50 protein-coding genes and 2 tRNA genes (2 of these 52 running past the window's edge) are annotated in these 57,274 nt (G+C 72.4%); 15 read left to right on the top strand and 37 right to left on the bottom strand.

Annotated features, from left to right (window positions below; translation table 11 throughout):
* The 4 genes from Cus16_RS05155 to Cus16_RS05170 all read right to left on the bottom strand — a co-directional run.
* Positions 1-876, bottom strand: the beginning of a protein-coding gene (locus Cus16_RS05155) for an ArnT family glycosyltransferase (protein ID WP_069711581.1). It extends 1,113 nt beyond the left edge of the window; the window shows 876 of its 1,989 coding nt (coding positions 1-876); it begins with the start codon at positions 874-876; its stop codon lies beyond the left edge, outside the window.
* On the bottom strand, positions 873-2,369 hold the full coding sequence (locus Cus16_RS05160) for a glycosyltransferase (protein WP_069711582.1): 1,497 nt from the start codon (positions 2,367-2,369) through the stop codon (positions 873-875). The genes Cus16_RS05155 and Cus16_RS05160 overlap by 4 nt, the downstream gene beginning before the upstream one ends.
* The gene (locus Cus16_RS05165; RefSeq protein ID WP_223246530.1) at positions 2,366-2,917 is read right to left on the bottom strand and encodes a GtrA family protein; all 552 of its coding nucleotides are present in this window, start codon (positions 2,915-2,917) and stop codon (positions 2,366-2,368) included. Before Cus16_RS05165 ends, Cus16_RS05160 begins: the two co-directional genes overlap by 4 nt.
* 256 nt (positions 2,918-3,173) lie before the next feature.
* A complete protein-coding gene (locus Cus16_RS05170; protein WP_069711583.1) occupies positions 3,174-4,178 on the bottom strand; it encodes an aldo/keto reductase family protein in 1,005 nt (334 codons plus the stop codon).
* Positions 4,179-4,542: 364 nt separating this feature from the next.
* Between Cus16_RS05170 and Cus16_RS05175 the strand changes: the two genes are divergently transcribed.
* The 3 genes from Cus16_RS05175 to Cus16_RS05185 all read left to right on the top strand — a co-directional run bounded on the left by Cus16_RS05175 (position 4,543) and on the right by Cus16_RS05185 (position 7,269).
* On the top strand, positions 4,543-5,487 hold the full coding sequence (locus tag Cus16_RS05175) for a hypothetical protein (RefSeq protein WP_069711584.1): 945 nt from the start codon (positions 4,543-4,545) through the stop codon (positions 5,485-5,487).
* Between the two features lie 117 nt (positions 5,488-5,604).
* Positions 5,605-6,165 carry a YceI family protein gene (locus tag Cus16_RS05180; protein ID WP_069711585.1) on the top strand — a complete coding sequence of 187 codons (561 nt, stop codon included), beginning with the start codon at positions 5,605-5,607 and terminating at the stop codon, positions 6,163-6,165.
* 537 nt (positions 6,166-6,702) lie between these two features.
* The gene (locus Cus16_RS05185; protein ID WP_069711586.1) at positions 6,703-7,269 is read left to right on the top strand and encodes a TIGR03086 family metal-binding protein; all 567 of its coding nucleotides are present in this window, start codon (positions 6,703-6,705) and stop codon (positions 7,267-7,269) included.
* A gap of 103 nt (positions 7,270-7,372) precedes the next feature.
* On the opposite strand, the gene Cus16_RS16585 is transcribed toward Cus16_RS05185, so the two are convergent.
* Positions 7,373-7,519: a hypothetical protein gene (locus Cus16_RS16585; protein ID WP_189319533.1), complete on the bottom strand. Its 147-nt coding sequence runs from the start codon at positions 7,517-7,519 to the stop codon at positions 7,373-7,375.
* Between Cus16_RS16585 and Cus16_RS05190 the strand changes: the two genes are divergently transcribed.
* Positions 7,509-8,492: an aldo/keto reductase gene (locus Cus16_RS05190; protein WP_141718821.1), complete on the top strand. Its 984-nt coding sequence runs from the start codon at positions 7,509-7,511 to the stop codon at positions 8,490-8,492. The genes Cus16_RS16585 and Cus16_RS05190 overlap by 11 nt on opposite strands.
* A 58-nt stretch (positions 8,493-8,550) precedes the next feature.
* Here the strand turns inward: Cus16_RS05190 and Cus16_RS05195 are convergent, their stop codons facing one another.
* Positions 8,551-9,492: an oxygenase MpaB family protein gene (locus Cus16_RS05195; RefSeq protein ID WP_069711587.1), complete on the bottom strand. Its 942-nt coding sequence runs from the start codon at positions 9,490-9,492 to the stop codon at positions 8,551-8,553.
* Positions 9,493-9,590: 98 nt separating this feature from the next.
* On the opposite strand from Cus16_RS05195, the gene Cus16_RS05200 reads away from it, so the two are divergent.
* Entirely contained in the window at positions 9,591-11,273 is a 1,683-nt protein-coding gene (locus Cus16_RS05200) for a long-chain-fatty-acid--CoA ligase (RefSeq protein WP_069711588.1), read from the top strand.
* Here Cus16_RS05200 and Cus16_RS05205 read toward each other — a convergent pair.
* From Cus16_RS05205 to Cus16_RS05245, 9 genes are all read right to left on the bottom strand, one after another.
* Positions 11,260-12,240 carry a DMT family transporter gene (locus Cus16_RS05205; RefSeq protein ID WP_083263722.1) on the bottom strand — a complete coding sequence of 327 codons (981 nt, stop codon included), beginning with the start codon at positions 12,238-12,240 and terminating at the stop codon, positions 11,260-11,262. The genes Cus16_RS05200 and Cus16_RS05205 overlap by 14 nt on opposite strands.
* Positions 12,237-14,222 carry an amino acid permease gene (locus Cus16_RS05210; protein WP_069711589.1) on the bottom strand — a complete coding sequence of 662 codons (1,986 nt, stop codon included), beginning with the start codon at positions 14,220-14,222 and terminating at the stop codon, positions 12,237-12,239. The genes Cus16_RS05205 and Cus16_RS05210 overlap by 4 nt, the downstream gene beginning before the upstream one ends.
* A gap of 67 nt (positions 14,223-14,289) precedes the next feature.
* Positions 14,290-15,138, bottom strand: a complete 849-nt coding sequence (locus Cus16_RS05215; protein WP_411266602.1) for an ABC transporter permease — start codon at positions 15,136-15,138, stop codon at positions 14,290-14,292.
* Positions 15,135-16,223, bottom strand: coding sequence for an ATP-binding cassette domain-containing protein (locus Cus16_RS05220; protein WP_083263723.1), 1,089 nt, complete (start codon positions 16,221-16,223; stop codon positions 15,135-15,137). The genes Cus16_RS05215 and Cus16_RS05220 overlap by 4 nt, the downstream gene beginning before the upstream one ends.
* A 52-nt stretch (positions 16,224-16,275) precedes the next feature.
* A complete protein-coding gene (locus tag Cus16_RS05225) occupies positions 16,276-17,130 on the bottom strand; it encodes a hypothetical protein (protein WP_069711590.1) in 855 nt (284 codons plus the stop codon).
* Positions 17,131-17,244: 114 nt separating this feature from the next.
* The gene (locus Cus16_RS15920; protein WP_083263724.1) at positions 17,245-18,819 is read right to left on the bottom strand and encodes an inositol monophosphatase family protein; all 1,575 of its coding nucleotides are present in this window, start codon (positions 18,817-18,819) and stop codon (positions 17,245-17,247) included.
* A gap of 60 nt (positions 18,820-18,879) precedes the next feature.
* Complete coding sequence (locus tag Cus16_RS05235) at positions 18,880-19,284, bottom strand: DUF3054 domain-containing protein (RefSeq protein WP_069711591.1); 405 nt, start codon at positions 19,282-19,284, stop codon at positions 18,880-18,882.
* A gap of 30 nt (positions 19,285-19,314) precedes the next feature.
* Positions 19,315-19,965: a spermidine/putrescine ABC transporter substrate-binding protein gene (locus Cus16_RS05240; protein ID WP_069711592.1), complete on the bottom strand. Its 651-nt coding sequence runs from the start codon at positions 19,963-19,965 to the stop codon at positions 19,315-19,317.
* A gap of 486 nt (positions 19,966-20,451) precedes the next feature.
* Positions 20,452-21,396, bottom strand: coding sequence for a DUF3097 domain-containing protein (locus Cus16_RS05245; RefSeq protein ID WP_069711593.1), 945 nt, complete (start codon positions 21,394-21,396; stop codon positions 20,452-20,454).
* Positions 21,397-21,489: 93 nt separating this feature from the next.
* Here Cus16_RS05245 and Cus16_RS05250 point away from each other — a divergent pair, with 93 nt between their 5' ends.
* Complete coding sequence (locus Cus16_RS05250) at positions 21,490-22,542, top strand: zinc-dependent alcohol dehydrogenase family protein (RefSeq protein WP_069711594.1); 1,053 nt, start codon at positions 21,490-21,492, stop codon at positions 22,540-22,542.
* Positions 22,543-22,575: 33 nt separating this feature from the next.
* On the opposite strand, the gene Cus16_RS05255 is transcribed toward Cus16_RS05250, so the two are convergent.
* The 9 genes from Cus16_RS05255 to mnmA form a co-directional block, all read right to left on the bottom strand.
* Positions 22,576-23,295, bottom strand: a complete 720-nt coding sequence (locus Cus16_RS05255; RefSeq protein WP_223246531.1) for a methyltransferase domain-containing protein — start codon at positions 23,293-23,295, stop codon at positions 22,576-22,578.
* Positions 23,292-24,377 carry a type III polyketide synthase gene (locus Cus16_RS05260; protein ID WP_069711595.1) on the bottom strand — a complete coding sequence of 362 codons (1,086 nt, stop codon included), beginning with the start codon at positions 24,375-24,377 and terminating at the stop codon, positions 23,292-23,294. Before Cus16_RS05260 ends, Cus16_RS05255 begins: the two co-directional genes overlap by 4 nt.
* A 117-nt stretch (positions 24,378-24,494) precedes the next feature.
* Positions 24,495-26,000 carry an Asp-tRNA(Asn)/Glu-tRNA(Gln) amidotransferase subunit GatB gene (gatB, locus tag Cus16_RS05265; protein ID WP_069711596.1) on the bottom strand — a complete coding sequence of 502 codons (1,506 nt, stop codon included), beginning with the start codon at positions 25,998-26,000 and terminating at the stop codon, positions 24,495-24,497.
* Positions 26,000-27,547 (bottom strand): Asp-tRNA(Asn)/Glu-tRNA(Gln) amidotransferase subunit GatA, encoded by a 1,548-nt coding sequence (gene gatA, locus Cus16_RS05270; RefSeq protein WP_069711597.1) that lies wholly within the window; start codon positions 27,545-27,547, stop codon positions 26,000-26,002. The genes gatB and gatA overlap by 1 nt, the downstream gene beginning before the upstream one ends.
* An 11-nt stretch (positions 27,548-27,558) precedes the next feature.
* On the bottom strand, positions 27,559-27,858 hold the full coding sequence (gene gatC / locus Cus16_RS05275; RefSeq protein WP_069711598.1) for an Asp-tRNA(Asn)/Glu-tRNA(Gln) amidotransferase subunit GatC: 300 nt from the start codon (positions 27,856-27,858) through the stop codon (positions 27,559-27,561).
* A gap of 170 nt (positions 27,859-28,028) precedes the next feature.
* Positions 28,029-30,437, bottom strand: coding sequence for a transglycosylase domain-containing protein (locus Cus16_RS05280; protein WP_141718822.1), 2,409 nt, complete (start codon positions 30,435-30,437; stop codon positions 28,029-28,031).
* 98 nt (positions 30,438-30,535) lie between these two features.
* A complete protein-coding gene (locus Cus16_RS05285) occupies positions 30,536-31,885 on the bottom strand; it encodes an alpha/beta hydrolase (protein ID WP_069711600.1) in 1,350 nt (449 codons plus the stop codon).
* Between the two features lie 166 nt (positions 31,886-32,051).
* Positions 32,052-34,394, bottom strand: a complete 2,343-nt coding sequence (ligA, locus tag Cus16_RS05290; RefSeq protein WP_189319534.1) for an NAD-dependent DNA ligase LigA — start codon at positions 34,392-34,394, stop codon at positions 32,052-32,054.
* Positions 34,395-34,457: 63 nt separating this feature from the next.
* On the bottom strand, positions 34,458-35,564 hold the full coding sequence (gene mnmA, locus Cus16_RS05295; protein ID WP_083263726.1) for a tRNA 2-thiouridine(34) synthase MnmA: 1,107 nt from the start codon (positions 35,562-35,564) through the stop codon (positions 34,458-34,460).
* A gap of 47 nt (positions 35,565-35,611) precedes the next feature.
* On the opposite strand from mnmA, the gene Cus16_RS05300 reads away from it, so the two are divergent.
* The 3 genes from Cus16_RS05300 to Cus16_RS05310 all read left to right on the top strand — a co-directional run bounded on the left by Cus16_RS05300 (position 35,612) and on the right by Cus16_RS05310 (position 37,965).
* Entirely contained in the window at positions 35,612-36,934 is a 1,323-nt protein-coding gene (locus Cus16_RS05300; RefSeq protein ID WP_069711602.1) for an MFS transporter, read from the top strand.
* Between the two features lie 81 nt (positions 36,935-37,015).
* A tRNA-Leu gene (locus tag Cus16_RS05305) sits at positions 37,016-37,096 on the top strand.
* A 155-nt stretch (positions 37,097-37,251) separates the two neighbouring features.
* A complete protein-coding gene (locus tag Cus16_RS05310; RefSeq protein ID WP_069711603.1) occupies positions 37,252-37,965 on the top strand; it encodes a DedA family protein in 714 nt (237 codons plus the stop codon).
* A 152-nt stretch (positions 37,966-38,117) separates the two neighbouring features.
* Here Cus16_RS05310 and rdgB read toward each other — a convergent pair whose 3' ends face one another.
* Genes rdgB through murI form a run of 3 tightly spaced genes read right to left on the bottom strand, consistent with a single transcriptional unit; the run spans position 38,118 to position 40,281 of the window.
* Complete coding sequence (rdgB, locus tag Cus16_RS05315; protein WP_069711604.1) at positions 38,118-38,711, bottom strand: RdgB/HAM1 family non-canonical purine NTP pyrophosphatase; 594 nt, start codon at positions 38,709-38,711, stop codon at positions 38,118-38,120.
* Positions 38,708-39,439: a ribonuclease PH gene (gene rph / locus Cus16_RS05320; protein ID WP_069711605.1), complete on the bottom strand. Its 732-nt coding sequence runs from the start codon at positions 39,437-39,439 to the stop codon at positions 38,708-38,710. The genes rdgB and rph overlap by 4 nt, the downstream gene beginning before the upstream one ends.
* Positions 39,436-40,281, bottom strand: coding sequence for a glutamate racemase (gene murI, locus Cus16_RS05325; RefSeq protein WP_069711606.1), 846 nt, complete (start codon positions 40,279-40,281; stop codon positions 39,436-39,438). The genes rph and murI overlap by 4 nt, the downstream gene beginning before the upstream one ends.
* Positions 40,282-40,374: 93 nt before the next feature.
* Here murI and Cus16_RS05330 point away from each other — a divergent pair, with 93 nt between their 5' ends.
* Positions 40,375-41,664, top strand: a complete 1,290-nt coding sequence (locus Cus16_RS05330; protein WP_083263727.1) for a nicotinate phosphoribosyltransferase — start codon at positions 40,375-40,377, stop codon at positions 41,662-41,664.
* A gap of 18 nt (positions 41,665-41,682) precedes the next feature.
* Here Cus16_RS05330 and Cus16_RS05335 read toward each other — a convergent pair whose 3' ends face one another.
* The 3 genes from Cus16_RS05335 to Cus16_RS05345 form a co-directional block, all read right to left on the bottom strand.
* Positions 41,683-41,943, bottom strand: a complete 261-nt coding sequence (locus Cus16_RS05335) for a DUF3039 domain-containing protein (RefSeq protein ID WP_092384164.1) — start codon at positions 41,941-41,943, stop codon at positions 41,683-41,685.
* 125 nt (positions 41,944-42,068) lie between these two features.
* Entirely contained in the window at positions 42,069-43,640 is a 1,572-nt protein-coding gene (locus tag Cus16_RS05340) for a hypothetical protein (protein WP_069711607.1), read from the bottom strand.
* On the bottom strand, positions 43,616-44,773 hold the full coding sequence (locus Cus16_RS05345) for an ABC transporter ATP-binding protein (protein WP_223246532.1): 1,158 nt from the start codon (positions 44,771-44,773) through the stop codon (positions 43,616-43,618). The genes Cus16_RS05340 and Cus16_RS05345 overlap by 25 nt, the downstream gene beginning before the upstream one ends.
* 298 nt (positions 44,774-45,071) lie before the next feature.
* On the opposite strand from Cus16_RS05345, the gene Cus16_RS05350 reads away from it, so the two are divergent.
* From Cus16_RS05350 to Cus16_RS05365, 4 genes are all read left to right on the top strand, one after another.
* Positions 45,072-45,767 carry an NTP transferase domain-containing protein gene (locus Cus16_RS05350; RefSeq protein ID WP_069711608.1) on the top strand — a complete coding sequence of 232 codons (696 nt, stop codon included), beginning with the start codon at positions 45,072-45,074 and terminating at the stop codon, positions 45,765-45,767.
* Between the two features lie 43 nt (positions 45,768-45,810).
* Positions 45,811-46,635 carry an ABC transporter permease gene (locus Cus16_RS05355; RefSeq protein ID WP_083263729.1) on the top strand — a complete coding sequence of 275 codons (825 nt, stop codon included), beginning with the start codon at positions 45,811-45,813 and terminating at the stop codon, positions 46,633-46,635.
* Complete coding sequence (locus Cus16_RS05360) at positions 46,635-47,405, top strand: ABC transporter ATP-binding protein (RefSeq protein WP_069711609.1); 771 nt, start codon at positions 46,635-46,637, stop codon at positions 47,403-47,405. Before Cus16_RS05355 ends, Cus16_RS05360 begins: the two co-directional genes overlap by 1 nt.
* 108 nt (positions 47,406-47,513) lie before the next feature.
* Positions 47,514-47,825 carry a hypothetical protein gene (locus tag Cus16_RS05365; protein ID WP_069711610.1) on the top strand — a complete coding sequence of 104 codons (312 nt, stop codon included), beginning with the start codon at positions 47,514-47,516 and terminating at the stop codon, positions 47,823-47,825.
* Positions 47,826-47,851: 26 nt separating this feature from the next.
* On the opposite strand, the gene Cus16_RS05370 is transcribed toward Cus16_RS05365, so the two are convergent.
* The 5 genes from Cus16_RS05370 to Cus16_RS16815 form a co-directional block, all read right to left on the bottom strand.
* Positions 47,852-49,084, bottom strand: coding sequence for a hypothetical protein (locus tag Cus16_RS05370; RefSeq protein ID WP_069711611.1), 1,233 nt, complete (start codon positions 49,082-49,084; stop codon positions 47,852-47,854).
* A 52-nt stretch (positions 49,085-49,136) separates the two neighbouring features.
* A complete protein-coding gene (locus Cus16_RS05375) occupies positions 49,137-50,045 on the bottom strand; it encodes a glycosyltransferase family 2 protein (protein ID WP_069711612.1) in 909 nt (302 codons plus the stop codon).
* Complete coding sequence (locus Cus16_RS05380) at positions 50,042-50,860, bottom strand: CDP-alcohol phosphatidyltransferase family protein (protein ID WP_069711613.1); 819 nt, start codon at positions 50,858-50,860, stop codon at positions 50,042-50,044. Before Cus16_RS05380 ends, Cus16_RS05375 begins: the two co-directional genes overlap by 4 nt.
* Before the next feature lie 7 nt (positions 50,861-50,867).
* Positions 50,868-51,911 carry a glycosyltransferase family 2 protein gene (locus Cus16_RS05385; protein WP_069711614.1) on the bottom strand — a complete coding sequence of 348 codons (1,044 nt, stop codon included), beginning with the start codon at positions 51,909-51,911 and terminating at the stop codon, positions 50,868-50,870.
* A 200-nt stretch (positions 51,912-52,111) separates the two neighbouring features.
* Positions 52,112-54,073, bottom strand: coding sequence for a S1C family serine protease (locus Cus16_RS16815; protein WP_083263731.1), 1,962 nt, complete (start codon positions 54,071-54,073; stop codon positions 52,112-52,114).
* A gap of 177 nt (positions 54,074-54,250) precedes the next feature.
* Between Cus16_RS16815 and Cus16_RS05395 the strand changes: the two genes are divergently transcribed.
* Positions 54,251-55,453 (top strand): aminotransferase class I/II-fold pyridoxal phosphate-dependent enzyme, encoded by a 1,203-nt coding sequence (locus Cus16_RS05395; RefSeq protein WP_069711615.1) that lies wholly within the window; start codon positions 54,251-54,253, stop codon positions 55,451-55,453.
* 896 nt (positions 55,454-56,349) lie between these two features.
* Here the strand turns inward: Cus16_RS05395 and Cus16_RS05400 are convergent.
* Positions 56,350-57,165 carry a carbon-nitrogen hydrolase family protein gene (locus tag Cus16_RS05400; RefSeq protein ID WP_069711616.1) on the bottom strand — a complete coding sequence of 272 codons (816 nt, stop codon included), beginning with the start codon at positions 57,163-57,165 and terminating at the stop codon, positions 56,350-56,352.
* Positions 57,166-57,238: 73 nt separating this feature from the next.
* A tRNA-Met gene (locus Cus16_RS05405) sits at positions 57,239-57,274 on the bottom strand (it continues 41 nt past the right edge of the window).

A 57,274-nucleotide genomic window follows, 5' to 3' on the forward strand; every position in this document is an offset into this window, starting at 1 on the left:
GGCGGCCTGGTTCGCGAGGCTCCCGCCGTCGAAGATCGACCCCGACGCGGTGCGGGAACCGAGCTGGTACGTGATGCCCTCGAGCAGGCTGACCCGGCCGGCGCCCGGCAGGAGCTCGCCCTTGACCGCGGCGAGCAGCAGGTAGCCACCGCCGATGACCGTGAGGACGGCACCGGCGACGCTCAGCGTGTAGCGACGGGTGCTCTTGTCGGCCCGACGCACCGCGATCCAGATCAGGAACGGCAGCGCGAGCAGGTAGGTCTCCTTCGAGAGCACCGCGATGCCGAGGCACGCGGCCGCACCGGCGAACCCGGCCAGCTGCTGGCGCCGGCTGAGGACGAGGACGAACGCGGCGAGGAGCCACGGCGTCGCGACGTTGTCGATGTAGACCGTGCGGTGGTACTGCAGGGCCAGCGGCGACAGGGCGAACACGAGACCAGCGGCCGCGGCGGTCGCACGGCCAGCGCCCAGTCGACGGGCGAGCACGAACAGCAGGATGCTCGACACCGCGGCGAAGAAGACCATCGCCTCGCGTGCGGCCTCGACGGCGAACGGGTAGCGCGCGAACGCCCCCGTCACCGAGGTGTAGGCCGCGATCTGGATCCAGCCGAGCGGCGGGTGGTCGTACCAGTACGTGTAGTGCGTGATCTCGCCGAGGTTCGTGATCGCCCACGCCTGGGCGGTGTACGTGCCCTCGTCGTCGATGCGCTGCGGCGTGCCGGACATGTTCCAGAGCTGCACCACCACCGTCACGGCGAGCACGGGGAGCAGCCAGCCGAGGCTCGCCGCGTGGACGCGGAACCAGCCGCGGACGCCGGAGAACGACTCCGCGCCACGCACCGGGATCCCGGTGGTGTGGGTGATGCTGGCGGTCATCGGGCACCTCCTGCGGACGAACCGGCGAGCTCACGCTGCTGCGTGTCGGTGTCGGTGGTGACGGCGTTCGCGAAGCCGACGACCTCGGGCGTCGCGGAGGCCGTGCGGTGCTGGCCGGTGTGCTCGGTCTTCTCCCAGCCGTTCTGCCCCTTGACGTGGCGGACGACGGCACGGACGGCCGCTGCGGCGAGGAACACCTGGTACGGCACCAGGCCGAGGACGAGCTTCACGTAGTCGCGGATGCGGACCTTCTCCTTGTAGATGCGGCCGAACTCGTTGAGTCCGACGACCTCGACGGCGAGGAGCATGAGCGTCGGCGCCACCGGGATGAACGAGATGAGGGCGACCGGGGTCGGCACCTTGACGAACAGGATCATCAGGACGCTGAGCGGGATCAGCAGACCGGTCGCGGCCTGGATGAAGGGCATCGTCAGCATGTAGCGGGCGAAGAAGCGCTGGCGGAACGAGGGCAGCTTCTTCCACTCCCCCTTGCCGAGCACCTGCAGGAAGCCCTGGTTCCAGCGGGTCCGCTGCTTGAGCAGGGACGCGAACGTGGGCGGGGTCTCCTCGCGGGTGACCGCCTCGGGGCTGTACGCCACGACGACCTTCGCGCCGTCGGCGGAGAGCCGGACACCGAGCTCGCAGTCCTCGGCCAGGCAGTGTGCGTCCCAGCCGTCCGACCACTCGAGCCGTTCCTTCGTCACGAAGACGGTGTTGCCGCCGAGCGGGATGAACTTCGACCCGGCGTGGAAGTGCAGGCGCGAACGGAACCAGAAGTAGTACTCGAGCACGTTGCGCAGCGACCACCAGCTCGACTTGAAGTTCATGAGCTGCACGCCGCCCTGCACGACGTCGGCGTCGGTCTCCTGGAAGCGGGAGTCGACGAGCGACAGCAGCTTCGGGTAGACCTCGTCCTCGGCGTCGAACACGCCCACGATGTCGCCCGTCGCGTACTGCAGCGCGAGGTTCATCGCCTTCGGCTTGTTCTTCGGCGCGGTGTCGTCCACCACGACCTTGATCAGCTCGGGGTGCCGGGCCGCGGCGGCGCGCACGACGGCGTCGGTCTCCGGGTCGTCCTCGCCGACGATCGCGATGATCTCGTAGTCCGGGTGGTCCTGGCGCGCGAGCATGTCGAGCGTCTCGCCCATCACGTCCTGCTCGTGCCGACCGGGCACGAGGAGCGTGAAGCGGTGTGCGGCCGGACGCGGCGTCTGGCTGAAGCTCGTCGACTTGAGGGCGTCGCGCGAGCGCCAGGCGTGCAGCATCCACCACAGCGTCGTCAGCGCGATCACGGTGAGCAGCACGGAGACGGCGATGAGCGCGGAGTAGCCGATCCACTCGCCCAGCGACCAGGCGACGTGCGGGGCCTGCCCCGAGCCTCCCGTCGGGACGTCCGTGGTGCCCCGGTTCGGGACGTTCCCGGACGGGCCCGTCCCCTCGTTCGGCTGCAGCAGCGGCCCGGCGGCCGTCAGCAGCGTGGCGGAGATGGTCATGCGGCGTGCTCCTTCGCGTGAGCGTCTGTGGAACGGAAGACGAGGGCCTTGTACGCGGCGAACCGGAAGACGGTGCCGAGGACGAGACCCACCCCGTTGCCGGCGACGTTGTCGGCGAGGGTGGAGGTGAAGCCGAGGACGTAGTGCGAGACGAACAGGCAGGCCGCGGCGATGCCGAGGCCGATGACGTTCGTGGCCGCGAAGAGGAGCCCCTCGCGGAGGGTCTCGCGCCGGCCGGTCTGCCGCTGGGAGCGGAACGTGATGGACCGGTTGGCGAGCCAGGCGATCGCGGTCGCGACGACGGCGGAGACGATCTTCGCGGCGATCGGACCGTCGGGCAGGACGGTCGCGCGCAGCAGGTTGTAGACGCCGAGGTCGATGAGGAAGCAGACGGCACCGATGGTGCCGAAGGAGGCGAGTTGCTTCGCCGTGGCGAGGAGCCGCGGGACGAGGGCCGGCCGCACGGCAGGTGCCGTGAGGGTGCCGGTCGCCGCTGGGTGGGCGGACGACGCGACGGGGGTCGGCACCGAGCCTGTGCCGGGGGGCACCAGAACGGGGGTGTCGGTTCGGGTCATGCCCCCTCTTCGGGGGCACGTGGGGAGACGGTTTGGTCGGGGTACAGGGTCTGCCAGGAGGCTGCCAGGCCCGCGACACGTGCCGTTCACCTGTGAACATCTGTCAACGTTTCGGCTGATCAGCGGCAGGTCGACCGTCCGTCCGGACGGTCCGTGGGGCTGGTGACGAACGGACGGGAGGCGCGGTGCCAGCTGGCACCGCGCCTCCCGTCCGCCTGGTGGTCGCGTGTTACGCGGGACGCCGCTCCGGGCTCGCCGTCTTGCTCGCGTCGCGCTCGGGGATGTCCCCCAGCGCGTCGTCGATCGCGGCGAGCGCGTCGGCGTCGAGCGTGACGCCCGCGGCCTTGACGTTGTCCGTGACCTGCTCGGGTCGCGACGCCCCGACGATCGCGGAGGCCACGTTCGGGTTCTGCAGCGTCCACGCGATCGCGAGCTGTGCGAGCGTCAGGCCGGCCTGGTCGGCGACGGGCTGCAGGCGCTGGACGGCCTCGAGGACCTCGTCGCGCATGAACCGCTTGATCATGTCCGCGCCGCCCTTCTCGTCCGTGGCGCGCGAGCCCTCGGGTGCCGGCTGGCCCGGCTTGTACTTGCCGGTGAGGACTCCCTGCGCGATCGGCGACCAGACGATCTGGCTGAGGCCGAGCTGCTTCGAGGCGGGGACGACCTCACCCTCGATGACGCGCCACAGCATCGAGTACTGCGGCTGGTTCGAGATGAGCTGGAAGCCGAGCTCCTTCGCGAGGGCGGCACCCGCGCGGATCTGCTCGGCGTTCCACTCGCTGACGCCGATGTACAGCGCCTTGCCCTGCCGGACGACGTCGGCGAAGGCCTGCATCGTCTCCTCGAGGGGCGTCTCGTGGTCGTAGCGGTGCGCCTGGTAGAGGTCGACGTAGTCGGTCTGCAGGCGCTCGAGCGACCCGTCGATCGACTCCGTGATGTGCTTCCGGCTGAGGCCGACGTCGTTGTGGCCCTTCGGACCGGTCGGCCAGTAGACCTTCGTGAAGATCTCGAGCGACTGGCGGCGCTCGGCCTTGAGCGCCTCGCCGAGGACGGTCTCGGCGGCGGTGTTGGCGTACGTGTCGGCGGTGTCGAACGTGGTGATGCCCGCGTCGAGCGCTGCCCGCACGCACTGGGTGGCGACGTCGTTCTCGACCTGCGAGCCGTGCGTCAGCCAGTTGCCGTAGGTGATCTCGGAGATCTTGAGTCCGGAGTTGCCCAGGTACCTGAATTCCATGGGTCCGACGCTAGTCCTGCGCGGGGCGGGGTGAGGGGGCGTGGGAGTACCTGGGTGGGGGTGGGGTGCGGGGTGAGGTGGGGCGCGCAGGCACCCCTGTCCGGGCGGCGAGCGGGCGGGCCCGGAGTCCGCTCCCCGGACGCGCGAGCGGGCTGGACCGGCGCCCCGCGTCCGCCGAGCCGAGCACGTTCCGCCCGCCCGGCAAGCCCCCCCGCACACCATCCCCACCCACACCCCGCCTCCAGCCGTTCCACGGCGCTCCGACCGGCCGGCCGGTCCCTGCACACAGCGCCCCGACCGACCGCCCTCCACAGCAGCGGCCGACACCCACCACCGACGATCCCGGTTCCGGCACCGTGTCTCCATGGACTTCGCAGCAGGCTTCCCCGCCCCGCTCCGCGGACGCCCCTTCCGCGTCCGCGAGGCGCTCCAGCGCGGCGTCTCCGCCGCTCGCCTCCGTTCGCGGCACTTGTTCCGCCCCTTCCACGGCACCCGGTGCTGGATCCCGCCGGTCAGCCACGTGGAGCGTGCACTGGCCGTCGCACCCCGCCTCCGACCAGACCAGGCGTTCAGTCACACGACGGCAGCTCATCTGCTCGGGATCCCGCTGCCACGACGCCTCGAACGCGACCGGCGCATCCACGTCACCACGATCGGCACGGACCAGGCCATCCGCGTCCGCGGGACGGTCGGACACCGGAGCCAGCGCGGCCGAGCGTCGGTCGTGCACTCCGGCACGACGCGGATCGTCGATCCCGCGAACACCTTCGTCATGCTCGCGCGGGTGCTCACGGTCGACGAACTCGTCGTGGCCGGTGATGCACTCGTCGGCTGGCTCAACTGGTGCACGCCGGACGAGCTGACTGCCGCGGTCCGTCGGCACCGCGGCGCTCGGGGCATCCGGCGGGCTCGCGCTGCTCTCGCGGAGATCCGCCCCGGATCGAGGAGCCCCGGCGAGACGCGGCTGCGCCTGTCGCTCGTCCGTCGCGGACTCCCGCAACCGGCGCTGAACCACGACGTCGTCGTCGACGGGCGCTGGGTCGCGTGCGTGGACCTCGCCTACCCCTCTGCCCGCGTCGCCATCGAGTACGAGAGCGATCTCCACCGCACGGACCCACGCACGTTCCGGAAGGACCTGACGCGTGGCGAGGACCTCAAGGACGCCGACTGGTGGCTCGTCCGCGCGACGTCAGACGACGTCGGTCACGCCGCCGACCGGTTCGCCGACCGCGTCCGTCGACTCCTTGCATCGGGAAGGGACGGGAGGCACGACACCCGTCACAGACGACCCCTGCAGACGATCTCGTGAATTTTGGTTGACGCTTCAACCAAACAGGTGCAGAATGGGTTACGATCTGATCGATGCAGGCGCATGTAGTTGCCGCCTGCTCGGGAACCGCAGACCACCGCCTCGTAAGGAGTCACCATGACGCTCAACGCCTCCGCCATCCCCGGCTACCAGACCGGCACCTGGAAGATCGACCCGACCCACTCCGAGGTCACCTTCTCGGTCCGCCACCTCGCCATCAGCAAGGTCAAGGGCTCCTTCGAGCGCTTCGACGCGACCCTCGTCACGGCCGAGAACCCCCTCGACACCTCCCTCGAGGCCTCGATCGACGTCGCGAGCATCAACACGAACCAGGCGCAGCGCGACCAGCACCTCGCCACCGGTGACTTCTTCCTCACCGAGGAGCACCCGCAGATGACCTTCAAGTCGACCGGCATCCGCGAGGACGGCGACGACATGCTCATCGACGGCGAGCTCTCGCTCCGTGGCGTCACCAAGAACGTCACCCTGAAGACCGAGTTCGGCGGCGTCACCACCGACGGCTACGGCCAGGTCAAGCTCGGCGCCGAGGCGACGACGAAGATCGACCGCACCGAGTTCGGCGTGAACTGGAACGCGGCGCTCGAGGCCGGTGGCTTCACGCTCGGCAACGACGTGACCATCAACCTCGACGTGCAGTTCGTCCTCCAGGCGGCCTGAACCACCGAGTAGCTCGAACCGCGGTCGAGCGGCGCTCCAGCGCTGCATCGACCGCGGGACACCGAACGAACGCTCTGCAGTACCCGGCGGACGGCCCGGCTCCTCCCCCACGGAGCCGGGCCGTTCGGCGTTCCACGGGTGCCCACGCGGGGCTCACTCGTGTGTCCCTGCACGGATCCCGCCCGCTGCCGGGAACACTCCGGGAGCTCGTCACGAGCGCGGACGCCCGGCCCGAGCGGGATCGTCGTCGCACGCCGAGCGGGCGGATCGCGCGCCCCTGACTCGCGCGAATGCGCACGGACCGCCCGCCCGCTCGCCCGGAGCCCGCTCCGCTCCCCCGCTCCCGCTCGCGCGGACGCCGAGACGCCGAGACGCCGAGACGCCGAGACGCCGACCATCCCCCACCACTGCCAGCCCGGCCCCTCCACGTCCCCGAGCGGGCGTAGCGTGTCGTCCAGCCCGAGCGCGAGCGCGGGAATCGCCCGTCCGCGAGGGCAGTTGCACCCGGCACCCGTCCCGACGAAGAGGAGCACCACCATGGCCACCGACTGGATCGCACTGCAGTCGCTCGCCGCCGAGGAGTTCGGCCGCCGCATCGTCGCCGTGACCGACTGGGATGCACCCACTCCTGACTCGGAGTGGACGACCCGCCACCTCGTCACGCACGTCATCGACGAGCAGCGGTGGATCCCGAAGCTCCTGACCGGCTGCGACTACGCCCAGGCCGAAGCAGACCTCGAACCGATCGGCCGCGATCTCGCCGGCGAGTGGGCGAAGTTCGCGGCGGCAGCCTCCGACGCCTGGCGGAATGCGCCCGCTGACACCCCCGTGCACCTGAGCACGGACGTCGTCCGCGCCGACCAGTACCTCACCGAGCAGACGAGCGACATCACGATCCACACCTGGGACCTCGCGCGCGCGACCGGCACGGACGAGGCCCTGCCGGACGAGCTCGTCCGCGCCGTGTGGGAGTACTTCGAACCGCAGATCGAGGACCTCGCGGCGACCGGGCTCTACGCGGCCCCGGTCGAGGTGGACGCGGACGCACCGCTCCTCGTCCGCCTGCTCGCCGTCACAGGCCGCGATGCCAAGGTGAACGCATGACCGCAGAAGAAGCCCGCTCGACACCAGCGGGCGGAAACGCACCTCACACCGACGCATTCGCAGCAGACAACGCCCGCTCGACACCAGCGGGCGGAAACGCTCCTCACCCGGACGCGCAGGCAGCAGGAAGCGCCCGCTCGGCCCAGCCCGACACCAGCGCCAGCGCCAGCGCGAGCACCAGCGCCAGCGCCAGCGCCAGCACCGGCGCCAGCGCCGACGCCAGCACGAGCCCCGCGGCCGTGCCCACCACGCGGCTCGGGCGGACGGGCCTCGAGATCAGCCGGATCGTCCTCGGCATGATGTCCTACGGCGCCCCCGACCAGGGCTCCCACTCGTGGAGCGTCGACATCGACGCCGCCCGCCCCTTCGTCCGCCGTGCGTACGAGGCCGGCATCACCTCGTTCGACACCGCCAACGTGTACTCCGCGGGCTCGAGCGAGGAGATCACCGGGCAGCTCCTCAAGGAGATCGCCCCGCGCGAAGCGGTCCAGGTCTTCACGAAGGTCTTCAACCGCATGCGACCGGGCCCGAACGGCGCCGGCCTCTCGCGCGCCGCGATCATGCACGAGATCGACGCCTCGCTCACCCGACTGGGCACGGACTACGTCGACCTGTACCAGATCCACCGGTTCGACCCGCACACGCCGGTCGAGGAGACGATGGAGGCACTGCACGACGTCGTCAAGGCCGGCAAGGCCCGCTACATCGGCGCGAGCAGCATGTGGACGTGGCAGTTCGCGCAGATGCAGCACGCCGCCGAGCTGCACGGCTGGACGAAGTTCGTCAGCATGCAGGACCAGTACAACCTGCTCGAGCGCGAGGAGGAGCGCGAGATGCACCCGTTCGCGCAGGCGACGGGTGTCGGCGTCATCCCGTGGAGCCCGCTCGCCCGCGGCAAGGTCACCCGCCCGTGGGACGCGCAGGGGTCGGGCAGTCGCTCGGACACCGACGAGTTCGGCAAGACGCTGTACCGCCAGGACGAGGACGCGAACCGCGCGATCGTCGACGCGGTGCAGCAGGTCGCCGAGGCGCGGGGCGCGAGCATGGCGCAGATCGCCCTCGCGTGGGTCGCCGGGAAGCCCGCGGTGACCGCGCCGATCATCGGTGCGACCAAGGAGCACCACATCGACGACGCGGTCGCCGCGACCGCGATCGACCTCACCGACGACGAGGTGTCGCGACTCGAGTCCGCGTACACGCCCCGGGTGCCGTCCGGTTTCTGACGTCACGCCGTGACGGACGGGAGGCCCGGTGCCAGCTGGCACCGGGCCTCCCGTTGCGTCACGCGGTCGCGCCCAGGTCCGCGCCGCTGTCCGTCTGCTCCCGCAGCCGCGCGATGCGCACGAGCGCTGCGCGCTCCGTGCCGGGCGTGGTGCCGAGCACCGCGCCGATCCCGTCGAGCACCACGCCCGCGACCCGGCGGACCGGCAGCTCCACCGGGCCGACGGCCGGCGTCCGGAGCCCGAGCATCGAACGGTGGCGCGGGTCGAGCGAGGCGACCGCCCCGTCGAAGAGGGCACGGTACCCGGGCCGCAGCAGCTTGGCGACCGGCGGGTCCTTGATGAACCGCACGACGTCGTGGGTCCGGGCGTCGGCCTTGAGCTCCCCGCGGTCGAGGTACCCGTTCATCTGCGCGCGGAGCTCGGCGTCGGACTCCGGCGCGTCGTCGACGCCCATCAACCGCCCGGCCGTGGCCCACTCGCGGACGTACGCGTCGGCGCCGCCGGGGATCGGGGCGCCCCAGAGCTGTGCGCTCCGGAGGAAGGCGTCCGTGAAGGCGAGGTGCACCCAGCGCGCGAGGTCCGGGTCGTTCGCGGCGTAGGGCCGGGTGACCCCGTGCCCGTCGACGTACTCGCCGACGACGCGCTCGTGGAGCTTCCGCACCCACTGGCTGGCGTGCGTGGCCTGCTGCGTGTCGCCGTGCGACACCGTGTAGATCCAGCGGATGGTGCCGGCGAGCCGGCCGAACGGGTCCTCGCGGTAGCGGGAGTGGTCGGCGACGCCCGCGAGCGCCCCGGGGTGCAGGGCCTGCACGAGCAGCGCCCGGACCCCGGCGAGCACGGTGTGGTTGCCGCCGTGCACGGCCCAGGTGGCGGACCCGGGGCCGAAGAAGCCGGCGTCGGAGCCCTGTTCGAGCTCGTCGATCCAGGCGGGACGCTCGGTCGCGCCGTTGGTGAAGGTGTCGTTGAGGCGGGAACGGAACGCGTCGGACACGGAGGGCATGCACCCATCGTCCGTCGTGCCCCTGACAGTGGGCCCTGACAATGGGCCCTGACAGTGGGCCCTGACAATGCCGACCGCCCCGCCGGTAGGTTGGCCGGGTGAGCATCGACACGCCTCGTCCCTGGCTTGCCTCGTACGCCCCGGGGGTCCCGCACGACATCGACGAGCCCACGGGCTCGCTGTACGACATCGTGGAGGGATCCGCGCAGCAGTTCCCGAGGAGGGTGGCGCTCGAGTTCTTCGGCAGGACGACGTCGTACGCCGACCTCGAGGAACAGATCCTCCGTGCGGCGAACGGCCTCCGCAAGCTCGGCGTCGGTGCGGGCGACCGCGTGGCGATCGTGCTGCCGAACTGCCCCCAGCACGTCGTGGCGTTCTACGCGGTGCTCCGGCTCGGCGCGATCGTCGTCGAGCACAACCCGCTCTACACAGCGCGCGAACTCCGGCACCAGTTCGAGGACCACGGTGCGAAGGTCGCCATCGCCTGGGACAAGTCCGTCGCGACGCTGCAGGACTTCCCCGCCGACCTCGCGCTCGACGCGATCGTCTCGGTCGACCTCACCCGCGCGATGCCCCGCACCACCCGGATCGCCCTGTCGCTCCCCGTCGCGAAGGCCCGCGCCTCCCGCGCGAAGCTGACGACGACGGTCCGCGGCACGACGAAGTGGGAGGACCTGGCGTCGACCCGGAAGCTGTCGAAGCGCCACCCGCGCCCGGCGACCACCGACGTCGCGCTCATCCAGTACACGTCGGGGACGACCGGCGTGCCGAAGGGTGCCGTGCTGAGCCACCGCAACCTCCTGGCGAACGCCGCACAGGCACGGGCCTGGGTCCCGACGATCCGCCGGGGCGACAACACCGTCTACGCGGTGCTCCCGATGTTCCACGCGTACGGCCTGACGCTCTGCCTGACCTTCGCGATGAGCATGGCCTCACGGCTCGTGCTCTTCCCCGCGTTCGACCCGGCACTCGTCCTCAAGGCCATGAAGCAGCACCCGCCGACGTTCCTGCCGGCCGTGCCACCGATCTACACGCGCCTGCAGCACGCCGCCGACTCGGCGAAGGTCTCGCTGCAGGGCATCGAGATCGGCATCTCCGGTGCCATGCCCCTGTCGCAGAGCGTCGTCGAGCCGTGGGAGGCCCGCACCGGCGGCTACCTCGTCGAGGGCTACGGGCTGTCCGAGTGCTCCCCCGTCCTGATGGCGAACCCGGTCTCGCCCGAGCGTCGACTCGGCGCGATCGGCCTGCCGCTGTCCTCCACCGAGGCACGCGTGGTCGACCCGGACGACCCGTCGAAGGTGCTCGGCACGGGCGAGGCCGGCGAACTCCAGGTCAAGGGCCCGCAGGTGTTCCGCGGCTACTGGGGCAAGGCCGAGGCGACCGACGAGGTCTTCACGCCCGACGGCTGGTTCCGCACGGGCGACGTCGTGTCGATCGACGCCGACGGCTTCGTCAGCATCGTGGACCGGCTCAAGGAGCTCATCATCACCGGCGGCTTCAACGTGTCGCCGTCCGAGGTCGAGGACGCCCTGCTCAAGCACTCCAGCGTCCGCGAGGTCGCCGTCGTCGGCATCACCCAGTCCGGCAACGAGCAGGTCGTCGCGGCCGTCGTGCCGAAGGACCCGGCGACCTTCGACGCCGAGGCCCTGCGCGCATGGTCCCGCGACCAGCTCGCGGCCTACAAGGTGCCGCGGCGGATCGTCGTGGTCGAGGACCTGCCCCGGTCGATGATCGGCAAGGTCCTCCGTCGCAAGGTGCGCGACCAGATCACCGGGCGGTAGCGCTGCCGGGTGCCCGACGACCCGGCAGCGCGAGCAGCCCCAGTCCGACCACCACGAGCCCGATGCCGGCCCAGCCGACCGCGCCGAGGTGCTCACCGACGACGAGCACCGCGAGGACCGCCGCCACGACCGGCTCGAAGAGCGACAGCAGGGTCGCGACCGAGGCGCTGACGTGGCGGAGACCGGCGGCGTAGAGCGAGTGCCCGAGCACCGTCGGGACGAGCGCCAGGTACCCGAACACCGGCCAGTGGGTGGGAGCCAGCGCGTCCGGTCCGGCGCCGACCGTGCACCGGAGCACGAGCGCCACCACGAGCGGGACCGCCGCCAGCCCGAACACCGCACCGACGACGGCGTGCCCGGGAACGGACGCACGAGCGGCCACCGCCGCCACGTCGGGCGAGCCTGCCGCGTGCATCCCCCGCGCGACCGCCCACGAGTACGTCGCGTACGTCAGGCCGGCGACCAGCGCGCTCCCGAGCCCGAGCGGCAGCGAGCCGCTGCCCGGCGCCTCCGACCGCGCGACCGTCACGACGACCATGCCGACCACGCTGACCAGGGTGGCGACGACCCACCTGCCGGAGACGCGCCTCCCGTCCGCTGCCCACTCGACGAGTCCCGCGAACAGCGGCGACGACCCGATCGCCACCGTCGTGCCGAGGGCGACCCCGGCCTCCGCCAGCGCCGCGTAGAACGCGACCGCGTACACGACGAGCGACGCGGCACCGAGGACCACCCAGCGACGCGTGCCGCGCTGCACCAGGGCACGGACGGCGCCGCGACCGGTCGTCGCGGCGAGCAGGAGGCCGCCGAACCCGAACGTCACCGCCCCGAACACGAACGCCGGCACCCCGGGCGCGAAGTGCGTCGCGGTCCCCGTCGTGCCCCACACCGTCGCGGCGACGAGGACCGCCGCCGAGCCGCCGACGACCGGACGGGAGGCACGCCCGCCGCCCGCCACGGGCGTCACGACACGTGGACGGTCGGCCTGCGGTGCACGTCCGGTTCGGCTTCGCGGAGGACCTCACGGGTGACCGGGGCGACGTCGCCGACACCGGTGAAGACGAAGCGCAGGGCGTTCCTGATCGGACTGCCCTCGTTCCACTCGAAGTAGATGCTCGGCACCACGCCGGCGATGTCGCGCACGGCGAGCAGCGTCGACGCGATCGTGTTCGGGACGTTGCCGGACCGGACACGGAGCACGCGGTGTCCCTGGACGACGTGTCCCTCGACCACCAGGTCCTCCTCGAAGTCGGAGGAGTCGGCCTGCAGGACCTCGAGGAACATCGTCGGCACGCGCGCCGGGATGCCCGAGTCGCGGCGTTCCTCACGCCCCTTCGACCGGTACGCCTCGGCGGTGCCGGCACCCGGCTCGTTCGCGATGATGCAGACCGAGCTGAACTGGTCGGCGTCGGCCTCGATGAACTGCCGCGCGACCGCGTCGAGCTCGATCGACGACGCCCGGAGCTCGAACGACCGCCGGACCCGGGACACGAGCGACACCACGACGATGGCGATGATGAAGACCGCGGCGATCCGGACGCCGTCGGGACGCTCGATGACGTTCGCCACCGTCGTGTACACGAAGACGACCGCGATGATCCCGAACCCGATCGTGCGCTTCTTCTGCTGCCGGCGACGGGCCGACAGCGTCACCGCGACCGCCGCACTCGTGATGAGCACGAGGACGCCGGTCGCGTACGCGCCGCCCTGGGCGTCGACGTTCGCCTCGAAGATGATCGTGATCGCGAAGGCGATGAGCGTGAAGATGATGACGAGCGGTCGGGTCGCACGGGCCCACTGCGGTGCCATGCCGTACCGCGGCAGGAAGCGCGGGACGAGGTTCAGGAGGCCCGCCATCGCGCTCGCGCCGGCGAACCAGAGGATCGCGACGGTCGAGAAGTCGTACACCGAACCGAACACGTTGCCGAGGTACTCGTGCGCGAGGAACGCCAGCGCACGACCGTTCGCGCCGCCGCCCGGCTGGAACTCCTGCTGCGGGATGAGGAACGTGGTGGCGATCGACGACGTGATGAGGAAGGTGCTCATGATGATCGCCGCGGTCGTGAGCAGCCGCTTCGTCCCGCGGATCCGGCCCTCCGGTCGACCGCTCGGGTCGTCGCCCGCGCCGCCGCGCACCTGCGGCATGACCGCGACACCGGTCTCGAAGCCGGACAGACCGAGCGCGAGCTTCGGGAAGACCACGAGCGCGATGCCGATCATGACGAGCGGGTTGCTGTGCTGCGCGGTCAGGTTCGACCACCAGTCGGTGGCCACGACCGGGCGCTCGAACACGTGCCACAGCGCGACGACGATCACGACGGCGTTCAGCAGGAGGAACACCGCGACGAGCCCGACGGCGATGCCGATGGCCTCCTTGAACCCGCGGAGGAAGACGATCCCGAGCAGGAGCAGCAGCACGAGCGTGATCGGCACCGGGATCTCGGTGAACCAGTGCGGCGTGAACGGGTTCTCGGCGATGTGCGCGGTGGCGTCGGCGGCCGAGAGCGTCATCGTGATCATGAAGTCGGTCACCGCGAACCCGAGCAGCACGAGCACGAAGAGCTTGCCGGCCCACCAGGGCAGGAGCTTCTCGAGCATCATGATCGAGCCGGCGCCCTTGAAGCTGTCCGACGCCACCCGGCGGTACACGGGCAGCGCGCCGAACAGCGTCACGAGCACGAGCACGATGGTCGCGATCGGCGACAGCAGTCCCGCGGCGAGCGCCGCGATCGCGGGCTGGTAGCCCAGCGTCGAGAAGTAGTCGACGCCGGTCAGGCACATCACGCGCCACCACGAGTGGGTCTTCTCGACCTCCACCTGGTGCGGGCCCTGGTGCGAGGCCCCCTGGTCGGCACCGTGCAGCATCCAGCCACGCAGCCGGGTGCGGCGCTCGGCGGGTCGCTCGGTGGCACCGCGCTGGGCGGCGCGCTCGGCTTCGGTCGCGGTCACGAGAGACGATGGTAAGCGGTCCGGACCACGCTCCGGGACCCCCGGTCGAGGATCGGTGGACGGTGCGTCACCCCGCGCTGATCCGCGTGTACTTCCGCACGGCCAGGGGCACGAACACGACGAGCAGCACCGCGATGCCGACGAGCACGGTCGCGACGGGGTGCTGCATCGTCCAGACGTCGGGCACCGGGGCGGTGCCGACGTTGCCGAACAGCTCGCGCGCGGCCTGCACGAGCGACGAGACCGGGTTCCACTCGGCGAAGACCCGCAGGACGAGCGGCATGGTGTCGCTCGGGACGAACGCGTTCGAGATGAACGTCAGCGGGAACAGGACCATGAAGGACGCGTTGTTGATGACCTCCGGCGTCCGGACGCTCATCCCGAGCAGCGCCATCACCCAGCTGAACGCGTAGCTGAACAGCAGCAGCAGGCCGATCCCGGCGAGGAACTCGTGCGGCGCCGACTGCACGCGCCACCCGACCGCCAGGCCGGTCAGCATCATGATCACCATCGAGATCGCGTTGAGCACGAGGTCCGAGTTCGTGCGCCCGACGAGCACCGCGGACGACGCCATCGGCAGGGTGCGGAAGCGGTCGACGAGCCCCTCCTTGAGGTCCTGTGCCATCGCGGAACCGGAGAACGTCGCCCCGAACACGACGGTCTGCGCGAAGATCCCGGCCATGAGGAACTGCGTGTAGTCGGTCCCCCGCACCTGGATCGCCCCGCCGTACACCTGGCTGAAGAGCAGCACGAACATGATCGGCTGGAGCACGGCGAACACGAGCATGTCCGGCGAGCGCTTGATCTTCGTGAGGTTCCGCTTCGTGACGGTCCAGCCGTCCTCGAACCAGATCGCCACCGGCGCGGTCACGACCACCGGCAGCTGCCGCCGGGTCCGTGCGTCGACGGCGGTCACCGCACACGCTCCGGCGTCGCGTCCGTCGTGTCGCCGCTCGCGACCGCGTCGGCTCCACCGCGGTCGCGTCGGCCCGGCCGGGAGGCCCGCCCCGCGTCCGTCCCGCCCGTCGCGTCCGACGCCTCCCCTTCCACGGCCGTGGCCGCGTGTCCGGTCAGGCGCAGGAAGACGTCGTCGAGTGTCGGCCGCCGCATGCCGGCGTCGTGCAGCCGGACGCCGGCCTCGTCGAGGTCGGCGAGCACCCGCTGGAGCGCCGCGGGTCCGGCGTCCACCGCGATGCCGGAGGTGCGCCCGTCCGCCGAGGTCTCCACGGCACCCACACCGTACCGACGCAGGGTGGTGACCACCGCCTCCCGGTCGTCCTCGTCGACCAGCGTGACGACGACCCGGTGGCCGCCCACCTGGGCCTTGAGCTGGTCCGCGGTGCCCTCGGCGATGACCCGGCCGTCGTCGATGACCGCGATGTCGTCCGCGAGCTGGTCCGCCTCCTCCAGGTACTGCGTGGTGAGGAGCACGGTGGCGCCGTCGGCGACGAGCCCCTCGATGATCCCCCAGAGCGCGAGCCGGCTCCGGGGGTCGAGCCCGGTCGTCGGCTCGTCGAGGAAGAGCACGCGCGGGTTCGCCACGAGTGCCCCCGCGAGGTCGATGCGCCGCCGCATGCCGCCGGAGAAGCCCTTGACGGGACGGTCGCCGGCCTCGGCGAGGTCGAACACCTCGATGAGCTCACGGGCCCGTGCCCGGGCCGCCCGCCGGCCGAGGTGGTAAAGCCGGCCCACCATCTCGAGGTTCTCGGCTCCGGTCAGGTTCTCGTCGACCGCGGCGTACTGCCCGGACACGCCGATCGACCGGCGGGTCGCCTGCGGTTCTGCCACGACGTCGACGCCGTCGATCGTCGCCCGGCCGCTGTCCGGCACGACGAGCGTCGTGAGCACCTTCACCGTGGTGGTCTTGCCGGCGCCGTTCGGGCCGAGCAACGCCGTCACCGTGCCCTCGGGGACGGAGAGGTCGAGTCCGGCCAGTGCGTGCACCGGACCCGACCGTGATCGGTAGGTCTTGGTCAGCCCGGAGGCTTCGATGATGGCCATGTCGCTCCTCGTCGTCCACGTCGTCGTGGGGCGGCGGGAGCGTCGACGTCACTCAGACGTCGAAGTCGCCACCGCCGAAGTCGCCGAACCCGCCGCCGAAGTCGCCTCCGCCGTCGCCCCAGCCCGCGCTCTCGAACCCGCCGCCGTCGGCTGCGCCCGCGTCGCCGGAGCCACCGTCGGCCGCGCCACCGTCACCGGAGTGGGCACCAGTGTCCTCCGAACCGCCGTCGCCCGCAGCGTCGGTACCGCCGTCGAACGATCCGGCGTCGGGCAGGAACGCGCTCATGAGCGTCGACCCGATGACGTAGCCGGCGACCGTACCGAGGATCGACGCACCGATCATGCGACCGAACGACGGACCGCCGCCGCGCTGGCCCGTCATGCCGCCGCCCATGCCGCCGCCGTTCATGCCGCCGAGCGAGCGCTCCATGAAGCCGGGCTGCCGGATCTCGGACCGGGTCGCCGCCTGGGCGAGCGACCGGGGGTCGTCGCCGCGCGGGGCTTCGCCGTCGGGAGCGCTCCGGGTGAACTCGTCGTAGACCATCCGGCGCTGCTCGGGCGTCAGGGTCGCGAACGCCTCGGCGTGGACCTCCTCGATGCGCTCGGGCGGGGCCGTGCGGAGCAGGTAGCGGTACCGCTCGACGGCGCGCTCGTCTTCGGAGGACGCGCCCCCCTGCTGCCCGGCGCCCTGCTGGCCGGTCCCCGGTGCGGGGCCGCCCCACTGCGGCGTGCCGTACTGCTGGCCGCCGTACTGCTGCCCCTGCCCCTGCGACACGGGCGGCACCTGGTAGGACTGCTGCCCGTACCGGTAGCCCTGCTGGGGCTGCTGCTGCTGGGGCTGTCCCCACTGGTCCTGCTGGCCACGGTCACGCTCGGGTCGGCCGAGCAGTCGGTCGAGGAAACCCATGTCGTTGCTCCTTCGGTGCGGTCCGACCCGGTCGGGTCGGTCCGTCGCTCCCCACCGTAGGCAGCGACGACGACCGCTGACTGTACGCCTGCACAGAACTGGCCGAGAGCCGCGTCAGCGACTGCCGAGCGCGCTCGTCCACACCGCGTGCAGCTCGTCCGCGGCGCCGGGGTGCGCGACCAGGAACGGTTCACCGACGCGCGGGAAGCCGTCGACGGAACCGGCGCGGGTCAGCACGACGCCGCCCGCCTCGAGCACGAGCAGCACGGCCGCCCCGTGGTCCACCGGGTCGAACGCGGGGACGCACCCGCCGATCCCGCGGCCGGCCGCGACCTGCGCGATCGTCAGCGTGCTCGAGCCCATCACCCGGACGGCGCACGACCGGTCGGCCAGGGCCTCAGCGAGCGCACCGAGCGCGGCCCAGGCACCGGGACCGCCGGACTCGGCGCCGACCACGGCACCGGCGAGCGCACGCGGGGCGTCGTCGAGACGGAGCGGGACGTCGCGGACGACCGCCCCGCGACCCCGGCGGGCCTCGAGCACCTCACCGCGCCACGGGTCCGCGACGACACCGACCACGGGGCGACCGCCGCGGGTCAGGCAGAGCGACATCGCGGTCCAGGGCAGCCCGTTCACCAGGTTCGTCGTGCCGTCGACCGGGTCGAGGTACCAGCGGTACCGGTCGCCCGGTGCGTCCCCGTACTCCTCGCCGGTGAAGCCGTGCGTCGGGAAGGCCGCCCGGACGCGGGCGCGCACGAGGCGTTCGACCGCCCGGTCGACGTCGGTGACCGGTGCGGTGGGGACACCTCCGGACGACACCCGACCGACCGGGTGCTCGCGGGTGAAGGCGATGACCTCGTGGGCGATCCGGTGCGCGAGGGCCTGTGCACGCGTCGCGACCTCCTCCTCGGTCGGCTCACGGTCGGGTCGCGCCCAGCCGTCCCGCTCACCGCCGGCCAGCACGGCCCGCGCGGAGGCGACGTCGTCCGTCGCGATGAGGTCGGCGCCCAGGCGCGCGGCCCACCGAACCGGTTCCGGCTCGTCGACCGTCCGCACCGCGACCGCCATCCCGGCCTCGTGCGCGGCCCGGACGGTGTCCGGCGTCAGGAAGACGTCGTCGACCACGAGCGTGGTGGACCCGAGGCCCTCCGTGTCGTCCGCGGTCGGCGCCGCGAGGGACTCCCAGGGCAACCAGGTGTCCGCGTCGGGCAGCGCGGCCCGGACCGTGGCGAGCACCTCCGGCGTCCCGGTCCACGCCACGGCCGTGTCCCAGGTCGACGCCGCGACCGTGCGCGTGGCGACGAGGGCGTCCGCCGGGTCCTCGATCCGGAGGAGCAACGCGGAGCGGCACCCGTCGAGGCGTTCGAGCACGGCGTCGAGGCGCGGGATCCGGTCGAGCCCGTTCCCCAGACGGGCGACGTCGCACCAGGGGACGTCCGCGACCCGGCGGGGATCACCCCAGAGCCGTCCGAGGGTCTCGTCGTGCAGCAGCACCGCGACGCCGTCGGCCGTGCGGCGGACGTCGACCTCGACGACGTCGGCGCCGAGTGCCTCCGCGACGGCGATCGCCGGCAGCGTGTCCTCGCGCCGGACCCGGGGAGCGCCCCGACGAGCCACGAGCCGCGGGAGGGTCCGTGCGCCGCGTCCGTCGCGGTCCGGTCCGACGGTGGCCTGGTCGAGCGTCGTCATCCCGGCATGCTGTCGGGCCGGGGTGGCCTCCGGGTGACCAGCGGGTGAACGCGGTCCGGATCAGACCCGGCCGCGACCCCGTCGAGCCGAGCGGGCGGCGACCAGGCGGACGACCGCACGCCACCCGAGCAGGAACACCGCGAGCGAGATCGTCGCGACGATGACGAAGGACAGCGGCAGCGGGTCCCCGGCGACGTCGCCCTGCCCGGTCAGCACCCGGAGCAGCATCCCGATCGCGACCGCGGCCACCCAGACGACGACGCCGGTGGGCCACAGGCGCAGCGGACGGGTCCACCCGCGCACGACCAGCCAGCCGACCGCCCAGCCGGCCAGGAACGGGTACGCCGTCGTCCAGAGCCCGATCGGCGATGCGGCCTCGGCGTGGGACGACCGCCCGATCAGCGCGAACGCGACGATGAGGACGATGTCGACGACGGCTGCGAGCCAGCCCCGGGTGCGAGTCACGAGTCCATCGTCCCACTCCGCCGGGCGCCCTCAGAACAGGCCGTCGCGTCCCGCCTCCGGGCCGTCGAACCCGCGGAACATGTCCGAGACGAGCGCGGCGATCTGCGGCTCGACGAGGCGCTCCACGGCCTCGGCGATCCGCGGCCGGTGCTCCACGAGCGCCAGGCACACCGCCGTCCCCGTCGCGCGGGCGCACTCGTCCGACAGGGCGATCTCGTGCCGGAGCGCGGCCTTCGCCTCGTCGGACAGCGGCTCGCGCGGCTCCTGCTGCCCCGCACCGGTGCCGGTGAGCTCGTCGAGGGTGAAGAGGAACGGCTCGCCGGGCGACGGCTCCGGGTCGACGTCGAGGCCCTGGAACTCGGGCGACAGGCCCTCGGTCGGCTGGTATCCCGCGTGCCGCTTCCGTGCCGCGGCGCGTTCGAGCTCCCGTTGCAGCAGCGGCAGGTTCCTCGCCGTGTACTCGTCGACGGCGTCCTCGACGATGGTCGAGATCCGACCGATGAGTGCGTGCTGCACGGCGTGCGGCACGTCCGGCCCGAAGCCCGCGGCCGTCGCGATCGGCGACCCCGTGCACTTCCGGCAGATCCGGGTCCGGGGACGGGCGGTGCCGATCTGCCACCGCGGCAGCCAGCGGAGCCAGAGGTCGACGGCGCCCCGCACACGCCCGTCGATGCCGTCCATCCCTCAACACTAGGCCGGGCGGCCGCGATCACCCCGGGCCGCGCGCGAGCGGGCGGAAACGGGAGGGGAGGCGCGGGCACCAATCAGGTTCCGCCCGCCCGACGCAGGACGCTGTCCGCGACGCGGCGCTGCCCCCGTCGGGCTCGTCGCCGTGTCCGTTCCCGTCCCCGTCCCCGGGCGGGCGGAAACGGAACAGGAGGCACGCACGGCCCCGCAGGAACCGCCCGCTCGGCGCAGGACCGCACCCCCATGCGCCCGCACCACCCACGAGCGGGCGGAAGCGGACCCCGCTGTCGGCTCGCCGGCGCGCGATCCGCCCGCTCGGCGCGGGAGCGCACGCAACACGCCCGCAACGCCGACGAGCGGGCGGGAACGGGACGGGAGGCGCGTGGGGACCAGCAGGGACCGCCCGCTCGCGCGTCGGGGAACGGACGGGAGGCGCGGCGCCGCCGGACGCGCGGCACGCGTCTCGAGGTGGTCGGGTCCTCAGCCCTGCGGTTCCGTCACGAAGTCGATGAGCTCCTCGACCCGGCCGAGCAACTGCGGCTCGAGGTCGGCGAAGGTCCGCACCTGCCCGAGGATCCGCTGCCACGCCCGGGCGACGTCGGCCTGGTCCTCGGCCGGCCACCCGAGGTGCTGCAGGATGCCCTTCTTCCACTCGATCGAGCGCGGGATCGTCGGCCACGCCTCGAGCCCGAGGCGCGCGGGCTTCACCGACTGCCAGACGTCGACGAACGGGTGCCCGACCACGAGCACGTGCGCGCCCCACTTCCCGCGCATCACGGCGTCGGCGAAGCGGGACTCCTTCGACCCGGGCACGAGGTGGTCGACCAGGACGCCCACGCGGCGGGAACGGTCGGGGCGGAACTCGTCGAGCACGTCGGCGAGGTTGTCGACACCCTCGAGGTACTCGACGACGACACCCTCGACGCGCAGGTCCGTTCCCCACACCTTCTCCACGAGCTCGGCGTCGTGCCGGCCCTCGACCATGATCCGGGAGGGCAAGGCGACGCGAGCACGTTGCGACTCGACGGCGAACGAGCCGGAGGCGGTGCGGAGGCGACCACCGCCGGAGGCCTGGCGGACCGCCGGAGCCGAGCCGGGCCTCCAGTCCGAGTGGACGGCACCGATCCGACCGGCCGGCCCGGCGGGTGCCGCGGCAGACCGACCGACCGGGGCCTGCGGGCGGCCGAGCGTGACGAGCTCGCCCTCGAGCAGGAACTGCCCGGTGAAGGGGAAGGCGCGGGTGCGGCCCTTCCAGTCCTCGAGGGAGACGTTGCCCGCCTCGAGCCCCACGACGGCCCCGGCCCAGCCGGAGTCCGGGTCCTCGAGGACCATGTCGCGCTCGAGCGGCACCTGCCGCACCTTCTTCACGCCCTTCGCGCGCCAGTCGCCCGAGAGCACGTCGCTGCCGTACCGGTCGTCGTCCACCCGGGAAGCGTAGTGTCGACGGGTCCCGCAACGGCGCCGGATCCCTGGCGCGTCCCGTACGCGCCGCGACCACCCCGACCGGAAGGCACCACCGTGCGCGCAACCGTCATCCACGCCCCTCGCGACATCCGCGTCGAGGAGCGTGACGCCCCCGTCCTCATCGATCCCACCGACGCCGTCGTCAAGGTCACCGCGGCCTGCGTCTGCGGCTCGGACCTCTGGCCCTACCGCGGCGTCCGCGACACGAAGGAGCCGCGCGCCATCGGCCACGAGTTCGTCGGCGTCGTCGAGTCCGTCGGCGCGGACGTCACGGACCTGTCGATCGGCGACTTCGTCATCGCGCCGTTCACCACGAACGACGGCACCTGCCAGGCCTGCACGCACGGCATGACGAGCGGCTGCGACCACGGCTCCACGTTCGGCGTCACGCCGGACGCCTACGGCCACCCGCTCGGCGGCGCCCAGGCCGAGTACGTCCGGGTGCCCGACGCCGCGGCGACGCTCGTCCGCGTGCCGGGCCCGGTGGACGACGACCTGGTGCCGTCGCTCCTCACCCTGTCCGACGTGTTCTCCACCGGGCACCACGCCGCCGTCTCGGCCGGTGTCGGCCCCGGCAAGACCGTCGTGGTCGTCGGCGACGGCGCGGTGGGCCTGTCCGCCGTGCTCGCGGCGTCGCGACTGGGCGCCGAGCGCATCATCGCGATGAGCCGGCACGCCGACCGCCAGGCGCTCGCGCGCGAGTTCGGGGCGACCGACGTCGTCGAGACCCGCAGCGACGAGGGCGTCGCCGCGGTGCGCGAGCTGCTCGGCGGCGACCTCGCCGACTGCGCGCTCGAGGCCGTCGGCACCGCCGAGAGCATGGACCAGGCACTCCGCGTCGTCCGGCCCGGTGGCGCGGTCGGCTACGTCGGCGTGCCCGCGGGCGATCCCGAGCTGCCGATGCCGTTCCTGTTCGCGAAGAACATCACCGTCGGCGGCGGCATGGCTCCGGCGCGTGCCTACATCGAGGAGTTGCTGCCCGACGTGCTCTCGCGAGCGATCGACCCGGGCCGGGTGTTCGACCTCGAGCTGCCCCTCGAGCAGGCGGCGGAGGCGTACGCGGCGATGGACGAGCGGCGCGCGATCAAGGTGCTGCTGCGCCCGTAGGGACCGAGCACCCCGAGCGCGGCGGTCCGGCCCTCAGGCGTCCCGCACCGCGAGCACCCGGTGCGGGGCCGCCCGCTCGGCACGCCACCCCGTGGGCAGCACCCCCTGCAGCTCCGGCACCGTGAACGACCGGCGGATCGAGCGCAGTCCGTCGACGCGGACGAAGGTGCCGGCCGACACGAGCGGGGACGCCAGCGCGTAGGCCCGGTACGCCTGCCGTGACCGTCGGATGTCGGAGTGCAGGCTCCGTCCGGTCGCGAGCTGCTCGGAGTCGGCGAGGAACGCGACACGGGCCGTGTCGTCGAGGTGGTGCAGCACGTGGTTCGACACGACCACGTCGAAGCGCTCCCCCGCAGCGACGAGGTCGGTGCTCGACGCCTGCCGGAAGGTGACGCCCCGGGGCGCCGACCGCCGAGCCGCTGTGATCGCCCGCTCGTCGGGGTCGACGCCCACGACCTCGACCGAGAAGCCGTCGCTGCCGGCCCACCGCACGAGCGAGCGGGCGAGGTCGCCGCCGCCGCACCCGAGGTCGAGCACGCGCGCACGCCCGCTCGGGGGCAGCGCCGGCACGACGTGGGTCCGCCAGACCGCCCGCCAGCCGCTCACCAGCGCGTTCACCACGGCGAACCGCCGGAACGTCCGGTCGAGGGCACGGGCGTCGCACGCGGGGTCGTCCATGAGCTCCTGCAGCTCGGTGTCCCGGACGCTCAGGTCGACGTCGCGCAGGTCGGGGTCCCGGTCGCCGCCGGTCACGCGCCGACCGCCGTGAGCCTCGCGCTCTCCACCGTCAGGCCCGGCCCGAACGCGACCGCCGCCAGCGGGGTGCCGCTCGGCAGTCCGCGCTCGACGGCGTCGCGCAGCACGAAGAGCACCGTCGCGCTCGACATGTTCCCGTGGTCGCGCAGGACGGCACGGCTCGAGGAGACCGCCGTGTCCGGCAGCGCCAGGGCGTCCTGCGCCCGGTCGAGGATGGCACGGCCGCCGGGGTGCACGGCCCACACGGGGACGTCGGCGAAGGTCTCCCCCTCGCCGAGCAGCGACGTGACGGCGGCGGGCACGTGCACGCCGACGAGCTTCGGGACGGCCGTCGAGAGGACCATCTCGAACCCCTCGTCACCGATGTTCCACGCCATCTCGGACGCACCCTCCGGCACCGTCGCCGTGGCGAAGCGCTCGATCCGGAGTCCGGGACCGCCCTGCGCGACGACCACCGCCGCGGCACCGTCGCCGAAGACGCTGTTCGCGACGATCTGGTCCGGGTCGTCCGAGGCACGGACGTGCAGGGTGCAGAGCTCGGCACAGACGACGAGCACGACGGCGTCCGGGTCGGCCTCGGTGAACGCGGCCGCGATCCGGAGCGCCGGGAACGCCGCGCAGCACCCCATGAAGCCGATGTGGTGCCGGAACACCCCCGCCGGCAGACCGAGCTGCTCGACGACGTCGATGTCGGGTCCCGGTTGCGTGAACCCGGTGCAGGACACGGTGACGAGGTGGGTGACCCGCTCGGGCTCGATGCCGGCCCGCTCGACCGCGTCGCGTGCGGCGGCCACGAAGAGGGCCGGCGCGAGGTCCCGGTAGCGGTCGTTCCGGGTGCCGGTGGACGGCGAGACGAGCGCGCCGGAGTCCTCGCGGAACAGGCCGCCCGGACGCGTCGCGTCGAGCTCGTCGACCACCGTGTGCCGGTGCTCGACCGCCGAGACGTCGAAGGCCGCGGGCACGATGCGCCTGCCGAGGCGGCCGAGGTCGGGCTGCCCGACGAAGAGGTCCCGCACCGCCGCCTGGTCGAGGGTGGTGGTGGGGACGGCGGTCCCGATGGCGCGGATCGTTGCGGTCACGACCCATCCTGTCACCCGGTCGCTGTCACGTCCCCAGGTACGAGGGACGGGAGGCGCGGTGCCGTCCGGCACCGCGCCTCCCGTCCGCTGCTGGTCGCGTTCCGTCTGCTGGTCGCGCTACGCCTGCTGGGCGCGCTCCAGCACCAGCTCGCGGACGCGCGCGGCGTCCGCCTGGCCCTGCATGGCCTTCATGACCGCGCCGATGATCGCGCCGGCGGCCTGCACCTTGCCGTCCTGGATCTTGGCGAGCACGTCCGGCTGGGCGGCGAGGGCTTGGTCGACGGCTGCGGTGAGGGCCGAGTCGTCCGAGACGACCTTGAGCCCGCGGGCCTCGACGACCTGCGCGGGCGAGCCCTCGCCCGCGATGACACCCTCGAGCACCTGTCGGGCCAGACGGTCGGTCAGGTCGCCCGACTCCACGAGCGCGATGGTCTCGGCGACGTGCTGCGGCGACACGAGGTCACCCGCGGCGGCGTCCTGCGCGTTCGCCACGCGGCTGATCTCGCCCGTCCACCACTTGCGCGCGGCCTGCGGGGAGGCGCCGGCGGCGACCGTGGCCTCGACCTCGTCGAGCAGGCCGCCGTTGACGACGTCCTGGAACTCGAGGTCGCTGAAGCCCCAGTCCCCCTTGAGGCGACGGCGACGCGCGACCGGGGCCTCGGGCAGGGAGGCGCGGAGCTCCTCCACGACGGCCGGGTCCGGCACCACCGGGAGCAGGTCGGGCTCCGGGAAGTAGCGGTAGTCGTCGGCGTCGGACTTCGGGCGCCCGGCCGAGGTGCGGCCGGTGTCCTCGTGCCAGTGCCGGGTCTCCTGCGTGATCGTCCCACCCGCGGCGAGGATCGCCGCCTGGCGCTGGATCTCGTAGCGGATCGCGCGCTCCACGGCGCGGAACGAGTTGACGTTCTTCGTCTCGGTCCGGGTGCCGAGCTCCTCCTGGCCCCACGGGCGCAGGGAGATGTTCGCGTCGCAGCGCAGGTTGCCGCGCTCCATGCGCGCCTCGGACACCCCGAGGGCACGCACGAGGTCGCGGATGACCTGCACGTAGGCGGCCCCGAGCTCGGGCGCGCGGTCCTTCGCGCCGAAGATCGGCTTCGTGACGATCTCGACGAGCGGGACACCGGCGCGGTTGTAGTCGACGAGCGAGTACTCCGCGCCCTGGATGCGGCCGGTGGCACCGCCGACGTGCGTCAGCTTGCCGGCGTCCTCCTCCATGTGGGCGCGCTCGATCGGCACCTGGAAGATCGTGCCGTCGGCGAGCTCGACCTCGACCTCGCCCTCGAACGCGATCGGCTCGTCGAACTGCGAGATCTGGTAGTTCTTCGGGTTGTCCGGGTAGTAGTAGTTCTTCCGGGCGAACCGCGAGGACTCGGCGATCGAGCAGCCGAGGGCGAGCCCGAGCTGGATGGAGTACCGCACGGCCTGCTCGTTGACGACCGGCAGCGATCCGGGCAGACCGAGGTCGACCGGCGTCACGTTCGTGTTGGGCTCGCCGCCGAAGAAGTTCGGGGCGTCCGAGAACATCTTCGTCTTCGTCGCGAGTTCGACGTGGACCTCGAAGCCGAGCACCGGCTCGAAGCGCTCGAGCGCCTCGTCGAAGTCCATCAGCGCGTCCTTCTGCGCCATCAGATCACACCTTCCTGCGCAGCGGACTGCTGAGACTGGTCGAGGTCCGGGATGCTGTCGATGAGCGGACGACCCCACTGCTGCTCGAGCAGGCGCTCGAGGGCGGCACCCGCGCGGTACAGCCGGGCGTCCTCGCGCTGCGGTGCCATCAGCTGCACGCCGGTCGGCAGCGAGTCCTCGGGCGCGAGGCCGTTCGGGATGCTCATGCCGGGGACGCCCGCGAGGTTCGCCGGGATCGTCGTGAGGTCGTTGAGGTACATCGACAGCGGGTCGTCGAGGCGCTCCCCCAGCGGGAAGGCCGTCGTCGGCGCCGACGGGCTGATGAGCAGGTCGACCTGGTCGAACGCGGCCGCGAAGTCGCGCTGCACCAGCGTGCGGACCTTCTGCGCGGAGCCGTAGTAGGCGTCGTAGTAGCCGGCGCTCAGCGCGTAGGTGCCGAGGATGATGCGGCGCTTGACCTCGGGTCCGAAGCCGGCCTCCCGCGTGGCGGCCATGACGTCCTCGACGGTCGCGCCGTTCTCCGGCGTGACGCGGAGGCCGAAGCGCACCGAGTCGAACTTCGCCAGGTTCGACGAGGCCTCGGCCGGCAGGATCAGGTAGTACGCGCTGATGGCATACGCGAAGGACGGGGCGTCGATCTCGACGACCTCGGCCCCCGCCTGCTCGAGCAGCGCCACCGTCTCCTGGAAGCGCTGCGTCACGCCGGCCTGGAAGCCCTCGCCCCCGGCCAGCTCCTTGACCACGCCGACCTTGAGCCCACGGAGCGTGTCGGCCTGCAGCCCTTCGCGCGCCGCTGCCGCCATCGACGGCCAGGCGTCGGGGATGGACGTGGAGTCCCGCGGGTCGTGCCCGCCGATGACGTCGTGCAGGAGCGCGGCGTCGAGGACGGTGCGCGAGACCGGACCGACCTGGTCGAGCGACGAGGCCAGGGCGATCGCGCCGTACCGGCTCACGCCGCCGTAGGTCGGCTTGACCCCGACCGTGCCGGTCACGGCGCCGGGCTGCCGGATCGAGCCACCGGTGTCGGAGCCGAGGGCGAACGGTGCCTCGTGCGCGGCGACCGCGGCGGCCGAGCCACCGCCGGAACCGCCGGGGATCCGGTCGAGGTCCCAGGGGTTGCGCGTCGGGCCGTAGGCCGAGAACTCGGTGGTCGAGCCCATCGCGAACTCGTCCATGTTGGTCTTGCCGAGCGGCACGAGGCCGGCGGCGCGGAGCTTCGCCACGGGGGTGGCGTCGTACGGCGGACGCCAGCCCTCGAGGATCTTCGACCCCGAGGTCGTCGGCATGTCCTGCGTGCACAGGACGTCCTTGATCGCGATCGGGACGCCCGCGAGCGCCCCGAGGTCGTCACCCGCGGCGCGGCGCGAGTCGATCGACTTCGCGACCGCGAGGGCGTGCTCGTTGACGTGCAGGAACGCGTGCACGTCGCCGTCGACGGCAGCGATGCGGTCGAGGTGCGCCTGGGTGGCCTCGACGCTCGAGACGTCGCGGGCCACGAGGGCGTCGGCGAGCGCAGCGGCGCTCAGCCCGGTGATGTCGTCGGTCACTGTCTTCCGCCCTACTGTTCTTCGCCGAGGATGGCCGTCACGCGGAACCGCTCGCCGTCGGAGTCCGGGGCGCCGGACAGCGCCTGCTCCTGGGTCAGCGTCTGCCCCACCACGTCGGGTCGGGTGACGTTGCCGAGCGGCACGGGGTGGCTCGTCGCCGGCACGTCGTCGGTCGCGACCTCGGCGACCTTCGCGACGCTCTCGACGATGTGCGCCAGCTCCCCGGTCAGCTTCTCGATCTCGTCTGGCGTGAGTGCGATGCGCGCGAGGTCCGCCAGGTGGGCGACCTGCTCGCTCGTGATGTCAGGCATGGTGCTCCGTCGATCGGTTCGTGGAATGCGCACCAGTCTATTGGCCGCTTCCGGCGGCGTCGCCACGTCGGGCCGGGCTGTGGAGGAGCGTGGCGGGGCTGTGGAGAACCGGTCTGGAGGCGCGGCGCCGGTCCGCCGGACCAGCACCGCGCCTCCAGACCGTCGCGCTCCTAGTGGTGGGTCGCGCCGCCCGCGGAGGTCCCGCCCGTCGCCGTCCCCTGTCCGGCAGGGGCGGTCGGCGCGGTCGGCGCCGTCCCCTGGCCCGCTGTGCCCTGACCCGCTGAGCCCTGAGCCGTCGTGTCCTGACCCGTCGTGTCCTGACCCGCTGTGCCCTGGTCCGCTGCCCCCTGCTGGGTCGCGCCGGCCGCGCCGGGGGTCTGGTCCGCCGCGGCCGCACCGGCGGAGGCCGACGGCGACCCATCACCGGTCTGCTGCTGCACCCGCGGAGCCGCACCGATCATCGCCGGGTCGGGCTGGGGCAGGGCGTCACCGCCCGTGTGCTGGTCGAGCCAGGACATCATCGCGCGACCGACGCCGAACTTCGCGCTGTATCCGGTCGTCCCCTGGGGGAAGGACGTGTGGGCCAGGCTGACCAGGCCCTTCACGTTGCCGATCCACGTCGCGTTCGTGTACTTCGTGCTCGACGTCACGAGCCAGTTCTGGGTGTCACCGTCGGTCGTGCCCGTCTTCGCGAACTTCGGTGTGCTGTCGCCCGGGTTCGCCGACGCCGCCGTGCCGTTGCCGGTCAGGACGCCCTGCAACGCGAAGTCGACGGTGCCGGCGACCTCCGCCGACACCCCGCGGGTACAGCTCGATGGCGTCGGGGTGATCGTCGTGCCGTCGGACTCCCGCACCGAGTCGATCACGGTCGGTGTGCAGACGATCCCGCCGTTCGCGAAGCCGGCGTACGCCTCTGCCAGGTCGATGGGCGACAGCGGGTTCGTGCCGAGCACCGACGCGGGGTTCGACGCCGGTACCGCGCCGTTCGCCTGGTGGATCCCCATCGCCTGGGCGACCTCCTTGATCTTGCAGAGGTCGAGCTGCTTGGCCATCGCGCCGAACGCGGTGTTGATCGACTCCGACGTCGCGGCCTGCACGGACATGCTCGCCGGGACGGCCTCGGCGTTCGCGACGGACCAGGGCTGCCCGCCGAGGGCCTCGCACGAGTTCGTGAACTCGGACTGCTGGAACAGGTGCTCGCCCGTCTGCACCGACTCGGACAGGGTGTGTCCGGACGCGAGCCACTCGGCCAGGGTGAACACCTTGTAGGTCGAACCGGTCTGGAAGCCGCCCGAGTTGCCGTACGCGGAGTCGGCGTTGTAGTTGATCGCGGTCGCGCCCGCCCCGCCGTTGTCGCTCTGCGTGTAGCTCGTGTTCTGCACCATCGACAGCACGCGTCCGGTCCCCGGCTCGACCGTGACGTTCGTGCCGCCGAGGTCGACACCGTCCATCGTCGCGGGGACGTAGGACGACAGCGCCGACTGCGCCTGGGCCTGCAGGTCGAGGTCGAGCGAGGTGTGGATCTCGAGCCCCTTCGTGTCGAGGGTCTCGATGCGATCGGCCGCGGTCTTGCCGAACGCAGGGTCCTGCAGCACCTGGTTGCGCACGTAGTCGCAGAAGTAGCCGGCGTCGTACGAGCTCGCCGCGGCGGAGCAGCCGTTCGCGGTGTCGGTGATCCTCGGTGCTATCGGGGTGGCCTTCGCCTGGTCGAGCTGCGCCCGCGAGATGTCGTGGTGCACGAACATGCGCTGCAGCACGTAGTCGCGCCGGTCCTTGGTCAGGGCGTACCCGTTCGCCTGCCCGTTGTCCTTGTCCCCCGGCTGGTCGATGCGCAGGTTCGACGGGTTGTTGAGGATCGCGACGAGCGTCGCCGACTGCGGGAGCGACAGGTCCTTCGCGTGCACGCCGAAGTAGTACTCGGCACCCGCCTCCGCGCCGTAGACCCGCCCGCCGAGGCCGACGAGGTTGAGGTACCCGGTGAGGACCTCGTCCTTCGTGTACTTCTTGTCGACCGCGATGGCGTACCGCATCTCCTGCAGCTTGCGCTGCGGGCTCACCCCGGCCGCGTCCTGGTAGCACGCGTCGACCTTCGCCTTCGTGGCGGCGGCATCCTTGCCGCTCAGCTGCTCGCACTGCTGCACGAGCACGTTCTTGACGTACTGCTGGGTGATGCTCGATCCGCCCTGCACGTCCCCACCGATGAGGGTGGCCGCGACGCCGCGGACGGTGCCGAGCACGTCGATGCCGCCCTCGTCCTCGAAGCGGGGGTCCTCGGTGTCGATCGCCGCGCGCTTCAGCGTCTCCGCCATCGCACTCGAGGCGACATCCGTCCGGTTCTCGGCGTAGAAGGACGCGATCTTGACCTGCTGCCCGCCCTTCGTCGCCCAGACCGACGACACCTGCTGCGGGGTCTGGATGTCGAGGTAGCTCGGCAGGTCCTCGAACAGCGACACGGCGCCGGACGTCCCCTCGCCCGCGACCGCGACCGCGGGGGTCACCGCGACCGCCACGAGCAGACCCGCCAGGCCCGACATGGCGACGAAGGTCGAGAGGGCCACCGGCCACCGCATTCCACGCATGGCCGCACGGTACGGCGGCGGTCTGGGGTCGTTCTGCTGCGGAGCGGTCGCCTCCTGCAGCCGCCTTCAGGAAGCCGCTCAGGGAGCGAGACCGCGGCTCAGTCGCGGGGCTGGAGGTCCTGCGGACGCACCAGGTACATGTCCGGCGCCGTCCCCGGCGCGTGTCCACCGCCCCGGCCGTGCTGCGCCTGGTCACGCACGAGGTCCCCCCGGCCGACGGCGATGAGCGCGACGTCGTGGAGGGAGGCCGTGCCCGGCTTCAGGTAGTCGTTGTGCCCGACGGGCCGCCGGAACACCCCGTCCGCCGAGGGCGCGGGGACGGCGGACAGGTCGAGGACGACCGACCCGAACCCGGGCGACCCCGGGTCGGTGCCGAAGTACCCCGAGCCCGCGATCGGGTCGCTGTGCGCGTCGCCGACGTAGACCTGCCCCCGGTGGACGGCGAGCTGGGACGCCGTCCGCACGTCGCTGCCCGGTGATCCGAGGACCGTCAGCGTGTCCGCCTGCATCCGGCCGGACGACAGCGCCATGAGCGCCGTGGTCGACCCGTACGAGTGCGCGACGACGTTCAGCCGCGGTCGGTCGTCGCCGCGGACCGCCTCGAGCCCGTCGACCACGCGCTCGAGCCGCTCGGCCCCGGTCCGCGCCAGGTCGAGGGACAGGATGTTCGACATGTCCGGTGTGCGGTAGCCCATCCAGGCCAGGACGGCCTCGCCGCGTCCCGCTCCCGCTGCCGCCGCCTGCTCGTCGTGGAGTCCCGCGCTCGTGTCGGTGAGGTCGTGCATCTGACCGGTGACCGTGTAGAACATGCCGGGCACCACGACCGTGACGTCGTCGGCGGTGTCGAGGTCACCGACCGCGATCGCCGCCCGGCCCGCGCCCCGGGTGTCGAGCGCGACGAGCGAGCGGGGCGCACCGCCCTGCTCGTGCTGCAGGGAGACGTCGACCTGGCCGAGCAGGGCGGCCCTCGCGGTGTCCGTCCCCGGATCGGCGAGACCGGTCCGGAGCGTCAGGCGGTTCGCCCGGTCGCGGACGTCGAACGGGACGCCGTCGAGGTTCCCGACCACCGCCGGGACGCCAGCGACGAGCCGGGAGCGCGTGGCCGACGGGAGGCCCGCCCACCAGGTCGCGACGTCGAGTGCGGTCGGCGGGTGGTCCTGTGCGGTCGCGAGGACCCGGTCGTCGGCGTCGGCGCGCTCGAGGTCCCGCGGGGCGACGGCGACGAGGTCGTCGAGGAACTCCCGGCCGCGGGCACGGGCGAGGGTCTCCAGGTCGACGGCGTCCGCGTCCCCGGGACCAGCGGAGACGGGCACCGGCACCGGCTGGACCGGTGCGACCGCGGTGGTGGTCACGACGGCCGCCGTCTGCACCGCGGGCACGACGGGGGCCTCGACCACTCCCAGCGAGTGCATCGAGGCGGTGAGCAGGGCCGCAGCGATGAGCAGCAATCAGGTCTCCCCCGGGAAGGCCGTACCGTCGTCCCCCTCAGGCGACGGGTGATGCTTGTTCGATCCTACGGAAGATGCCCCCCGAACGGGATGCGTGCTGCAACTTCCCCCCGGACTGGGGACAACCGGGGGTGCGTCGCGACCCCCGGTCGACGCCCCGGTGTGCTCATGCCTCGGCGTCGTCCGACGCGACGGGACCGAGCGCGTCCGGCCCCTCGGTCACGAGCACCCGGAACTGCTCGGCGTCGATGATGCGCAGGCCGAGCTGCTCGGCCTTCGTCAACTTCGACCCGGCGCCCGGTCCGGCCGCCACGAAGTCCGTCTTCTTGCTCACGCTCGACGCCGCCTTGCCGCCGGCGGCGATGATCGCCTCCTGCGCGCCCTCGCGCGTGTAGCCCTCGAGGGACCCGGTCGCGACGACGGTCACACCGCTGAGCACACCGCCCTCGACCGCAGCACCGGGGCCCGGGTGGTCCGGCGTCGTGAACTGCACGCCCGCCGCGGTCCACCGGTCGATGACCTCGCGGTGCCAGTCGACCGCGAACCAGTCGAGCAGCGCGTCGGCGATGATCCCGCCGACGCCGTCGACGGCCGCGAGCTCCTCGCGCGAGGCGTACCGGATCCGGTCGAGCGAGCCGAAGTGGTTCGCCAGCGCGCGGGCGGCCACGGGCCCGACGTGGCGGATGCTCAGCCCGACCATGATCCGCCAGAGCGGCCTGGTCTTCGCGGCGTCGATGTTCGCGAGCATCTCGAACGCGTTCTTCGACGGGTACCGGCTCGGCTCGCCCGTGTAGTCCGCCCCGCGGGCGTCCGGGTCGAACGGCGGGTCGGTCTTCTTGCGGGCACGGCTGAACGGCGTCACGCGCTTCGGGGTGCCGTCGTCGTCGGACTTCTCCATGCCGGTCTCGGCGTCGCGGACGATCACCTCGATCGGCACGATGTCCTCCATCGTCAGGTCGAAGAGCCCGGCCTCGGTCACGAGCGGGGGCCGTTCCGGACGCAGCGGCTGCGTCAGGGCGGCCGCGGCGACCTCGCCGAGGCCCTCGATGTCGAGCGAGCCGCGTGACGCGATGTGCTCGACGCGGCCCCGGACCTGCGCGGGGCAGCTCTCGGCGTTCGGGCAGCGCAGGTCCTTGTCGCCCTCCTTCGCCGGACGGAGCGGGGTCCCGCACTCCGGGCACGTCTCGGGCATCACGAACTCGCGCTCGGAGCCGTCGCGCAGCTCGACGACCGGGCCGAGGACCTCGGGGATGACGTCGCCGGCCTTGCGGAGCACCACGGTGTCCCCGATGAGGACGCCCTTCGCCTTCACCACGTCCTGGTTGTGCAGGGTGGCCTGGCGGACGACGGACCCGGCGACCTCGGCCGGCTGCATCACGGCGAACGGGGTCGCGCGCCCGGTCCGGCCGACGCTGACGACGATGTCGAGGAGCTTCGTGTGGACCTCCTCCGGCGGGTACTTGTAGGCGATCGCCCACCGCGGCGCCCGCGACGTCGAGCCGAGTTCCTCGTGCAGCGCCAGGTCGTCGACCTTGACGACGACGCCGTCGATCTGGTGCTCGACGGCGGACCGCCGGTCGCCGGTGGTCCGCACGAAGCCCAGGACCTCGTCGACGGTGTCGAAGACGCGGTAGTGCGAGCTCGTCGGCAGGCCCCAGGTCTGCAGGAGCTCGTAGACCTCGGACTGCGAGTGCACCTCGGTGTCGCGCTCGAGCTCGCGGACCGGCCACGCGCCGATGCCGTGCACGAGCATGCGGAGGCGGCGCAGGCGGTCGACCATGAGGGCACGCTTCGCCTCGGACTTGCCCTCCTCCTTCTGCCGCAGCGAGCCGGCGGCGGCGTTGCGGGGGTTCGCGAACACGCGCTCCCCCGCCTCGCGCTGCCGGGCGTTCAGCTCGTCGAACTGCGCGACCGGGAAGAAGATCTCCCCGCGGACCTCGACGATCGCCGGGTGCCCCTCGCCGGACAGCCGGTCCGGGATCGTGCCCATCGTCCGGACGTTGCCGGTGACGTCCTCGCCGACGACGCCGTCGCCGCGGGTCGCGGCCGAGACGAGACGACCGTGCTCGTACCGCAGGTTGATCGCGAGCCCGTCGATCTTGAGCTCGGTCAGGAACCGGACGCGCTCGGAACCGGCGTCCCGCTGCACCTTCGCGGCCCACTCGGTCAGTTCCTCGGGGCTGAACACGTTGTCGAGGCTGAGCATGCGCTCGGCGTGCTCGACGGGCGCGAACTGCACCGTCTGCGCCTGACCGCCGACGGTCTGGGTCGGGCTGTCCGGCGTGAGCAGGTCGGGGAAGCGCTGCTCGACGGCGTCGAGCCGGCGAACGAGCGCGTCGTAGTCGCCGTCGGAGACCGTCGAGCCGTTGCCCTCGTAGTACTGGTCACGCAGCTCGTTGATGCGCGTCCGCAGCCGCTCGACCTCCCGCTGGGCCTGCGCGGCGTCGAGGTCGGCCGGGGCCAGCGTCTCGAACGTCGAGTCGGCGGAGTCGGGGGTCGTGTCGCTCATGCCTCAGTTCTACCGTGCACCGCCGACCCCGGATGCAGCGGGGCCGGACGGACTCAAGCGGCGTCAGACGGTCGCGGGGACCGCGCTGACGGCACGGTCGATGGTGCACTGCCCGAGCACGCGGGTGCCGACGTAGACGACGGCGGTCTGCCCGGGCGCGACGCCCGACAGCGGCTCGTCGACGTCGATCACGAGCTCGCCGTCGGTCACCCGCGCGACCGCGGGCACCGGGTCGGCGTGCGCCCGGATCTGCACGTCGCACGCGAACGGCACCGACGGGTCGGCCGGGGCGGTGCCCGCCCAGGTGAACCGGGAGCCGGCCATCGACCGGACGTCGAGGGCCTCCTTGGGGCCGACGACGACGGTGTTGTCCTTCGGGCGGATCTCGAGGACGAACCGCGGCTTGCCGTCCGGAGCGGGGCGACCGAGGTGCAGGCCGCGGCGCTGCCCGACCGTGTAGCCCGTCGCCCCCTCGTGCGACCCGACCACCGTGCCGTCGCGCTCGACGACGTCGCCCGCGGCCGTCCCGACGCGGTCGGCGAGCCACCCGCGGGTGTCGCCGTCCGGGATGAAGCAGATGTCGTAGGAGTCCGGCTTCTGCGCGACGGTCAGCCCGCGCGCCGCGGCCTCGGCCCGGACCTCGTCCTTCGACGGGGTCGCCCCGAGCGGGAACATCGCGTGCTCGAGCTGCTCGGCCGTCAGCACGCCGAGCACGTACGACTGGTCCTTCGCCCAGGCGGCCGAGCGGTGCAGCTCGCGCGCTCCGTCCGGTCCGGTGACGATCGAGGCGTAGTGGCCGGTGCAGACGGCGTCGAACCCGAGGGCGAGCGCCTTCTCGAGCAGTGCCGCGAACTTGATGCGCTCGTTGCAGCGCATGCACGGGTTCGGGGTCCGGCCGGCCTGGTACTCGGCGACGAAGTCGTCGACGACGTCCTCCTTGAAGCGCGCCGAGAAGTCCCAGACGTAGTACGGGATCCCGAGCGCCGACGCCGCGCGCTGCGCGTCCATCGAGTCCTCGATCGTGCAGCACCCGCGGCTGCCCGTGCGCAGGGTGCCGGGCATCCGGCTGAGGGCCAGGTGCACGCCGACGACGTCGTGTCCGGCGTCGACGGCACGGGCCGCGGCCACCGCCGAGTCGACCCCGCCGCTCATCGCTGCAAGTACGCGCATGCATCCAGGGTAAGCCGACGCCGACGACGGGCGTACCGTGGTCCGCGATGACGAGCACTGCGAACGCCCCCTTCGACCGCCGCGGTGTCCTGCTGTCCGGGTTCCTGCCCGCGGCGCTCTTCGCGATCGGCGAGGGCGCGATCATCCCGATCATCCCGATCGCGGCGGACTCGCTCGGCGCGAGCCTGGCGTTCGCTGGCTTCGTCGCCGCGCTCATCTTGGTCGGCGAGCTCATCGGGGACGTGCCGTCGGGGGTCGTCGTCGGACGGATCGGCGAGCGGAACGCGATGATGGGCGCCGCCGTGGTGTCCGTCGTCGGTCTGCTCGTCTGCGTGGTCGCACCGAACGCGTGGGTGCTCGCGCTCGGGGTGTTCCTCGTCGGTGTGTCCACCGCGGTGTTCGCCCTCGCCCGGCACGCCTACATGACGACCGCCATCCCGCTGCGGATCCGTGCGCGCGCCCTCTCCAGCCTCGGCGGCGTCTTCCGCTTCGGCTACTTCGTCGGCCCGTTCGTCTCCGCCGGCATCGTCCACGTGACCGGCACCACGCAGAGCGCCTTCTGGATCCACGTCGTCTGCTGCCTCGCGGCGGCGGTGGTGCTCCTCGTCCTGCGCGACCCCGCGACGGGCGTGCGCGGTCTGCGGTTGCCGAGCCGCGCCTCCCGTCCGGAGCACGGCCCCGACGGGACGGGCCGGACCGGCGCACCCGCGCCGCACCCTGACGAACCGCCCACCGACACCGGCGCGCAGTTCGTCGAACGCGAGGCCCACGGCCTCTTCCGCACCATCCGCGAGAACCGCGCGGTCCTCGCGCGGCTCGGCAGCGGTGCGGCGCTCATCGGCGCGCTCCGCGCCGGGCGGCAGGTCATCCTGCCCCTCTGGGCGGTCAGCGTCGGTCTCGACGACGCGTCGGCAGCACTGGTCATCGGCATCGCCGGAGCGGTCGACTTCGCGCTCTTCTACACGAGCGGGCAGATCATGGACCGCTGGGGCCGTCTCGCGAGCGCGTTGCCGTGCATGCTCGGACTGGCGGTCAGCTACTTCCTGCTCGCGTGGAGCGGCCACCTGGACGCGAGGGTCGGCTGGTTCGTCGGCATCGCGATCGGCATGTCCCTGGCGAACGGTGTCGGCAGCGGCATCCTCATGACGCTCGGTGCCGACCTCGCGCCACGCGGCAACCCCGCTCCGTTCCTCGGGGCCTGGCGCTTCACCGGTGACTTCGGGTCGGCGGCGGCGCCGCTCGTCATCTCCGGGGTCACCGCCGTCGCGTCGCTGGCGCTCGCGAGCGGCGTGATGGGCGTGCTCGGCCTGGTCGGCGCGGGCGTGCTGCTCCGGTACGTGCCGCGGTACCTGCCGCGTCGGCTGCGCTGAGCGTGCGCGGTCCGGTCGGTCGGCCTGGAGGCGCGGCCCGACCCCGCCCCGTCCGTCGCGCTCGGTAGACTGCCGCTGCTCGCGGGAGTGGTGGAATCGGTAGACACGCAGGATTTAGGTTCCTGTGCCCCAGGCGTGAGGGTTCGAGTCCCTCCTTCCGCACCCTCGGCCGTTCCGCACCCTCGGCCTTCCGCACCCTCGGCCTTCCGCACCCTCGGTGGAGTCACACTTCCGACGGATGGCCGCCGCGGTCCCGGGCGGTACCCTCGTTCCGCGGGAGTCTCCCCGTGCCCGCCGTCTCCACGACCGGAAGAACCATGCACTCCGTCGCTCTCGCACTCATCCCCTGGCTGGACCCGCAGTACATCCTCGACCACTTCGGGGCCATCGCCGTGCTCGTGGTCTGCGCGATCGTCTTCGCCGAGACCGGTCTGCTGATCGGCTTCGTCTTCCCCGGTGACAGCCTCCTCGTCATCACCGGCCTGTTCGCCTTCGACCGGGGCGGCTCCATCGGCGGCATCCCGATCTGGATGGCGGCGCTGATGATCGGTGCCGCGGCCTTCCTCGGCGGCGAGCTCGGCTACTACATCGGCAAGAAGGCGGGGCCGCCGATCTTCGAGCGCAAGGAGAGCGGCCTGTTCTCCAAGGAGAACGTCGACCGGACGAACGCGTTCTTCCACCGGTTCGGACCCCTCGCGGTGATCCTCGCCCGCTTCGTCCCCGTCGTGCGCACCTTCGCGCCGATCGCGGCCGGCGTCGGGCGGATGAACTACAAGAAGTACTCGCTCTACAACGCGATCGGTGCGGTGATCTGGGGCGTCGGGGTGACCTTCCTCGGGTACTTCCTCGGGTACATCCCGCCGATCGCGTACGTCGTGCGCAACTACATCGACGTGATCCTCATCCTCGCGGTGGTCGTCACGGTCGTCCCCGCGGGGCTGCACTACTGGCGGACGGCGCGGAAGGCGAAGCACGCCGCCGAGGCCGAGCAGGCCACCCAGGCGCCCACCGACGGTCCGGCTCGCCCCTGATCCGCTGACGGAGCCCCCGCGGACGGACGCCGAGTGGCGAGACGCCCCACGCAGACCGAGACGCCCCCGGAACCGGGGGCGTCTCGCACGTCCGGGGGCGTCTCGCCGGCCCGGGGGCAGCCGCCCGCGGGGCCGGCCGACCGCCCGGCCGGTCAGACCCCGAAGTACTCCCGTACGATCGGCGCGATCCCCCGGAACGCCTTCGACCGGTGCGACAGCGCGTTCTTCTCCTCGCGGGTCAGCTGCGCCGCCGAACCCTCCGCGTCGTCCGGGTGGAATACCGGGTCGTACCCGTGCCCGCCGTCGCCGACCGGCGCCGTCAGGACCTCCCCGTTCCACACCGCCTCGAACAGGTGCTCGGTGCCGTCGGGGGTGACGAAGGCCGCCGCGCAGACGAAGGCCGCAGTGCGCTCGACGACACCCTCCAGGTTCCGCAGCAGCAGCGCGATGTTGTCGGCGTCCACCCGGGTCCCCGCGTAGCGGGCGGAGTGGATGCCGGGCGCGCCCTCGAGGGCGTCGACCGCGATGCCCGAGTCGTCGGCGAGCGCCGGCAGCCCGGTGTGCGCCACGGCCGCGCGCGCCTTGATCAGCGCGTTCGCCGCGTAGGTGTCGCCGTCCTCGACCGGCTCCGGCCCGTCGTAGCCGACGAGCTCGACCCCCTCGCCGAGCGCCTCGCCGAGGATCCCGCGGAGCTCGACGACCTTGCCCTGGTTGTGCGTCGCCAGGACGACGGTGCGCCCGGTCACGCCAGCCCCAGCGCGTCCCGCTGGATGGCGGCGAGCGACCGGTTGCCCGCGAGCCCGAGGTCGAGCAGCGTGTCGAGCTCCGCGCGGTCGAACGGCGCGTGCTCGGCGGTGCCCTGCACCTCGATGAACTTCCCGGAGCCGGTCGTGACGATGTTCATGTCGGTGTCGGCCGCCGAGTCCTCGGTGTACGCCAGGTCGAGCATCGGCTCCCCCCCGACGATGCCGACCGAGATCGCCTGCACGCTGTCGGTCAGCGGCGTGGCCTTCTTCGCGATGAAGCCCTTGTCGCGACCCCACTCGATCGCGTCGACCATGGCGACGTACGCGCCCGTGATCGACGCCGTGCGGGTGCCCCCGTCGGCCTGCAGCACGTCGCAGTCGAGCACGAGGGTGTTCTCCCCGAGGCCCTTCATGTCGACCACGGCACGCAGCGACCGGCCGATCAGGCGCGAGATCTCGTGCGTCCGGCCGCCGACCTTGCCCTTGATCGACTCGCGCTGCATGCGCTCGTTCGTCGAGCGGGGCAGCATCGAGTACTCCGCCGTCACCCAGCCCGAACCCTTGCCCGCCATCCAGCGCGGGACCCCGTTCGTGAAGGACGCCGTGCAGAGCACCTTCGTGTTGCCGAACGAGATGAGCGCGCTGCCCTCGGCCTGCGTGCTCCACCCCCGCTCGATGCTGACCGGACGGTGGTCGGTGGCGCTGCGGCCGTCGATGCGGGTGCTCATGGGGTCCTTTCGGTGCGGGGCAGCGTGATCGCCCCTGTCTGGAGGTGTCCGACGCTCGAGACCTCGGGTCCGAGGAAGCGCCGGGCGAGCCGGATGAAGCCGTTGCCGTCGTCGCCCGTCGCCTCGAACGCGTAGGTCGGCGGTCCGGGGCTGGTGCGTTCGAGTCCGTGTTCCACGAGTCGGCGGTAGACGTCGTTCGCGGTCTCCTCGGCACTCGAGACGAGCGTCACGTCCGGGCCCATCACGTACTGGATCGCCGCGGACATGAGCGGGTAGTGCGTGCAGCCGAGCACGAGCGTGTCGACGTCGGCGGCACGGATCGGCGCGAGGTACTGCGCCGCGACCTCGCGGAGTGCCGGTGACGAGGTGTCGCCCGCCTCGACGAACTCGACGAACCGCGGGCAGGCGGCCACGGTCAGGTCGACGTCGGCGGCCACCGCGAAGGCGTCCTCGTACGCCCGCGAGGCGATCGTCCCCACCGTGCCGATCACGCCGACGCGACCGGTGCGGGTCTGCTTCACCGCTGCCCGGGCCGCGGGCTGGATGACCTCGACGACGGGGATGCCGTACGCCTGCTCGTACCGTTCCCGCGCGTCGCGCAGCACGGCCGACGACGCGGTGTTGCACGCGATCACGAGCGCCTTGACGCCCTGGTCGACGAGGTCGTCCATCACCTCGAGCGCGTACCGCCGCACGTCGGCGATCGGCTTCGGGCCGTAGGGCGAGTGGGCGGTGTCCCCCACGTACCGGATGCTCTCGCGGGGCAGCTGGTCGATGATCGCCCGCGCCACCGTGAGCCCACCGACGCCGCTGTCGAAGACTCCGATCGGTGCATCCGTCACCGCACCAGCGTACCGAGCCGCGCCGGGGCACCCCCACCGGTCCCGACCGCGCGCCGCAGCCGCACCCACCTCCGCGTCACTAGTGTCGGGAGCGTGACCAGCGCGCTCCTCACGGACCAGTACGAACTCACCATGGTGGACGCCGCCCTCAAGGACGGCACCGCCGATCGACGCTGCGTCTTCGAGGTGTTCTCGCGCCGCCTCCCCGACGGCCGCCGGTACGGGGTCGCCGCGGGTCTCGGCCGCTTCCTCACCGCCCTCACCGAGTTCCGGTTCGGCGACGACGAGATCGGCTTCCTCCGGGACCGCAACGTGATCGACGAGGGCACCGCACGCTGGCTCGCCGACTACCGCTTCACGGGCGACGTCCGCGCCTACCGGGAGGGCGAGGTGTTCTTCCCGAACTCCCCCGTCCTGCAGGTCGAGGGCACCTTCGCCGAGGCCGTCGTCCTCGAGACCCTCGCGCTGAGCGTCTTCAACGCCGACTCCGCCATCGCCGGCGCCGCGGCCCGCATGGTCTCCGCCGCCGACGGCCGTCCGCTCGCCGAGATGGGCTCGCGCCGCACGGGCGAGTGGAACGCCGTCGCCGCCGCCCGAGCCGCGTACATCGCCGGGTTCGGCGCGACGAGCAACCTCGAGGCCGGCCGCACCTGGGGCATCCCGACGATGGGCACCGCGGCGCACGCCTTCACGCTCCTGCACGACTCCGAGGAGGCCGCGTTCCGCTCCCAGCTCGACGCCCTCGGGACCGGGACCACCCTGCTCGTCGACACGTACGACATCGAGGCGGCCGTCGAGACCGCGGTCCGGCTGACGGACGGCCGGCTCGGCGCGGTGCGCATCGACAGCGGGGACCTGCCGAGCGTGGTCGCGTCGGTGCGGGCGCAGCTCGACCGCCTCGGTGCCACCGCCACGAAGATCACGGTCACGAACGACCTCGACGAGTACACGATCGCCGCGCTGCGGGCCGCCCCGGTCGACTCCTACGGCGTCGGCACGAGCGTGGTGTCCGGCTCGGGCCACCCGGCGGCGGGCATGGTGTTCAAGCTGGTCGCCCACCGGACGCCGTCCGGCGACGAGTGGGTCCCGGTCGCGAAGAAGTCGGCGGACAAGGCCTCGACCGGCGGACGCAAGGAGGCCGGCCGTCGCCTCCGCAACGGCATCGCGACCGCGGAGGTCGTCCGCACCTCCGGTCGGGTCGGGCCCGACGAGCGCCCGCTGCTCGTCCCGGTGGTGACCCACGGCGAGGTCGACCCGGCGTTCCTCGGGGTCGCCGGCGTCGAGGCCGCACGGGCGCACCACGAGCGCGCGAAGGCGGAACTGCCGGCCGACGCGTCGCGCATCGGACGCGGCGACCCGGCGATCCCGACCCTGGTGATCTGAGCGGGGCAGCGGGCCCGGCTACTCGGCCTTCATCTTCTCGTAGATCGCCTTGCAGTCCGGGCACACCGGGAACTTCTCGGGATCACGGCCCGGGATCCACTTCTTGCCGCAGAGCGCCTTGACGGGCTTGCCGGTGAGGGCGGACTGCAGGATCTTGTCCTTCTTGACGTAGTGCGAGAAGCGCTCGTGGTCACCGGGCTCGATCGCCTCTTCCTCGAGGAGCTTCTCGAGTTCGCGGTCCATCACGTCGAGGCCGCCGCCGGGTTCGGTCATGCTCATGCCCCCAGGGTACGACGGTGCGGCTGCGGCCGCGACGGACGGGAGGCGCGTGGCGGGCCCGCCACGCGCCTCCCGTCCGGTGGGTGGTCACGGGACGGCGACGCGTCCCCTCCCACGCGTACCGCTCAGTTCCGCTGGGCCGCCGCGAGCAGGTCCGGACCGTGCTTGTCGAAGAGGCGGCCGCCGACGGCGACGCCCACCGTGAGGACGAGCAGGCCCACGGCGCAGCCGACCACGAGGGTCGCGAGCGCCCAGGGTTCCGGCCCCTCGACCGCGGTGAGCACGGCCAGCCAGACCGCGGGCACCAGCGACAGCAGGATCCCCACGACCATCGTGGTCTGCGCCACCATCGCGGTCGTCCCGGCCGCCTGCGGCTGCTGGAACGGGTGGTCGCCGGGTCGGACCGTCGGGTAGGGCAGGGCCACGGAGACGATGCTGGACAGGCCGAGTCCGGCGAGCAGTGCGCAGACGGCGATGCCGGTCAGCACCGGGAAGGCGGTCGGGTCGCCGAAGAGCCGCGCCGAGACGGCCGCGCCGGCGACGACCAGGGGCAACCCGACGACGAGCACCGGCACGAGTCGACCGAGTCGGTCGCTCCACCCGGGGGCGCCGGACGCGACGTGCAGCCACACCGCGGTGTTGTCGTAGGAGACGTCGTTGTGCGGCAGGAAGCCCGCGATGAGGGCCATGATCGGCAGCGGGACGAGCGCCGTCCAGTGCCACGGGACACCGGCGACGCCGAGGGGCAGCACGACGATCGGCACGAACAGGATGACCAGGTACGACATCCGGTACCGCGGATCGCGGGCCCAGTAGGTCAGGGCGCGGGCGGCCACGGCACCGAGCGGACTCGACCCGAGCCGGTCGAACCAGCCGAGGCCGCGGTAGCGACGGGTGGACGCACGACCGTCGACGGCCTCGAGCGCACGCCCGACGAGCGCCCACCACGCCCACGCGAGCAGGGCGACGACGGCGAGTGCGACGAGCAGCTTGAGCACGCCCTCGCCCACCCGGCCGCTCGCGACGTCAGCGGGCACCGCCCATGCCGCACCCCACGGGGTCCACCCGGCCACGTCGGCGACCCGGCGCAGCTCGCTGCTCGCGGGGTCGAGCCAGTCGGAGCGCAGCAGGAGCGAGACGACGGGGAGCCCGAGCACCACGATCACGAGCGCGGCGAGCCAGCCGGCGTCGCGGGAGCGCTGCGGGCCGACGAACACGGCACCAACCGCGCATCCGACGCGCACGAGCAGCGCGCACGTGGCGACGGCGAGCAGGGCGGCGAGGGTCGCGAGGACGGCGGTCCCGCCACTGCGCGACCACGCACCGACCTGGCCGACGGCGACGATCGCCACCGCGAGCACCGGGACCCCGACGAGTCCGGCGACGGCGAGACCGACGACGAGGCGACGCCGGTCGATGCCGAAGACCGCGAAGCGCCGCGGGTCGAACTGGTCGCTGCGTCCGACGACGAGCGGCACGAGCGTGAAGGCGACGGAGACGAACGTCCCGACGGGCACCGCGATCGAGCGCGCGACCTCGACGGGTGCGCCGCGCAGGGCGAGCAGCTCGCCGGCGACGAACACCGCGGCGAGCAGGCCGAGGAGGCTGCCGAGCACGACGAGCACGGACCGACGGGCACCGCCGCGGACCTCGCCCGCGAGCAGGTCGACCCTCAGTCGGAGAAGCTGTGCAACCATTCCATGCTCTCTGCCACGACGCGGCCGCCCGCGAGTTCGACGAACTTGTCCTCGAGGCTCCGACGACCGCGGACCTGCGCCATCGTGCCGGAGGCCAGGACGCGGCCGCCGACGATGATCGCGACCGAGTCGCACGTGCGCTGGACGAGCTCCATGGAGTGGCTTGAGAGCACCACGGTCCCGCCGCCGCGCGTGTAGCGGCGCAGGATGTCCGTGATCGTCGCCGCGCTCACCGGGTCGACGGACTCGAAGGGTTCGTCGAGCACGAGCACGCGGGGCGAGTGGATGAGCGTCGCGGCGAGCGCGATCTTCTTCGCCATGCCCACCGAGTAGTCGGCGACCTGGCGACCGAGTGCCTCCCCCAGGCCGAACGCCTCGGCGAGGTCGGCGCTGCGCTCCCGAGCGGTCGCACCGTCCAGGCCGCGGAGGGTCGCCGAGTACTGCAGCAGCTGTCCGCCGGTCAGCCGGTCGAACAGGCGCAGCCGGTCGGGCAGGACACCGAGGGCGCGCTTCGCCGCGGTCGGGTCGGACCACACGTCGTGGTCGAGCACGGTCACCGTCCCGGCGTCCGGGCGCAGCAGTCCGGTGACCATGGAGAGGGTCGTGGTCTTGCCCGCGCCGTTCGGTCCGACGACGCCGAAGATCGAGCCCTGGCGGATCTCCAGGTCCACCTCGTCCGCGGCGAGGGTCTGCCCGTAGCGCTTCACGAGGCCGCTCGCGCGCAGCACGACGGGCTGCTGCGGCTGCGCCGCCTGGGCGGCCGACGCCGTCGCGGTCGGCTGGCGCTTCGGCGTGCGCTTCCGGCCCGCTGCGCCAGCGACGGCTCCGTCGTGCTCTGCCCCGGTGGTCGCGTCGGCCGCGACGACGGAGCCGTCATCGCGTGCCGTCGCGGCGGCGGTGCCCGGTCCGGCGGGTCGGGACGCACGGCCCTTCCCCTTCCCCTTGCCCTTCCGCGGAGTGCGGGCCGGCGCGGGTGCGGCCGTCTGCTCGTCGGTCATCTCGTCACCATCGGAGGCGTCGTGCGCATCCCCGTCCCCCACGTCGTCGGCGGCGTCCCCGGCCTGGTCGTCCGCCTCGGTCGTCCAGGCGGCGTCGGACGTCGCGTACACGTCGTCGTCATCAGCTGCAGCCACGGCCCAACCGTACCAACGCGTTCCGGACACGGCGGACGCCGGACACCCGAGTCACGAAACGGGCACGAATCGCGCCGGGACGTACCCCGACGGCCGCTCGTTCCGTATCATTCACCAGGGCACGACGGAGTGTTCACCACTTGGAAACCTGCTCGCGCGGGGTTCCCCGATCGATTCGTCGCCCGCCGGAAGGCGCGGTTCCCGGACGTTCTCGGAGAACTCGGACGTTGCGCGAGCACACTGACGAGGCCCGCCCGCGCCCTCCGGGGCGTGCGGGCGGACACCGGAAGGGACCAGCATGACCACGCAGATCGTCATCCTCGCCGCGGGGATGGGCAGCCGCCTCGGCCGCAGCCTGCCGAAGCCGCTGACCGAACTCAGCGACGGCCGCACCATCATGCAGCAGCAGTTCGACAACATCCGCGCCGCCTTCGGGTCGAGCGCCCGGGTCACGATCGTCGTCGGGTACAAGTCCGAGTACATCGTCGAGGCCTTCCCCGAGGCGAACTTCGTCTACAACGAGTCCTACGACTCCACGAACACCTCGAAGAGCCTGCTGCGTGCGCTCAAGGCGACCGGCAAGAGCGGGGTCCTCTGGATGAACGGCGACGTCGTGTTCGACCCGCGCGCCCTCGTGCGTGCCGCCGACATGATGGACCAGGACCGTTCCTTCGTCAGCGTCAACACCGACAAGGTCTCCGACGAGGAGGTCAAGTACACGGTCGACGCGGACGGCTGCATCCACAAGCTGTCGAAGCAGGTCGTGGGCGGTCTCGGCGAGGCCGTCGGCATCAACTACGTCTCCTCGCAGGACAAGCAGGCACTGATCCGCCAGCTCGGCCGCGTGGACGACCAGGAGTACTTCGAGGGCGGCATCGAGGCAGCCATCGCCGAGGACGGGCTACGCTGGTCGCCGATCGACATCTCCGACCTGTACGCGGTCGAGATCGACTTCGCCGAGGACCTCGAGCGCGCGAACGAGCTGTTCGCCTGAGCCACCGTCAGGGTCCCTCGGCGGTACCGCCCGGAGGGAAGCCGTGACCACAGCGAGTGCGCCGACCGTGCCCGCGACGACCGCTCCGCCGTCGTCCCGGAGCGCCGGGCGGCGCTACAGTCAGGCGCTCTGGCTGCTGACGGTCCGTGACCTGCGGGTCCGGTACTCCACGTCGGCACTCGGGTACTTCTGGTCGATCCTCGACCCGCTGGTCATGTCGGCGATCTACTGGTTCGTCTTCACCCAGGTCTTCCACCGCGGGTCGGTCGGCGAGGAACCGTACATCGTCTTCCTCCTGTCGGCCCTGCTGCCGTGGATGTGGTTCACGGGAGCGGTCTCCGACTCGACGCGTGCCTTCATCAAGGAGAGCAAGCTCATCCGGTCGACGACCATCCCCCGGAGCATCTGGGTGGCACGCGTCGACGCGTCGAAGGGAATCGAGTTCCTCCTCAGCCTGCCGGTGCTCGCGGTGTTCGCGATCGCGACCGGGGCGACCGTGCACTGGGAGCTCGCGCTCTACCCGCTCGCCATCGTCCTGCAGTGCGCGCTGGTCTACGGCCTCGGCCTGATCGTCGCGCCGCTCGTCGTGTTCTTCCGCGACCTCGAGCGGGCCGTCAAGCTCGTGCTGCGCTTCCTCTTCTACGCGTCGCCGATCATCTACGGCACCCACGCGCTGCCCGACCGTCTGCGCGACATCGCGGCCCTCAACCCGCTGAGCGGCATCTTCGGGATCTACCGATCGGCCTTCTTCCCGGACCAGCTGAACTGGTTCGAGGTCGGGGTGTCGGTCGTCGTCACCGTCGTCGTGCTGGTCGTCGGGCTGGTCGTGTTCCGGCGCAGCGAGCACCGCGTGCTGAAGGAGCTGTGATGACCACCACCGACCGGACTGCGCCCTCGACCACGGTCGCCCCCGTCATCTCGGTGCGCGACGCCGGCATCCGGTTCAAGCGGAACCGGCGCGCGAGCCGGAGCTTCAAGGACCTCTTCGCCGGCAGCGACCGTCGGAAGCGCGCGGACGAGTTCTGGGCGCTCCGGGACGTCTCGTTCGACGTCCGTCCGGGCGAGGCCATCGGCGTGGTCGGTCGGAACGGTCAGGGCAAGTCGACCCTGCTCAAGCTCGTCGCGCAGGTCATGCTCCCGGACGAGGGCCGGGTGCAGGTGAACGCGGGCGTCGCCCCGCTCATCGAGATCACGGGCGGCTTCGTCGGCGACCTGTCGGTACGCGACAACGTCTGGCTCACGGCCGGTCTGCACGGCATGTCCCGGGCCGAGATCCGCGCGGCGTTCGACGAGATCATCGCCTTCGCGGAGATCGGCGACTTCGTCGACACCCCGTACAAGCACCTGTCCAGCGGCATGAAGGTGCGCATCGCGTTCGCGGTCATCTCGCGGCTCGACGAACCCGTCATCCTGGTCGACGAGGTGCTCGCGGTCGGCGACAAGGGCTTCCGCGAGAAGTGCTACAAGCGCATCGAGGAGCTGCTCGCCGCGGGCCGGACGCTCTTCTTCGTCTCCCACAGCGACAAGGACCTCCGCCGGTTCTGCGACCGCGGCCTGTACCTCGACAAGGGCCGGCTGCAGCTCGACGACACCATCGAGGCGGCGCTCACCCGGTACGCCGCGGACCACGGTGCCTGACCCACCACTCCTCCACACCGGGAGCCGCCCGACGCTCCTCCACAGGCCGACCGGCGCACCGGTCGCCCGAGGCCCCCGACGTCGGCCCCTCCCCCTAACGTGTCGCCCATGCACCACCCACCAACGGCATACGCAGTCCCGTTCACCGTCGACCGATCCCGGGCACCACGTCGCTACGACCTGGTGAACACCGGCTCCGAACCGCTCCACGCGATCTCGCTCACCCACCTCGGCAACGGGTACTGCCCGCCGCTCGCCGTGAACCAGCTCGACCCCGGGCGGTCGCTGTCCATCGCGGTCTTCGGTGCCGACCCCGAACAGACCGGCATCGTCGTCGTCCGGTGGCGACGTCCCGACCGCTCCGAGTACCTCTGGCGGATGTCGCTCGTCGGTGACCGTCTGGTCGGACTCGCCTCCTGACGGCCGGCACGGCCGACGCCGTGCCGTCAGGACCCGCCGCGCGCCGCCGCCTCCTCGTGCCAGCGAGCCACCAGCTGGTCCACCGCGGCGTGCAGGCGGGCGGTCGCCACGCCCGGTGTGGTGTCGCCGAAGTAGTGCTGCACCCAGCGACGGAGCTTCGCGAGCTCCTCCGCGTCGGTCGCGGCAGCGTCCACCCGGGCGACGACGTCCCCCGCGTCGGCGGCGTGCAACCAGTTCGCGTCGCCGAGGTACCCGCGCTCGTCGACGTCGGCGCCCGGGGCGGCCGGCCGTGTCACGATGAGCGGCTTCCCGACGGCCAGCCGGTCGTAGATCATCGCGCTGATGTCCGTGACGGCGACGTCGGCGTCGGCGAGCTGCCACCCGAGCTCGGGCCCGTCGTCGTACACGTGGTGGGCGGACGGATCGGCCGCGTTCGCCGTCGTGATCGCGCCGACGATTCGCTCGTGCGCGGCGCGGTAGGTCGGGTCGAGCACGCCGCTGCGCGGGTGCGGCCGGTAGACGAGCCGGTGCCGCGGGGACGCCAGCAGCCGCTCCGCGAGCGTCACGCCGTGCGTCGCGATCGACCCGTAGGCCGCCGCCGCCCGGTCGCCCTCCCACGTCGGCGCGTAGAGCACGACCGTGCGGTCGTCCGCGGGGTAGGGCACGGCACCGGCGAAGTGGTCCGCCTGGGGGCGACCGATGGCGGTCGTCCGCGCGTCGACGTCGTAGCCCCAGAGCGCCGCGGCCAGGCGCTCGCGTGCCGCGTCACCTGCGATCAGGGCGTGGTCGTACGCCTTGAACTGGTTCGTCGTCATGTACATCTTGTCGCTCTCGCCGTGGTTGACGAAGACGTGCCACATTCGGCCGTACCGCATCATCTGGAAGTTGCGGGCGTTCTGGTTGACGTACAGGACGATCTTCGGTGCCTGCTCGTCGACGAACCGTTCGAGGTCGACGACCTGACGGGCGTACACCACGGGGACGGGCGACTCGTCGAGCAGCGTGGTCATGGTGCCGGGACTGCGGGAGACGATGGCCACCGGGTGCTCGGCGGCGAGTTCGGCCAGCGGGGCGTACCACTGCCGCACCTGGTACATGTTCACCGGGCCGTCGGCGAAGTACACCGCGATCTCGATCGATCCCGGCGCGAGGGCGGGCACGGACGGCAGCCGTCGGGCGAGTTCGCGACGACTGCGTCGCGACGCCACCAGGCGCTGGGCGAGGCGGATGGCGGTCCGGATGTCCTTCGTGACGGGCATGGTGGTCCTCAGGGTACGTCGGTTGTGCTGTCGGGCGCCGGAGTCGCTGCGGTCAGACGACCGGCGGGCGACCCGCCAGCGACATCCGGCCGATGGTCAACCACCCCATCGTGTGCGCCGCTCCGCAGTCGGCGGTCCAGCCCTCGCGCACACCGGCGAACCAGGTGCGCAGTCGACCGGGGTGTCGCCACCAGCGCGCGACCTGGATCGCGGCCCACGAGCCGACGTACAGCGGACGGAGCACCGCGGGCAGGTTGCGCCGGGCGAGGAACACCCGGTTCCGGGCGTTCAGCCGGATGTACTCGGTGTGCCGCGCGGGGTCGATCGCGGGGTGGTGGGCGACGAGGTCCCCGGCGTACCAGGCGCGTCGACCGGCGTCCCAGACGCGCCACGCGAGCTCGATGCCCTCGTGCGCGTAGAAGTACGGCGCACCCCAGCCGCCGACCGCGCGGTAGACGTCCATCGGCAGGACCACGGCGCCCTCCCACACGGAGAACACCGGCGACGAGTCCGTCGGTGCACCCTTGCGGATGCGCGGCACCCAGCGGCGGGGGTTGGCGACGCCGGACGGGTCGACCACCCGCGGCTGCACGAGACCGAGCGACGGGTCCCGTTCGAACAGCGCGACGGCATCGCGCAGGAAGGTCGGCGACGGGATCGAGGCGTCGTCGTCGAGGAAGAACACGTGGTCGCCGTCCACGACCTCGGCGCCGGCGTTGCGACCGGCCGGGATCCCGACGTTCTCGGGCAGTGCGAGCGCACGCACGCCCTCCGGCAGACCGGTGGGCGCCCAGCCGTTGCCGACGCAGACGACGTCGAGCTCGACGTCCTGCTGTGCGAGGACGCTCTCCAGGCCCCGGCGGAGGTCGTCCGGCCGGGTGCCCTGCGACAGGCTGACGACCGCGATGCGGGGCCGCTCGCGGTGCGGGACCGCGTGGCGCCGGGTCGTGCCGGGCGTCACGCCCGGACCCGCTTCGACGAGATGATCGCGAGGAAGTGTCCGGCGGTCGCCAGGACCGCGAGCGGCAGCAGCGCGCCGACGAGGATCCGGTCGGCGAGCGGATGGCCGATCACCAGTCCGAGCAGGGCGAAGACGAACGCCAGGATCGACAGCTCGACCGAGTGGTACAGCCGGTGGAACGGCAGGAAGCGCGCGGCCTTGCGGAGCGACGCGAGCCGCCGACCGGAGGGCACGGTGCCGGCGTCACGGCGGTCGACGAGCTTCTCGAGCCCGGCGTTCGCACGGGCGACGTGCACCATGTCGTTGAGCGCCTTGTTGAGCACGATCACGAGTCCGAGGGCGCAACCGATGGTCGTCCACATCCAGTCCGCACCGTGGATCGGCCACGTGGCCGCCCGGACGCCGAGCGCGATCGGGATCAGCCCCTCGGTCGTGTAGTGCCCGACCTTGTCGAGGAACACGCCGGCCGGCGACCGGGTGCCCCGCCACCGCGCGACCTCGCCGTCGCAGCAGTCGACGAGCATCTGCAGCTGTCCGAGCACGAGGGCGAGCAGCGCCCCCCAGATCCCCGGGATCAGCAGTGCGGCGGCGACGCTCCAGCCGACCAAGATCATGAGACCGGTCACCTGGTTCGCCGAGACCCGCGTCTTCAGCAGCAGCCAGGTCAGGTACGGGGAGACGTCACGCAGGTACAGCGACGCCGTCCAGTGCTCCGCGTTCGCGCGCGAGCGGACCTCGTCCGGCTGGGCGACCGCGCGGAGCTCCGCGATCGAGGAGGGCCGGGCGCTGCCGCGGCCGGTGATGTCGTCGGTCAAGGTCAGGTCACCGTCCCGTGTGCGTGGTCAGCTCGGAGGTCCGGGTGAGGAACCCGATGATGAAGCCGATGCCCCAGCCGACGTGGATGCACGGGAGCACGACGATCAGCCAGAGCATGGTCGGCAGGCCCGAGCGCCGCGCCACGAGGACGGCACCGAGCACGACGAAGACGAGGTAGACCGCGGGGACGACGAACCCGAGCATCGCCCAGGCGACCGGGGACCCGAGCACGGCACCCACGACGCCGACGATGCCGGCGAGGACACCGAGCCCCATCGCGGCGACCATCGCCGGGGGCACGAAGTACCGGAGCCCGTTGTTCGCAGGGAACCGGCGGGCGAGCTCCCCGCGCCACAGGCCGGTGGCCACGAACTGCCGTCCGAGCCGTCGCAGACTCGGCCGCGGACGGTAGGTCACGACGAGCTCGGGTGTGAACCACACCGTGCCACCGGTCTGGCGGAGACGCCGGTTCAGCTCCCAGTCCTGCCCGCGCTTGATGCCCTCGTCGAACAGGCCGACCGCGAACAGGCGCTCGCGCCGGAAGACGCCCAGGTACGCGGTCTCGGCCGGACCCGCCTTCCCACCGACGTGGTGGGGCGTGCCACCCAGTCCGACGCGGCTGCCGTAGGCCAGGGCCACCGCGCGCTCGAACGGCGTCCGCCCCTCGGCGTGCATGATCCCGCCGACGTTGTCGGCCCCGGACTCGAGCAGCACGCGGACCGCGATGCGCGTGTAGTCGGCCGGCAGCACCGAGTGCGCGTCGACGCGGATCACGACGGGGTGCACCGACGCCCGGATGGCGACGTTCAGGCCGGCCGGCGTCGAGCCGACGACGTTCTCGACCGCACGCACACGGGGATCGGCGGCGCTCATCTCCGCGACCAGCTCGTTCGTGCCGTCGATCGACGGGCCGAGGGCGAGGATGACCTCGAACGGGCCGGCGTAGTCCTGCTCGAGCAGGCTCGCGACCGCGGCGCGGACCTCGGTGACCTCGTTGAGCACCGGCATCACGTACGAGACCCCGGGCAGGGGCTGTCCGTCTGTCTGCATGCGGTCCTCGGGATCGGGGCTGGTGCGCGGGGCGCACCACGACGGGGCACCGCCCCGGAGAGCAGCACTGAGCCTATCAAGCGGCCGGAACGCCCACCTGCGCCGCTCCCGGTACCCGTGTACGGCACCGGACGCCAAGTGCGACGGACGGGAGGCGCGGTGCCAGCCGGCACCGCGCCTCCCGTCCGTCGTGTCCCGCGTCAGCCCTTGTAGGTGCCGAGCGTCACGTTCGTCTCGCGGGTCTCCCCGCCACGCACGTAGGTGATCGTCGTCTTCGCGCCACCCGCGAAGTACCGGACCTGCGCGGTCAGGTCGGTCGCGTCGGAGACGGTCGCGGACCCGATCTTCGTGACGACGTCGCCCTTCTGGAGGCCGGCGTCGGCCGCCGCGCCGCCGGACGACACCGACTTGATGAGTGCGCCCGTTTGGGTGGCGTTGGCGTCCTCGGAGGCGTCGCCCACCGTCGCGCCGAGGAGCCCGTGCGTGGCGGACCCGTTCTCGCGGATCTCGTTCGCGACCCGCTCCACCAGGTTCGACGGGATCGAGAAGCCGACGCCGATGCTGCCCGACTGGGAGTCGGACGACTGGGAGCTGCCGGCGCTCGCGATCGCCACGTTGATGCCGATGAGCTTGCCCTTGGAGTCGAGCAGCGCACCACCCGAGTTGCCCGGGTTGATCGGCGCGTCGGTCTGGATGACCGGGAGCGAGACCGTGGTCTTGGTGCCGGAGCCGCCACCGTTGCCCGGGAACTCGAACGGGCTGCCGTTGCCGTTGCCGCCCTCGTTCGAGTCGCCGCCCTGGCTGGGGGCGCTCGACGCGACCTGGATGCTGCGGTCGAGGGTCGACACGATCCCGTCGGTGACGGTGTTGGACAGGCCGAGCGGTGCACCGATCGCGACCGCGGTGTCGCCGACGTTGAGGTCGGACGAGTCGGCGAACGAGATCGGCTTCATGTCGGTCGCGTCGATCTTGATGACGGCGAGGTCGACGGTCGGGTCCGTGCCGACGAGCTTCGCCGGGTAGATCTTGCCGTCGGACGTCGTCACGGTGATGGTGCCGTTCGCGCTGTCTCCGTCGAGCGTCACCACGTGCGTGTTCGTGACGATGTAGCCGTCCTTGCTGAACACGACGCCGGAGCCGGTGCCGCCCGCGGAGCCCGACGACACGTTGATCGTGACGACGGACGGGGTGGCCTGTGCGGCGACCGCGGTGACCACGGTGGCGTTGTTGTAGTCGTTGACCGTGAGGTTGCCACCGCTCTGCGACGAGCCGGAACCGACGACGGTGCCGCTGCCGCCGTGCGACGCACCCGCGGCCCAGCCGGCGCCACCGCCGACGAGGCCGGCGAGGACGAGGCCGGCGACGATCGGCAGGACGAGCTTGTTGCGGCCCTCACGCTGCTTCGTCGTGGAGCCGGCGGCTGCTCCCGCCGCGGCGCCCGTGGCGGCACCGCCGAAGTAGTGGCCGTTGCGCTGGTTCGAGCCGTCGACGTCGCCGAAGGCGCTGGCGGAGGCCGGGGCCTGGGCGGAGCCGGGGTACTGGGCGCTGCCCGGGTACTGAGCGTCGTGGGTCGTGCCGTACCGGGAGTCGCCCTGTGCGTACTCGCCGTAGCGCGGCTGGCCGTACTGGTCCTGGCCGTACTGACCCTGGCTCTGGCCGTACTGGCTCTGGCCGTACTGGCCCTGGCTCTGGCCGTACTGGCTCTGGCTCTGGCCGAACTGGCTCTGGTCCTGGCCGTACTGGCTCTGGCCGTACCGACCCTGGTCCTGGCCGTACTGGCTCTGCCCGTACTGACCCTGGTCCTGGCCGTACTGGCCCTGCCCGTACTGCTGCTGGCTGTGGTGGCCGTTGTCCGACCCGTACGGGCTCGTCTGCTGCGAGTCGGTGTCCGACCGGCCGCCGATCGTCGGGTAGGGCGCCGTGTACCGGTCGGTCGGGTGGTCCCCCGGCGTCGAGATGACGTCGGTCTCGTCGGCGCGACCGTGGCCGATGGCGTCGGTGTGGTCGTGGTCCGTGAGGCGCGAGTTCGGCTCCTGGGAGAAGTCCGGCGCCGACGTGCCCTCGCCGGAGGTGTCGCGCGCGGCGTCCTCGGCTGCGGCCCGGTGGTCGGTGTCCTGGGGGCGGTTGTCGTCGCCCTGGCCGTGAGGCGTGGTGTCGGTCATGCTGGACGTGCTCCTTTCAAGCTCGTGCAGTCTTCCGGACCCACCTGTGCGGTGCTCCTGCTGGGGCTGCAAGCGACCTATGGCGATCTTATGCGTCGGCTGTGGGAGGCTCCCGGGCTCGGTGCCGCCCGAGCGCTAGGTTGGGACGGACCGCGACGTCGAGCGCACGGAGGACCCATGCACCGCACCGGACCGTGGCTGCGCGCCGCAGAGGGGGCCATGCTGCTCGGCCCGGACGGCGTCCCCGCGCCGACCGTGTTCGCCGAGATGAGCGCCCTGGCCGCCGCCACCGGCGCCGTGAACCTCGGACAGGGCTTCCCCGACGAGGACGGCCCCGCCGTCGTGCTCGACGCGGCCGTCGAGGCCATCCGGCAGGGCGTCAACCAGTACCCGCCCGGCCGGGGCACCCCGAGGCTCCGCGCCGCCGTCGCCGAGCACCAGGCGCACTGGTACGGGATCGACGTCGACCCCGAGCGTGAGGTCCTCGTCACCGCTGGCGCGACCGAGGCCCTCGCCGCCACGCTGCTCGCCTTCGTCGAACCCGGGGACGAGGTCGTCACCTTCGAGCCCTTCTACGACGCGTACGGTGCGCTCATCCGGCTCGCCGGGGGCACGCACGTCACGGTGCCGCTCACCGCACCGGACTTCCTGCCCGACGAGGACACCCTGCGCGCCGCGTTCTCCGACCAGACCCGGGTCGTCCTGGTGAACACGCCGCACAACCCCACCGGCCGGGTGCTCCCCCGCGAGGTCCTCGCCACCGTCGTCGAACTCGCCGAGCGGTACGACGCGCTCATCGTCACGGACGAGGTGTACGAGCACCTGACCTTCGCCACGCCGCACGTGCCGATCGCGACGCTCCCCGGAGCCGCCGAGCGGACCGTGACGATCTCGAGCGCTGGCAAGACCTTCAGCACCACGGGCTGGAAGATCGGCTGGCTCACCGCCGCACCCGCGCTCGTCGAGGCGATCGTGTCGGTGAAGCAGTACCTGACGTTCGTGAACGGCGCTCCGTTCCAGCCCGCCGTCGCCGTCGGACTTCGACTCCCTGACGAGGTCTTCCACGGCATCGCGCAGGACCTGTCCGCCAAGCACGACCTGCTCGCCGCCGGCCTCCGGTCCGCCGGGTTCGACGTGCTGCGCCCGGACGGCGGCTACTTCGTCATCGCCGACACCGCACCCCTCGGCCACGAGGACGCCCGGGCGTTCTGCCACAGCCTCCCGGAACTCGCCGGCGTGGTCGGCGTCCCGGTCTCCGCGTTCGTCCGGCCGGAACACGCGTCGGGCTACCGGTCCCTCGTCCGGTTCGCGTTCTGCAAGCGGCGGAGCGTGCTCGCCGAGGCGGCGACGCGCCTCGCGGCAATCGCGCCCGCGCGCTGAGCCGCCGCGCCCCGGCCGGCTGCGTGCTGACCGGCTGCGTGCTGACCGGCTGCGTCCCGGTCACAGTGCGTGCCGGTCGCGATCCGCTCGCGTCCGGACCCGTGTCCGCGTCGAGCGGGCGCTTCCTGCGCCGCTGACCGGTCGCTGACGACGGATCCCGCACGCTCACGGAAGCCCACGACCGCTCCGCTGCGTCGGCCGCGGTGGCCGATCGTCCCGACCCGGACGGTCACGCTTCCGAGCGGGCGAACCGGGTGCGCGTCGAGCTCGGGCAGCTCCTCAACCGCCCGCTCGCCGACACAGCGCTCCGCCCGCGGGCACGAGCGGGCGCATCCTGCACCCCGTCGGGGTGTCCGGTGGCGATTCCGCCCGCCCGCCGAGCCCAGCGTCCGCCCCGCCCCCTCCCCGCCCGCACGAACCCGCCCGCCTGGCTGCGAGCGGGCGGAACACGTCCGGGGACCACGCCGTCGCAGTCGCTTCCGCCCGCTCGCCGGCCCCGACGTCCAAGACGTTCACCGGATCCACGACGTCCGCCCACGTCCCCGAACGGGCCGAACCTGCTGGCGCGCTCCCGTCCCCGCGACGCTTCCGCCCGCTCGCGCGCCGGACGCGAGGACGGTCACCGCAACGGGAGCACCCGACTGCACGAACGGGCGGAACGTGCGCCGTCACCGACGCCCTGGTGCGCCTTCCGCCCGCTCGCCCCCGGACGCCCTGCAGCGCCGATCAGGACGCAGGACCCGCAGCGCCCCGGCGCAGCAACGCGGCGCAACGGCGCAACGACACAACGACGCAACGACGCAACGACACAACCGAGCCCGCTCGCCGCCCAGCCCGCGCACCCCGGCGACCGGAGAGCCGTCGGGGCACCAGACCCTGGCCGCCCCGGCCGGGACTCAGCTCCGCGGCACCACGTCGAAGCGCCGGAGCGCCAGGGACGGGTTGACCGCGCGGACCGCCTCGGTCGTCGCGGTGTCGATCGTCGCCACCAGCAGGCCCGGCGCAGCACCGGCTGCCGCGACCGCGACGCCCGACGGATCGACGACGACGGACCCACCGATCCCCACCGGACCGGTCTGGCCGACGCCGACCACCCAGACGGTGTTCTCGATCGCCCGAGCGGTGAGCAGCGTGCGCCAGTGGTGCTCCTTCCCCGGACCGCGGACCCACTCGGCCGGCAGGACGACGACGTCCGCCGCGCCGGTCTCCGGAGCCGCGAGCCGTCGGGTCACCTCGGGGAAGCGCAGGTCGTAGCAGGTCTCCAGCCCGATCCGCACCCCGCCGAGCTCAAAGACGGGGACCTGGTCGACCGCGCCGGACTCGATCCGGTCGGACTCCCGCGACCCGAAGGCGTCGTACAGGTGCACCTTCCGGTAGGTCGCGGCGATCGACCCGTCGGAGTGCACCGCGACGAGGGTGTTGCGGAACCGACCCGGCACGTCGGCCGTCTCGGCGACGCCGACCACGAGCGCGATGCCGACCGTCCGCGCCACCTCACGCAGCCCGGACACGAACGGCCCGTCGAGCGGTTCCGCTGCGGCGACGAACCGGTCGTCGATCTCCGCGGCGAACCACGACGTGTACTCGGGCGTGACCAGCAGGTCGGCCCCGCGGGCGGCAGCGTCCTCGGCGGCGGACCTGACGGTTCCGAGGTTCGCGAGGGTGTCGTCGACGGGGGCGAACTGCGCGGCGGCGATCGTGAGGGTGCCCATCCGGCGAGCGTACCCGGGCGCCGCACACGACGAAGGCCCCGGTCCGAGTGGACCGGGGCCTTCTGGTGACGCTTGGTTGCGGGGGCAGGATTTGAACCTACGACCTCTG

The sequence above is a fragment of the Curtobacterium sp. ER1/6 genome (assembly GCF_001742745.1).
GTDB classification, from domain to species: Bacteria; Actinomycetota; Actinomycetes; order Actinomycetales; family Microbacteriaceae; genus Curtobacterium; species Curtobacterium citri.

Bases quoted from the DNA above. Each gene is read 5' to 3' on its own strand.
- Cus16_RS16815 (WP_083263731.1), bottom strand. From the start codon at position 54,073: ATGACCGACACCACGCCTCACGGCCAGGGCGACGACAACCGCCCCCAG.
- Cus16_RS05185 (WP_069711586.1), top strand. From the start codon at position 6,703: ATGGCCACCGACTGGATCGCACTGCAGTCGCTCGCCGCCGAGGAGTTC.
- Cus16_RS05370 (WP_069711611.1), bottom strand. From the start codon at position 49,084: ATGCCCGTCACGAAGGACATCCGGACCGCCATCCGCCTCGCCCAGCGC.
- Cus16_RS05170 (WP_069711583.1), bottom strand. From the start codon at position 4,178: ATGGAATTCAGGTACCTGGGCAACTCCGGACTCAAGATCTCCGAGATC.
- Cus16_RS05400 (WP_069711616.1), bottom strand. From the start codon at position 57,165: ATGGGCACCCTCACGATCGCCGCCGCGCAGTTCGCCCCCGTCGACGAC.
- Cus16_RS05175 (WP_069711584.1), top strand. From the start codon at position 4,543: ATGGACTTCGCAGCAGGCTTCCCCGCCCCGCTCCGCGGACGCCCCTTC.
- Cus16_RS05335 (WP_092384164.1), bottom strand. From the start codon at position 41,943: ATGAGCATGACCGAACCCGGCGGCGGCCTCGACGTGATGGACCGCGAA.
- Cus16_RS05225 (WP_069711590.1), bottom strand. From the start codon at position 17,130: ATGGGTTTCCTCGACCGACTGCTCGGCCGACCCGAGCGTGACCGTGGC.
- Cus16_RS05340 (WP_069711607.1), bottom strand. From the start codon at position 43,640: ATGGTTGCACAGCTTCTCCGACTGAGGGTCGACCTGCTCGCGGGCGAG.
- ligA (WP_189319534.1), bottom strand. From the start codon at position 34,394: ATGAGCGACACGACCCCCGACTCCGCCGACTCGACGTTCGAGACGCTG.
- Cus16_RS05220 (WP_083263723.1), bottom strand. From the start codon at position 16,223: ATGGCCATCATCGAAGCCTCCGGGCTGACCAAGACCTACCGATCACGG.
- Cus16_RS05365 (WP_069711610.1), top strand. From the start codon at position 47,514: ATGCACCACCCACCAACGGCATACGCAGTCCCGTTCACCGTCGACCGA.
- Cus16_RS05180 (WP_069711585.1), top strand. From the start codon at position 5,605: ATGACGCTCAACGCCTCCGCCATCCCCGGCTACCAGACCGGCACCTGG.
- Cus16_RS05300 (WP_069711602.1), top strand. From the start codon at position 35,612: ATGACGAGCACTGCGAACGCCCCCTTCGACCGCCGCGGTGTCCTGCTG.
- gatC (WP_069711598.1), bottom strand. From the start codon at position 27,858: ATGCCTGACATCACGAGCGAGCAGGTCGCCCACCTGGCGGACCTCGCG.
- rph (WP_069711605.1), bottom strand. From the start codon at position 39,439: ATGAGCACCCGCATCGACGGCCGCAGCGCCACCGACCACCGTCCGGTC.
- Cus16_RS05395 (WP_069711615.1), top strand. From the start codon at position 54,251: ATGCACCGCACCGGACCGTGGCTGCGCGCCGCAGAGGGGGCCATGCTG.
- Cus16_RS15920 (WP_083263724.1), bottom strand. From the start codon at position 18,819: ATGACGACGCTCGACCAGGCCACCGTCGGACCGGACCGCGACGGACGC.
- Cus16_RS05240 (WP_069711592.1), bottom strand. From the start codon at position 19,965: ATGGACGGCATCGACGGGCGTGTGCGGGGCGCCGTCGACCTCTGGCTC.
- Cus16_RS05160 (WP_069711582.1), bottom strand. From the start codon at position 2,369: ATGACCATCTCCGCCACGCTGCTGACGGCCGCCGGGCCGCTGCTGCAG.
- mnmA (WP_083263726.1), bottom strand. From the start codon at position 35,564: ATGCGCGTACTTGCAGCGATGAGCGGCGGGGTCGACTCGGCGGTGGCC.
- gatB (WP_069711596.1), bottom strand. From the start codon at position 26,000: ATGGCGCAGAAGGACGCGCTGATGGACTTCGACGAGGCGCTCGAGCGC.
- Cus16_RS05195 (WP_069711587.1), bottom strand. From the start codon at position 9,492: ATGCCCTCCGTGTCCGACGCGTTCCGTTCCCGCCTCAACGACACCTTC.
- Cus16_RS05385 (WP_069711614.1), bottom strand. From the start codon at position 51,911: ATGCAGACAGACGGACAGCCCCTGCCCGGGGTCTCGTACGTGATGCCG.
- Cus16_RS05280 (WP_141718822.1), bottom strand. From the start codon at position 30,437: ATGCGTGGAATGCGGTGGCCGGTGGCCCTCTCGACCTTCGTCGCCATG.
- Cus16_RS05310 (WP_069711603.1), top strand. From the start codon at position 37,252: ATGCACTCCGTCGCTCTCGCACTCATCCCCTGGCTGGACCCGCAGTAC.
- Cus16_RS05360 (WP_069711609.1), top strand. From the start codon at position 46,635: ATGACCACCACCGACCGGACTGCGCCCTCGACCACGGTCGCCCCCGTC.
- Cus16_RS05350 (WP_069711608.1), top strand. From the start codon at position 45,072: ATGACCACGCAGATCGTCATCCTCGCCGCGGGGATGGGCAGCCGCCTC.